Genomic DNA, 57,671 nt, shown 5'->3' with positions numbered 1-57,671 from the left:
GACAAATTCACGACCAATAATTTTACGTTTAGCTTCAGGATCTGCCTCTCCCTTCAGAGCAGCCATAAAGCGATCTTCGGCATTAATTGCGATAATATTTAACCCAAATTTATCACCAAACATATCCATGACTTGCTTTGCTTCATTTAAACGTAATAAGCCATGATCAACAAATACGCAAGTTAACTGGTCACCAATGGCTTGATGTAATAATAATGCAGTAACCGAAGAATCAACACCACCTGATAAACCTAGTAATACTTTATCTTTACCGACTTTTTCTTTTATACGAGCAATTGCATCAGTAATAATAGAAGACGGTGTCCATAGCTTTTCACACTGACAAATATCAATAACAAAACGCGTTAATAACTCTAATCCTTTAACCGTATGCGTGACCTCTGGATGAAACTGTACGCCATAAAACTGTTTTTCATCGTTGGCCATAATGGCGAATGGACAAGTTTCTGTTTGCCCAATTAAGGTAAATGTGTCAGGTAATGAAGTAACTTTATCACCATGACTCATCCATACATCAAGTTGCCCTATACCAGCATCATTGGTGCTATCTAAAATACCGTCTGTTAATTTTGATTTTGCAACAATATCAACTTTAGCATAACCAAACTCTCGTTGATTAGAAGCTGTAACTTGTCCACCCTTACCTACTTGAATTGCCATAGTTTGCATACCATAGCAGATACCTAACACGGGCACGCCAGCGTTGAACACATATTCTGGTGCTCGAGGGCTATTTTGGTCAGTAGTACTTTCAGGACCACCAGATAAAATGATACCTTTAGGGTTAAATTGTTTGATTTTTTCTTCCGAAACATCCCATGGCCAAAGTTCACAATAAACACCTATTTCACGAACCCGTCGAGCAATTAATTGGGTAACTTGCGAACCAAAATCAAGAATTAAAATACGTTGCTGGTGGATGTCATTTTTCATCAAATTTATTCCTAAACTATGGACTAATACAAAATCAAGGCGCTATTGTATCATTTACCGATTAAATTGAACGGATTAAATGAAAAACAATTGTAAATATTTTACATTAATATATTTTAAATCTGTTAAACATTTAATCTTGTTAATTTTATTAGATAATTAATTATATTAAAGAATCAAATACCTGACTATATAATACTTATTTATTCATTACGTTAATTGAGGAATTTTGAATAATCCCACAATTTTAATCTATGCAAAAAATTTTCTTTACCTATTTAATAAGTATACTTATAATAAGCTCACTTACTAAATATAGGAAAAAAATAATGAACACAATTTCAATCTCTTTCGTATTACCAACAAAGGCAAAACCATCTAAAATTTGGCAATACTATACCGATCTTAATTTAAGAAAATTATGGGAAACTGATCTTGAAGACTTTCGTATTTTTGGTGACTTGAAAACAGGCACTAAAGGTATTTTTAAATTACAAAATATACCAGAAATGGAAGTGACTTTATCAAAAATCATTGATGAGCAAGAATTTACTGAACAATTTGATATGCCTGAAATAGGTTTATTATTTTTCTCCCATCAAATTGTTGAAATTTCAGAAAATCAATATGCTTTGAAATCAGAGATTTCATTAAAACCAGATACAAAGATGGACACTAAAGCATCCTATGATTTTATAAAACAGATTTCTGATGATATTATTGATAAAACTTACAAATTAAATGGCTTAGTTGAAGGATAAATTATGGCAAAGGGCGATAAGTTTCTGACACAATTTCAAAATGATTCTCAATCCATTGGTTTTATTTTTATGAAAACTTATTCGTCCTGGCATACAAATATCAAAAGTTGTTTGAAAAAACAGTCTATCACTCATCCTCAATTTATCGTACTTGCAACACTTGCTTATTTATCACAATACAACGATGAAATAACACAAGTCACTCTATCCAATCGAACAAATATCGATGTGATGACAATCTCACAAATTTTAGAGAATTTAGAGAAAAAAGATTATATTGAGCGCCACTGTTCAAGCAAAGATAGTCGAGCAAAATCCATTCAACTGACACAAAAAGGGTTTGATAAAGCAAATGAAACTGTACCTTTAGTTGAACAAATTGATAAAGAGTTTTTTTCAACATTAAAGGATGATAAAAAACTATTTATGTCAATGTTATTAACACTATTAGAAAGTCAAGGTGAATAAAGTAATTATCCTTTATCATATTTATTCAAGTTTAAAACATCAAATGGCTTTAATTCATCTAAAAATCAATTTGTTAAGTATTAATAAATGAGTTCTATTTAACTAAAATTTCATTGTAAAATGATTCATTGGGTTAAATATATTCCAATCTTAAAAATATCACTTTTGCCAGTCGCAATAAGTTTTACGCGATGAACATTAAGCTATATTATTTTATTTAACTTGATTATTAGTTACTTTTTTATAAAAAGTCTATACGTAATGCATGACTAGCCATTACGTATAGAACAGAGAAATAAACTTATAATTCTAAATTACCATTTATGTTCTATTCCAATATTTCCTTTATAGCCTTGATGCTTGGTACTTCCAAAATCATGTTCATAACGAGCATCACCATAAAGAAAATTATCTTTGCCTAATTCCGTTTTTATACCAACCCCCAATTCTCCCCAAGTAGTTGCATAATTTTCACGTAAACTATCTTTACCTATTGTGACATGAGTTGGCTTAATAAAGTCATGCCAAACATTACCAATTGCATAAATCGACATAATTTGTCGATCTGCTGCTTGATTATTATGGTCTACTCGTACACCTATTCTACCACGCAATTGATCCTGATTATTCTGATCGACTTGACGATATTTATCTTTAAAACTATCCAAATTAAGATATTGATAAACAAGTTGAGCTTGAGGTTCGATTAGCCATTGGCTTGAATCAACTTGACTAAAGTTGAAGGCATGTCCGGCTTCTGCTGAAACAGCTACACCAAACCCATTTTGATGGATAGAACGGGCTTCTTTTCGTGCATCATATTTATTGCGGATTGAAGAGAACTGTCCAACTAAATCTAAATAACTGTTATTAGCAGAAAAATAGGTATTAGTTAACCCAAGGCTAAATGCTTCCGAAGTACCTTTTCCGGTTTTTTTGTTATGAGAAATTAAACCATTAACAGCACGATATTTATCGGAAAAATCAGTGTTAGCTTTAGTATATGAAAGATAAGCACCTGTATAATTGTGGCTTCCATCTTCGAATAAATTGTTTACCAGATCATGGCCAAGTTGTAATCCATAAACGTCAGTTTCTAAATTCAACCGTTTTTTTCCGTCTGATTTAAGATGTTTGCCTAATATTCTTCCCCAAGTTTCACTTAAATGTTCATCGCAAGTACTACAATTAGCTAAGTTAAAGTTAGCATATTCGCCTCTACGTTCATGCAAAGTACCAATACTTAATAATCCTTGTTCTTGGTTTACTCGTGGCATTGATACATAACCAGAAACGGCATTTGAATAGATCACCTTCTTAGGTGGTTTTACTGGTTCAACTGGTTCAACGGGTTTGACAGGTCCAACTGGGCCAACGGGTTCACCTGGATTACTTGCCTTCATAGTCCAATAGTATTCATCACCATTAGTTGTTTGACGTTTTGCCAATTGAACTTCTGTTGCACCTGTCGTTTGTGCATCACCAGTAAAATTGCTTTCTGAGTTTGAAGTTCCTACATTAATAACAGGAATACTATTCAATATTGCAGCAACTTGCTTTATGTTACCATCAATAAAATTTTCAGCTCCATTTGCATTAACAGGAATAACTTTAGTAACACCACTGGCAGCTCCAGTAATTTTTAGTAAGTCTGATTGTGAAGTATTATTATTCCATAACGTATTCATCTTAACTATTGCATTATTTGATGCCGAATAATTACCTTGAATAGTTAAACTATCATTATATTTTCCATGGGAATGATTATCTAAACTAATAATACCACCATCACTAATAACATTACCTTGTAAAATAAACTCATTTGCGCCCGCATCATCAAATGCAGCATTAAGTAACGCACCATTTGATAAAGTTAAATTATCAAATAAAGCAGTTTTACTGGTATCATTTGCTTTCAAATTCCAAGTAAAACCATTATTTAAGTTTAAGTTGAGTGTAGGCGTTTTATTGGCATCTAAAACTTCACCCTCTTCAGTTTTAACCAAACCTTTATAAACCAGCCCAGTCATACTTCCCTTGTCAGAAGCATTAAAGGTAACTGATGACGCTTGATAATCATCATGACTTTGTTCTGTTCCAGTTTGATCATAGGTATTTGAAAAGAACTGATAACCAGATGCGGTATAATTTCCACTCACGTTAAGAATATAACCCGCATCATTTGCTGTTAGATCAGTTTTATCACCGGTAAAAGATAATACAGTATCGACTTGACCTTGATCGACAAAAATTAAATCTTTGCGACCAACAGAACCACTGATAACCGGGTCAGCACTAGTACCATTGGTAGAAAATATCGCATTTTTAAAGCTTGCACTTACACCATGTGATGCAGCCTGTTCAAATACTCCACTTGAATTCGCATCATCATGAGTCCCGATTTCAAGTGCATAACCATTTGTTTTGATGATTGTCGAACTATCGTCATAATCTGCTTTTAATAAAGAATTGCGAACCATCTTAATACCAGAACCATTTAAAGCATTTGTAGTATCAATATTAAGTTCACCATGAGATTCTAAAATACCAGCACCTTCACCAGTATTACGCGTCTTTCCTAATTTGACACCCACACTGTCCCAGTTCAATGATGAACTATCGCTACCTTTATTCAACACTATGCTATTTTTAGCGCCTTTTAAAATCACTATTGGTGTTAATTGACCATCAGCACCAGTATCATTCGCGCCACCATGATTGGTTGCATTACCCGATACATAAATACCGATGGCGCGATTACCAGTCAAAGTCATATCCAAATCATCATTAACAATAACTCGCCCTGCAGAACCTTGACCATTATTGTCATATGCACCTTGAATAGCACGAATACCATTATTTAATATTGGAGAGGTTTTACCACCTGATGTTGTTTGGTTGATCGTCAGTTTATCAACTGTGACTGTGCTATATTTACCATTATAGGCGTTTCTCTCACCGGCATTTGCAGCTGAACCGGTTAATATCCCATAAGCAGCCACACCACCACTAGAGTTACGACCACGTGTATAGTTATCAGTTATATTTAATACAACATCTTTAGCAGTGATATCGACATTGTGATAAGTCGTAAGCCCCATCACATTACCATCATTCTTTATAGTAAAATTTAAATTGCCCGCTTTAATTGAGCCACCAGAAACACCATAAGTATATTGGTTACCTAAGCCAGTATAATCGGCACTGACATTTGCAGTAAGGGTCGTATCACCCACATTTAGTTGTTCATGCAGTTTACTTCTAGTTAAAATATAAAAACCAGCATTACCACTTTGCGTTGCAGTAGCAGCATTTATATTATTACAACTAGGAGCGTCTTGGCCTACTAAATAAGATCCATCAGGATTTGGTGTACAATCTAACGCAAATAAAGAGGTTGAGGCTGATAAAATTGAAACAGTTATCGCTACTTTACTAACACGTCGTGCCAATTCAGAACAAACTATGCTAGTACCAGTTAGAAAATTAAATTTTGTTTGGTATATTTGATTCATAATTCTTTCCTTATAGACTCTAACATTGAACTTTTTTTACAACGGTGTTTGTTTTTGACTTGTGGTAACCGAAAAAGCAGAGATTATTTTTTAGAACTTTTTTACAAATAGATTTCAACAAGAAAGATTCATTCCGTCCAAATGGGCAAAAGAAAGATAAAAGCCATAATTGTTTACTTTCATCTTTCTTATTACATTGAACAAAATTCACATAACTTTTCGTTTTGTTTAGATATTCCCGTTCCTCATCTTTATTTAAATATGCCCAATTGAGATAACCGAGTGGTCGATTATTTTTAATGAGTAAAATAAAATTCCTAGACTGAATAGTAGGCAGTAAAGTTTCCAATGCTGAACTTATGGCAACATTTCTATAATTGGAATTCCTGTTCCATAACCAAACCATGGCGCCTAATACTTCGGCTTCATTCCATGAAGTATCATGATAAATGCTGGGTGCAATGACTCTAATGGAGTCCTGATTAAGACAATTCATTCCGTTATACCTTTAGTATTTTTAATTAAAAATAATATTGAAAATAAAACTTATCTTTCTTAAAACTTAGGAATATAAAAACAGCTTTGCTTAATCTTTAAACAGGTAATGAAATGGACAAATAATTAACAAATTGATTAAATTAGGGAGATATAGACCATGTATAGTCATATAGCTTGAATAAATTAATCAAAAAGAACTTTATAATGTATAGAATTGGAACAAAAAACAGCGCTAAATAATGTATAACTTACATCATCCTTAACTAATTTCGTCACTTTATGTGATTGGACTTATCGGACAGATAAAAAATGAGAGGTCTTTGAAAAACCTCTCATAAATTTAAACATAAATATTAATAATTTACTAGCTATTTTTTTCTTGCGCGGATTGAATAGCGGTTAATGCAATTGTATAAACAATATCATCAACTAACGCACCACGAGACAAATCATTAACAGGCTTACGCATACCTTGTAACATAGGTCCAATTGAAACAAGATCAGCTGAACGTTGTACAGCTTTGTAAGTTGTATTACCAGTATTTAAATCAGGGAATATAAACACCGTCGCTTTACCTGCAACTTTAGAATTTGGCGCTTTTGATTTCGCAACATCAGGCATAACCGCAGCATCATATTGTAAAGGACCATCAATCATTAAATCTGGGCGTTTTTCTTGAGCAATACGTGTTGCTTCTTTCACTTTTTCAACATCAGCACCTTGACCTGAACTACCGGTTGAGTAAGAGATCATCGCCACACGTGGTTCAATACCAAAAGCAATAGCAGTATCAGCAGATTGAATAGCAATTTCAGCAAGTTCTTGCGCATTTGGATCTGGATTAATAGCGCAATCCCCATAGATATAAACTTGATCAGGCATTAACATAAAGAACACCGATGAAACAAGCGAACTACCTGGAGCAGTCTTGATTAATTGTAGCGGAGGGCGAATAGTATTGGCCGTAGTATGAACAGCACCAGAGACTAAACCATCAACCTCATTTGCTTCAAGCATCATTGTACCAAGCACAACATTATCAGCTAATTGCTCACGCGCAATAACTTCAGTCATACCTTTGTTTTTACGTAATTCAACTAAACGAGGTACATATTTATCACGAATGCGTTCTGGGTCAACAATTTCAACACCTGCACCTAAAGTAACACCTTGCGACGCAGCCACTTTACGGACTTCATCAGGATTACCAATTAACACACACTTAGCAATATGACGCTCTGCACAAATTGCAGCTGCTTTAATTGTTCTCGGCTCATCCCCTTCTGGTAACACCACCACTTTTTTCGCATTACGTGCAAGCTCAGTTAATTGATAACGGAATGCTGGAGGAGATAATCGACGAGCAGAACTTACCACTTCATTCAATGATTTAATCCAACTTGGATCAATGTGATCGGCAACAAAATTCTGAGTATTATCCATACGTTCTTTATCATCAACCGGGATTTCTAAATTGAATTGTTGTAAATTGATTGAAGTTTGGAATGTATTGGTTTTAACAGTAAATACTGGTAATCCTGTATCAAAAGCAGGTTGACACAATTTATAGATTTTTTCATCAATATCATAGCCACCAGTCAATAATACACCACCAATAGCAACACCATTCATTGCAGCTAAACAGATTGTTACTAAAACATCAGCACGATCAGCTGAAGTTACTAATAACGCGTTCGGTTGAAGGTGATTAATGATATTTGGAACGCTACGAGAACAGAAAGAAACATGTTTAATTCGACGATTTTTAATACCGCCTTCATTAATGATTTTAGCTTGCAAATGATTAGCAATGTCATATGTACGACAAGAACTTAAATCGATGTTCCAAGGAATACAGCCAAGTACAGGTAATGGGCTATGCTCGCTTAAATCATTAATTGTAATTTTCTTACCATCAAATTTAGGCGTATGATAAATTTCAACAACATCTGGACGAGCGAGATTTTGTTCTTCTACTGGTGCATTGACTTTGTTAACAATCACACCAATAATTTTATCATTTTTGATGCCACCAAAATTAGAGCGAGCAATCTCAATGCGTTCTTTTAACTGCTCTGGATCATCTTTACCCATATTAACCACAAAAATAATCTCAGCGCCTAAAGTTTTCGCGATGTTATTATTTAGTTCATTAGCAAATGGATAATCAATAGTTGGTACAATACCTTCAACTAAAACAACATCTGCACCTTTAGTATTTTCTGCATATAGTGCAACGATTTCTTCCATCAAAACATCTTGTTGATTCAAACCTAATAAGTTTTCAACATAACTCATTTTTAAAGGTTTCAAAGTTGGAATCGATGTATTATTACTAACTAAAGTCGTTGTATTATCAGGCGCATCACCACCTGCTCTTGGTTGGGCAACTGGTTTAAATACATTTAAGTTAATACCTTGACGTTCCATTGCTCGAATAACACCAAGACTTACACCCGTTAATCCAACATTGGTACCAGTTGGAATCAGCATAATGGTACGAGACATAATAAGTTTCCTCTTAATTCTTTATTAAATCCAAAAACAAACCGCCTTAACGGCGGTTTTAAAGTGCTTAAGCTGTTAAGCGTGCTGCATCTTGTGCGATGACAAGTTCTTCATTGGTAGGAATAACCATTGCAATAGCAGAACCATCTTTAGTGATCACACCACCGTTACCAAAACGTGCAGCTAAATTACGTTCTTTATCAATCTCAAAACCAAGTATACTTAATTTTTCTAAAGTTTTACGACGAATACATTCAGCATTTTCACCAATACCACCAGTAAACACGATTGCATCTAAACGGCCGTCTAACAACATCGCATAACCACCAATGTATTTGACTAAACGGTGAACAAATACTTCTAAAGCATTTTTAGCATTTTCGTCTTTATCTGCATTATCTGTTACATAACGGCAATCGCTACTTACACCAGTTAAACCTAATAGTCCTGATTTTTTATTTAATAAATTATTAATATCAGCAACTGACATATTTAAATTGTCATGTAAAAAGAACATGATAGCAGGATCGATATCACCACTTCGTGTCCCCATAACTAAACCTTCAAGTGGTGTTAAGCCCATAGAAGTTTCAATACTTTTACCGTTTTTCACAGCAGTGATTGAAGCACCATTACCTAAGTGGCATGTAATCACATTCGTTTGATCAACAGGTTTATTTAATAATTTTGCAGCTTCTCGGCTGACATAATAATGACTAGTACCATGAGCACCATAACGGCGAACACCGTACTTAGTATATAATTCATTAGGAATTGCATATAAATATGCTTCTTTAGGCATTGTAGTATGGAAAGCTGTATCAAATACTGCAACATTTTTATTTTTTAAATGAGGAAATGCAATAAAAGCTTCGCGAATACCAATTAAATGTGCTGGATTATGTAAAGGCGCAAAAGCAGAAGCTTCTTCAATACCTTTTAAAACGGAATCATCAATCACAACTGATTGGGTATACTTCTCACCACCATGAACAATACGGTGCCCAATTGATTTTATGCTGTCTAATAATTCTGGTTTTTGTGGAAAAATGTTATTAACAATGAATTTAATCGCTTCGCTATGTGCTGCACCAGCTCCTAAAGAAGCTTCTTGCTTTTCACCATCTAATTTCCATTTGATACGAGCATCAGGAAGGTGAAAACATTCAGCTAAACCAGATAAAAACTCATCACCATTTTCAGGGTTAATAATAGCAAATTTTAAAGATGAACTTCCACAATTCAGAACGAGAGCGTTATTACTTGATGACATAGTAATTCCTATAAATTGAATAAAAGATTTTTACCAATCAATATTGGCAACTCTACACATTAATCAATGTGTTATATAAGGCGACTTCTGATATCTTGAAATTTGAGATAAAATAAAGAGAGCCCCCAATTTGAATGGCACTATTTTAAGACAATAAAATGTGAATGTCGAGGAATCCAAACCAGATGAACTTAGTTAAAATTTTTAAGGCAGGTCAAATATATATGGATATTTGCCCAAAAGATAAAGCCCTATCCTATTCATTTCCTGAATTAAAAATTATTAACTACATCAAAGTTGCAAAAAAAATTTTACCGCCGATCATCATCGGCTTAATTCTTTGGCAATATTATTTACCCGCGCAATTAGCGGTAACAGCAATCACAATTCTATTTGCTTTAAGTTTACCTATTCAAGGGATCTTGTGGTTAGGATATCGTTCTCAATCGCCATTACCGCTCAACTTAATTGACAGCTATAACCGAATCAAATTGCAATTAATTGAAAAAAAGATATTAAGTCCGAATAAAAATCCAAATGAAAAATTAACTTTTGAATCGTTAATGAAACTAATAAACTTATCTAAAATTCATTTAGGGAATTATTTTGGGCAAAATGACGATAACCAACCATAAAGATATATTCATGCAAAAATTTTTGGAAAAATTGAAAAATCAAATAAACGAGCTTGAACAGCAGTTGAACTTATCCGAACAACAAAGCTATCAAGAGCATTATTTTGATGAGCATCTGTTTAACACCAGTAAAATTGAAACCGACAATCAATTCTATTTAGATAAAGTAAAGCAAACCTATCTAGCACTTTGTGATGCAGTACTTTTAGAAAAACGTACACAAATCGAATTTTTATCAGAAAGACTTATAAACCAAATTACCGCCCTAACACGTGAGCTTGCCACAGTACATTTACGTAAACAAACTACTGGCCATATTATTACAGAAACATTAGCTGAAAAACATTCAAGACATTTAGATTATTTACGACGATTACAAGAGATGAAATATGAGCTCGAACTCTCTTTAGAGTCAATAGAACACACCAAAATCGCTGCCCTTGATAATCGAATATACCGCTGCGAACAAGCTATTAAAAGAATTGAATTAGACATGGAAAATAGTTTCATTGAATAATGGTTTCATAGATAATCATAAATTTCTGAATATTTGATGATCAACGATTACCTAACTTAAAATAATGTCTTAACAAAACACGCCTGAATATAGCGTATATGTAAATTCACATTTCAATACTATAGTAAGATCCCAGCACTAAAAAGGATACCAGCTAGTCAAAATAAAGGCCCTTATATCAAAAATGCATATGAATATAATTAATAATTAGTATCATCTTTTCAGTTCAATCTATAATATAGTCATCAACATTAATTAATTACTTGCCACCACTTTTGAATCTAAGAATAAACTAATAAGGACTTTTCCATGAGTAAGATATTTGATGATAACTCACAAACCATCGGCCATACTCCCCTAGTTCGATTAAAACATTTTGGGAATGGTAATATATTAGCTAAAGTCGAATCTCGTAATCCAAGTTTCAGCGTCAAATGCCGAATTGCATCAAATATGATTTGGGATGCAGAAAAACGTGGTTTACTTAACCCTGACGTCGAACTTATAGAGCCAACTAGTGGTAATACTGGTATCGCATTAGCTGCTGTTGCCGCTGCTCGTGGTTATAAATTAACCTTAACCATGCCAGAAAGCATGAGTATTGAACGCCGCAAACTTCTAAAAGCGTTAGGTGCAAACCTTGTATTAACTGAAGCTGCCAAGGGAATGAAAGGTGCGATTGAAAAAGCGGAAGAAATCGTTGCTAGTAATCCCAAACACAATATTATGCTCCAACAATTTAGCAATCCCGCCAATCCAGAAATTCATGAAAAAACCACAGGACCAGAAATTTGGCTTGATACAGATGGAAAAATCGACATTTTCGTTGCAGGTGTGGGAACAGGTGGAACCTTTACTGGCGTAACAAAATACATCAAAAAAGTTCAAGGAAAAAACATTACGGCTGTCGCAGTTGAGCCAACTACCTCACCTGTAATTACGCAAGCACTTGCCGGCGAACCTATCAAACCTGGCCCACATAAAATACAAGGTATCGGAGCTGGATTTATTCCTGGTAACTTAGATTTGAGTTTGATTGATTTGGTCGAAAAAGTATCTAACGAAGAAGCAATCGAAACAGCTCGCATTATAATGGAAAAAGAAGGTATCTTAGCAGGAATTTCATCCGGTGCTGCGGTATTTGCAGCTGATCGTTTGGCTCGATTACCAGAAAATGCGAATAAAACCATCGTGGTAATATTACCCTCTTCAGGTGAACGTTACCTTAGTACTGATTTATTTAGTGGTATTTTCACTGAGAAAGAACTTGGTTAATTATCCTATAAACGCAAAACACCGCCATTTGGCGGTGTTTGATTAAAAATCGGATAATTCAAATTAGAATAAATCAAATTAATCATCTTGAATAATACCAAAATGTCGATAAGCATGAGGTGTTGCAATCCGTCCTCTTGGTGTTCTTTGGATATAACCTTGCTGAATCAAAAACGGCTCTAACACATCTTCAATCGTTTCACGTTCCTCACCAATTGCTGCAGCAATATTATCTAATCCTACTGGACCACCCATAAATTTTTCGATGATGGCAAGAAGTAACTTACGATCCATATAGTCAAAGCCTTCATTATCCACATCTAACATATCTAAAGCTTGAGTCGCAATACGCTCATCAATAACACCTTTGGATTTAACATCCGCATAATCTCTCACACGTCGCAATAAACGATTAGCAATACGAGGCGTTCCGCGTGAGCGTTTAGCTATTAAAAAGGCACCCTCTTTGGAAAGATCTAAACCTAAAAACTTAGCACTACGACTAACGATATACTCCAAATCCTCAACACGGTAAAACTCAAGGCGTTGCACAATCCCAAAACGATCGCGTAATGGCGATGTTAACGAACCCGCTCGAGTAGTTGCGCCAATAAGCGTAAAGGGCGGAAGATCGATTTTAATTGAACGTGCGGCTGGACCTTCACCAATCATAATATCGAGCTGATAATCTTCCATAGCAGGATATAATATTTCTTCAACGACTGGAGATAATCGATGGATTTCATCAATAAACAGCACATCATTAGGCTCGAGATTGGTTAACATTGCAGCCAGATCACCTGCTTTTTCCAACACTGGACCAGAGGTAGTACGCAAATTAACATTCATTTCATTAGCAACAATATTAGCTAAAGTGGTTTTACCAAGACCTGGAGGACCAAAAATTAAAACATGATCAAGCGCATCACTACGTTGCTTGGCAGCCTGAATAAAGATTTTCATCTGCTCACGCACTTGAGGTTGACCAATATACTCATCCAAATATTTAGGACGAATAGCCCGATCTAACGACTCTTCTTCTTTTTGAGCCTGTGGCGCAATTAAACGATCCGCTTCAATCATCATCGTTCCCTATTTTCTTTATAATGCTGACTTTAATGCTTCACGTATTAGCATTTCACAATCCATGTCTGGCTTAATGACTTTACTAATAATACGACTTGCTTCTTGTGGTTTATAACCCAAAGCGATAAGTGCCGAAACGGCTTCACCTTCAATCTGACTTGAGGATTTTTTAAGACTTCCAGTCTCAACAGTTACGTTTACATTAGCTAACTCTTCACCAAACCGTTTAACTCGATCCTTCATTTCGACAATCAATCGTTCAGCCGTTTTAGTGCCCACGCCAGGTAATTTAACTAACGTCTTGATTTCACCTTGCTCAACTGCACTAATAAATTGCCCTGCTGACATTCCTGATAAAATTGCTAACGCTAATTTGGGACCAACACCATTCACTTTAATCAACTCACGAAACAATTCACGCTCTTGTTCATGATTAAAGCCATACAGCACTTGAGCATCTTCACGAACGGCAAAATGAGTTAACACAATCACTTCTTTACCATTATCAGGTAATTCATAAAAACAGGTCATTGGCATAAACACTTCATAGCCAACACCACCAACTTCAATTAACACTTTGGGTGGTTGCTTTTCAATAATGATTCCACGTAAACGACCTATCACAATATATCCTTAATAAATAATGTCAATTAAACAACGTTGATCAATCAGTATTAAACGAAAACTCTCGTTCAACATCAGCCTAATTACTATGATCAAAATTGAATGTGAATTAAAAAAACAATTATGAGTTAGTTTACCTGATAGGAGGAAATTAATAAAGACAAACTGTATAAATAAACAGTCAGTAGACAAAAATATTGCCGACAAAAGTCAGCAATATCAGAAAAATAGAGTTAAAGATTCAAATTAGAATGGCATTTTAAAACCAGGTGGTAATTGCATTCCACCAGTAACTTGAGCCATACGCTCTTTTTGAGCTTCTTCCAAACGGCGAGTAGCATCATTATAGGCTGCAGCGATAAGATCTTCTAACATCTCCTTATCATCTTCGGTTAATAAAGACGGATCGATATCAACGCGTTTACAACTATGTGCACCATTTACAGTAACTTTAACGATACCCGCGCCAGACTCTCCAGTAACCTCTAATTTAGCAATCTCTTCCTGAGCTTGCTGCATTTTTGCTTGCATTTGTTGGGCTTGTTTCATCAAATTGCCCAAACCACCTTTTCCACCTGGAAACATAATTATTCCTCATTAAAAACATTTAGTCTGTAATTATACAGGACGAATACTCGATTCATCAATCTTGGCATCAAAATATTGACAAATCGTCTCAACTTTAGGATCTTGATGTATCGTTTGTTTAGCTTGTTCAAGCTTCTGCTGATATAAATCTTCACGTAATTCTAATGGCGTTTTTATATCTTTACTATCATCAATCACAACCTCTAAATTAAGTGTTTTTTGACGATAAGCTGACATCGCAGTTCGTAGCTTAATACAATTTGCCGACGACTTAGTTAAATGCTCAACAGCCGAACGCGTATGCAAAATTACACTATTATCATCGACTATTTCAGGATACGAATTAACTGCAATCTGTTTAATTAACGGTGCAATCTCCAATTTTTCAATTTCCGCACTCCAAGCATCTTTTTCGACCATCTCTTCAATCAATTTTTTTGTCATCTCTGGGGTTTTATCGACCTTAAGTGACTCCCTAACTGACTTTGCATCAATCACCGGCTCATTCTTAGACTCAAACAGTCCAGTCGATTGCCATTGATAATTTTCTGCTGTAATTTCCTCTTCGTCGTCCTCTACAACCTCATCCACCACTGCACTATTAACTTCAGTCTTAGTAGCCTGTTTAACACGGCTCGAGTTAACTAAATCGCTTGATGGTTGATTGGCACCAACCGGTTCAGACTTTTTTGAACTTTGTTCCTCCATTAACTGCATTCGCATCTCTAAAATATTTTTAGTGATAGACGAAGCATCATCTGTAAGCGATATAGAATGGGCTGGCATCGAATTATTAGCTTGATGCACAGGAGAAACATTATTATCAGCTAATGATGATTGTGACTGTGCCGTTGATTGAACTGATGACTTAGCTGCATCCTTCTTTACTGGAATCGGTGGCATAGAAGCTGATGTTGCTGATTCAACTTTTGGCGGATTAGACTTTGGGACAGGTGGATGTCCTACAGCTGAAGGATTAGTGGTTGAAACCGGTTGAGAAATCGAATCAACATCTTTTGGCATAAAGGCTAACGCGCGTAAAAAGCTCATCTCCACGCCCATTTTCTTGTCAGGTACAAGCGTGAGTTCTTTTCGACCCATCAATAAAATTTGATAAAACAATTGTACATCATTTGGTGAAATGTATTGAGCTAAAAAACGCAATTGCTCCTCACTATCGGCATAATCACCTAAGGCTGTAGGTACTACTTGTAATAAAGCAATTTGATGCAACAAAGAAATGCTTTCAGCTAATAAATTATCCCAATCCGCTCCTTGCATTGCCGCCAATTCAATTTGTTGCATTAACGCATTACCATCGCCTTGGTAAAGTGCATTAACTAACGCAAAAGGAATAGCCTTATCTAATGTTCCAAGCATTGATGCAACTGATACGGCATCGACTTTACCATTACCTAGCGCAATAGCCTGATCGGTTAAACTTAACGCATCTCGCATACTTCCATTGGCTGCTTTGGCTAATAAATGAATAGCTTTTGGCTCACTTTCAATATGCTCTAATTGTAAAATGTGATTTAACTGATCACCAATTAAAGATGTATCAAGCACATTCAAATGTAAATGCAAACAGCGAGACAAAATAGTAATAGGTAATTTTTGAGGATCGGTTGTCGCTAACAAAAATTTAACATGTTCAGGTGGTTCTTCCAAAGTTTTTAATAATGCATTAAAACTGTTGCGAGACAACATATGCACTTCATCGATCAAGTAAACTTTAAAACGCCCTTTAGTTGGCAAATATTGGATATTATCTAGAATTTCACGCGTATCTTCGACTTTAGTTCGTGATGCAGCATCAATTTCTAACAAATCAACAAAACGACCTTGCTCAATCTCACGACAATTATCACAAACACCACAAGGTGTTGCAGTGATACCACTTTCACAATTCAAGCCTTTAGCTAACAAACGAGCAATCGACGTCTTTCCTACACCTCGTGTACCAGAAAACAGATAAGCATGATGCACCCGGCCAAGAGAGAGGGCATTAGATAAAATTTTCAACACATGTTGTTGCCCTACTACCTCAGAAAACGACTTTGGTCGCCACTTACGTGCTAAAACTTGATAACTCATAATCACCATTACTTATTACGATTAAATTTTGCTAATCATATCATAAAGAGCCAAATTAGTCTTTAAGATGCCACTTTTCGAATTAATAATAGACCTTAATTAATTTATAAACAAATTAGATTATAAAAACGCAATTTTAAGTAAAACATATAATAATTAGCGTCATATTACAGGATTTTTTTGCTCAAAAACCCCGTTCCTCAACTTTTTTTTCAACGAATAAATTGATTTAAATTTTAACTTACAGCGTTATATATTTTTAATTACAAAGTCATTAATCTCATCCAAAAACAGATTGCCGTATTTCTCCAATTTAATTTTACCAACACCTGACACATTAATAAGTTGTGTCTTACTTTCAGGCATCGTTTGCACCATTTCAAGTAAGGTTGCATCACTAAATACAATATAAGGAGCGATATCTTCCATATCGGCAATCTCTTTACGTAATCGTCTAAGATTATTAAATAAAATTCGCTCTTCATAAGATAGAATAGTCGTTAAATTAATTGATCGAGCATAACGATTTAAACGACTCTTCTTAACAATTTCTAATCGTGGTTTTGCTAACTTTAATTGCACCTCACCTTTCAATATTGCCCGTGCGTTTTCAGTCAATTGCAAAGTATTAAAATTGGAAATATTTTGCCGCAAATAACCTAAAAAAATTAACTGCCTTATTACACTAAGCCAATAATCAGCGTTATGCTCTTTACCAATTCCATAAACTGAAAGCTTATCATGTCGATTATCTTTAATTTGTGAACGCCCCGAACCACGTAAAATATCCACTATGTATTGGGCACCATAGCGCTGCTCAACCCGATAAACACAAGACAAAACTTTTTGCGCATCAATCAACGCATCATATTGCTTAGGTGGATAAAGGCAAATATCACAGTTATTGCAAGGCTCAGTTCGATGTTCACCAAAATAATTTAACAACACAATACGGCGACACGTCATACATTGCGCAAATGACTCCATCGCCTGAATCTTATGAAGCTCCACTTGCTTCTGATCGTTATCATACTTTTCAATGATTTGCTGCTTATACCAACTTAAATCATTACTTTTAAACAATAGCATCGCTTCTGCAGGAACACCATCGCGCCCAGCACGACCTGTTTCTTGATAATAAGCCTCAATTGAACGCGGACAATCTGCATGAACAACAAACCGAACATTTGGCTTATTAATCCCCATTCCAAAAGCAACTGTTGCCACAATAATTTGTGTATTATCCTTTAAAAAACTCTCCTGAGCGCTTTGCCGTTCGCTTGTAGACAATCCAGCATGATAAGCGATAGCCGAAAACCCTCTTGCCACAAGCCTTGTTGTCATGTCCTCAACTTTAGAACGGCTAGAACAATAAATAATCCCGCTATTCCCTTTTTGCGTTTCAATAAACGACACAACTTGTTCAGTAAGATTAAACTTTTCTACCACGGTATAGCGAATATTCGGCCTATCAAAACTACGAACCACAAACAACGGATCAACTAAATTGAGCTGATTAAGAATATCCCTCTGTGTCATCTCATCGGCAGTGGCTGTAAGCGCGATAATTGGTACATCAGGAAAACGTTTTGATAACTGGTTTAATTGGCGATAATCAGGTCTAAAGTCATGTCCCCATTGTGAAATACAATGCGCCTCATCGATCGCAATTAAAGAAGGAGGATGCTGATCCAGTAACGCGCCAAAAGATGATACTGTCAAGCGCTCGGGGGAAATATACAACAATTTAATTGAATGGTTTAAATACTGGTTGATAACATTTTGTTGTTCGATACCTGATTGAGTTGCATTTAAAAATGCAGCAGGAATACCATTCACCAACAATTGATCGACCTGATCTTTCATTAATGAAATAAGTGGCGAAATGACTATAGCTGTGCCTGGTAATACGACCGCTGGAATTTGATAACAAAGCGACTTACCGCCACCGGTAGGGATAACGGCCAAAACATCACGCCCGTCAATCACTGATTCAATAATATCTTTTTGTTGATTCCTAAACGACTTATAACCAAAAATATTATGTAGAACATCTTCAATCTGATCTTTAAACGACATAACAACCTGAACCAGTAATAACTTAACGACGCTGTGGAGTATAGCTAATTTAGCACTAACAAACCACCGAGAACATGCATTTACCTATAAACAATATAAAAAACAGAATCCATATCGAACTGTTAAATGAATTAGTGAAAATAAAAAGTACAAAAATGTGACAACTATCTGAATTTTCAATATTGGTTTTGCCTATTTTATCACCAATCTAGTTCAAAAGATTAAAAAAACAGCTATTTTTAATTATTTTACTTGAAACAAAACTATTTGCCCGCTAATATTTGCGTGTTTTCTAAATATACGCCCGTAGCTCAGTTGGTTAGAGCATCACCTTGACATGGTGGGGGTCAGTGGTTCGAGTCCACCCGGGCGTACCATCCTAAAGCCTTATATAAAAAAGCTTCAAAAGAATTAATCTTCTCCTCAATTTTACTAAAAGAGTAAAATCGGGGTAAAACTGGGGTAAAACCTATACCATTTTTAGCAAATTTTTGCTATCCACTTCCCAGCTTTTCACTTCAATTCACACTACAGAAAAATATTAGTTTATGATGAATAAAACTAACTAAACTTTCATAATTTGCTCACAATAAACTTTTTATCCAGAATGGAACGCATAGAAATATTTATTCTTCATTTGATGTAAAAATGAAACAGGGTTGTGAGTAGTTTTTGGGTAAGGCGCTTAAAATAGATTTTATCACTACGTATCTCAATTCTACTTTTACAGTAGCGCCAGATTCAATAGAATTTATCCGTTGTTCAACCAGATTCTTATTTTCATACTATTTATATCAAACAATAATATATTAATCTTTATATTATAGTTATGATTCACATTTTATTGGTTTCAGTTATTAGTTATAAGAATAGCTTTTATCAACTGGCTATTTAGCTTTTGATAGTATTGAAAAATACCTAACCTATTTCTAAGACATGAAAAAATTCTATTATCTATAAAATTAAAAAAGCCATCAATAAATCAATATAATGGCTTTTTTATTTATTTTAATAATTTTTAATAAAAATTAATTCTCTGTTGCATCTTTTACATCTTGTAAATTGCGATCTGCGACTTCAGGCATCAAAATAGCTGATAACAGACCGATGGCTGAGTAAAATATAATCATAGCTACAATTGGCCACCAAGCATCACAAATTTTACAAAAAATACCAGCAAATAAAGGTCCTAATCCAACAGCTAATAAACCACCAATTTCATTAGCAATAGCCATTGATGCAAAACGACTACGAGAACCAAACATCTCGGCCATAGTAATAGCTTCAATAGCTGCTTGTCCTAAAACTGCAACGTTATGAATAACTATTAAACATAGCATAATAGTATTTGGATGATAATTTTTATCTAATATAATAGCAAGCATTGGATAGGCTAAAATTATGGTCAATAAATTAAGTAAAATATACATAATTTTTCGGCCAAACTTATCAGATAACCAACCTGATAAAGGGATGATTAAAAATCCAATGAAAGAACTAATTAGCATAGCATCAGTAGGTATTGCTTTACTAAATAGTAATGTTTGGACCATATAACCAGCTAAAAAAGTTTGAATTAATCCTGAATTACCTGCTTGACCAAATCTTAGACCAGTAGCTAACCAAAAAGACTTACCACTGAAAATTTCTAAATAAGATTTATTTTTGATGATGCTATCATTTTCATTAACTTCCTCAAAAACAGGACTTTCTTTTAAATTTAACCGTAACCATATAGCAAACAACATCACAATTGAACTTGCAAGAAATGGAATACGCCAGCCCCATGATAACAATTGCTCATTATCAAAAAAATAAAACATTATGGCCCAAATAGCAGTAGCAGCAAGTGTGCCACAGTTTGTGCCCATTGCAACGAGTGAAGCAATAATACCTTTTCTTCCTCTTGGCGCATATTCAGCTAGCATAGTTCGCGCACCAGAAATTTCAGCTCCTGCACCTAATCCTTGAATAATTCTTAATAAAATAAGCAATAATGGTGCTAAAATCCCAACTTGAGCATAAGTGGGTAATACTCCGATTAAAGTAGTACAAAGCCCCATTAAGGTTATTGTAATAAATAATATTTTTTTTCGTCCTAATTTATCTCCCATCCGCCCAAATAAGAATGCACCTATAATACGAGCGACATAACCAGCTCCATAAGTTCCCATAGCTAAGATCAATGCCATAGCTGCCGATTGTTCAGGAAAGAAAACCTGATGAAAAACTAATGCAGCTCCAAGTGAATATAATTGGAAATCCATAAATTCTAAAGCTGTTCCTAACCAACCAGACATTGCAGCCTTAACCAAATCCCCTGTATTACGTTTCGGGTCTAACGTTATTGAATTACTCATAATGTACTACCTTTGATTATTCTGGAAAAACAACTCAATTGTTTTACCAATAATAAAAAATTAAAAAATCTAAATACGAACAAGTTAGACTCAAGGTCTAGAAGCTGTTCCATCCGGTGTTCGAGCATTTGTCCAAGATGGCAAACCACCAGTTATTGGGAACTTTTTGGCTTTTTCTTCGTTTATATCAATACCAAGGCCTGGCTTATTATTTAAATAAGCATAGCCATCGATGATATCTGGGCAACCAATAAAGACATCTCTAAGTTGATCATTCATTGGTGTATATTCTTGTACACCAAAATTCGTAATACTTAGATCTATATGCATATTCGCTACCACTCCAACAGGAGAAATATCACCTGGGCCATGCCATGCAGTACGTACACCATGAAGTTCACATAATGCAGCAAGTTTTTTTGCTGGAGTTATGCCTCCAATCATACTGATATGACAACGAATAAAATCAATTAAATGTTGTGTGATTAGATGTTTATATTCTGAGACATGAACAAACAACTCACCCATTGCAATAGGTGTTGATGTTTGTTGACGTATGATATTTAAGAAATCGACATTTTCTGGCGCAACAGGATCTTCAAGATAAAATAGTCGATAATCTTCAAGGCTTTTTGCCATTTGTAAAGCAGTGATAGGTTGAACTCTTTCATGAATATCATGAATGAATTCGATATCAAAACCAATTTTGTTACGTAAATGATCAAAAAATTTAGGGATACTGCGCGCATAAGCATCAGGATCAAAATAAATTCCTGAGGTTTTATTATGAGGAGAACGTTTGGGATGTATATTTTTAGCTTTATCATAATGGGTGTTAATCAATTTTAAATCTTCAGTACCAGCTCCTCCATACATTCCCATTTGACAACGAACATATTGATAACCTTCTTCTATTGCAGCGCGGATATTATCTTCAGCTTCAACAGCATCAGCACCATCGCAATGTCGATAAAGTGGAATAGCATCACGACATTTACCGCCTAGTAATTCATATACTGGCATATTTGCCATTTTGCCTTTAATATCCCATAACGCCATATCCATGGCAGACACTGCATTATTAATAATTGGACCATTTCGCCAATAACCACTAACAATAGCTGATTGCCAAAGATCTTCTATTCGGCAAGGATCTTTTCCAAGTAAAAATGGTTTTATATAATCTTCAATCGCGGACTGAACAGCTAAAACTCGTTGAGTAAATGTCGCACAACCTAATCCATATAAACCATCCTGGTTTGTTTCAATCTTAACAACAACTAAATCGATACCTCCTGGTGCTGTCAAAATAGTTTTAACATCTGTTATTTTTAACATAAAAATCTCCGATTCATACTTAAGTTATAAAATCAACTTGTATGACATCGTATTTCGCATATTAAAAATAACATTAAGGAAATAAATGTTGCAAGTGTTTTTTTGTTTTTATGCCCCTTCTTGCAACTTTTTAATTGCGAGAGTATTTGTTTTCATGGCGTTATTTAAAGCTTCTTTAGCTGTTTCAACATTATGTTCTTTGATTGCCATAAAAACTTTGATGTGAGCCTCAATACTTTCCAACGTTGGACCAAAGACACGGTTAAGTTCTTCTAAATAATAATAATAGATATCTTTAATATCATGAATTATATTGATAAATATTTTATTATGTGAGGATTTTATAATTGCAATATGAAAATCTAAATCAGCTTGTGAGTATTTTTTGTAATCATTTTTATTAATCAACATTCGATTTAGAGCTTCTTCAATAGCTACAATATCATCATCGTTAGCATTAATTGTAGCTAATTCAATACATTTAAATTCTACCGTCTGTCTAAAAATCATCATATCAGAAAATTCTTCCTGACTTAAATGCATAATAGGTTGATTTATAGAAACAATTTTATTTTTATCTAAATTTTTCGAAACAAATGAACCCATTCCATGTTTAGTATAAATAATACCAAGATCACGAAGTTTTTGTACGGCACTACGAATACTTGTACGACTAACATTAAATAGTTCTGTTAGCTCAAATTCAGAGGGTAATTTGCTTTCTTCTGGCCAACTGTTGTCGAGTATATTTTTTAGCATCTGTTCATAAACAGCATCGACTATATTTGTTTTAGAAATCGATTTAATCATTAGTTTTTGTCATCTTAAAATTCTTTTTCATCATATTACAACTTATCTCATCAACTTTATCAACGTCTTTAACAAATACAATGAATATAAATTAATACTATTTTGTTGCCTAGATCACAAAAATTAATATTAGTTGTTGCTTAAACAACAAAATAGGCGCATTTTACCAAATATCTTGTATGTTGTATTACAAGTTGATGTATGACAATGTATTTCGCTTATATTCATTTATTAAACTAATTTTTTCTATAACAGGATTTTATATTATGCATGAACTTTTTGATTTAACAGGAAAAACAGCATTAATTACTGGAGCAGCTCGAGGTCTAGGTTTTTCTTATGCAGAAGGGTTAGCTTCAGCAGGTGCCACAATCATTCTAAGTGATATCAACTCAATAGTTTTAGATTCAGCAGTAAATAAACTAAAAAATAAAGGGTACAAAGTATCTGGATACGTTATGGATGTATCAGATGAAAAACAAATAATTGATGCCTTCAATTCGATGGATAAGGACAATATTCAGATAGATATTGTTATCAACAATGCTGGCATTCAACATCGCCAGCCAATAATTGAAATTGAATTAAAAGATTGGCAACGAATTATTGATATTCATTTAACAGGTACATTTTTAGTCTCTCGTGAGGCCGCTAAAAGGATGATAGCACGTAATTCTGGTGGAAAATTTATCAATATATGTTCGCTAACAAGTGAACAAGCTCGTCCCACAGTCGCGCCTTACACAGCAGCAAAAGGAGGTATAAAAATGTTAACAAAATCAATGGCTGCTGAATGGGGACAGTTCAATATACAAGCCAATGCTATTGGTCCAGGTTATATCTTAACCGATATGAATGAGGCTTTAATTAAAGATCAGGCATTTGATAGTTGGGTGAAAAATAGCAATCCAACAAAACGTTGGGGCAAACCGCAAGAGCTTATTGGTACTGCAATTTTTCTTGCTGCACCATCATCTGATTACATCAATGGTCAAGTTATCTATGTTGATGGTGGGTGGTTGGCTGTATTATAAATAAAGGATGTAAAAAAATGAGTAAAAAACTAACATGCAGAGCTTGCTTTGCACATAAAAAAAAGGATATTCGAATCGAAAATAGAGAACTTGCTTATACTAATGATGATGTAGTAGTTAAAGTAGAAGCCGGTGGAATTTGTGGTTCAGATATTCACTATTATCAAGAAGGTCAAGCTGGTTTATCCGTCTTAAAACACCCAATGGTAATTGGTCATGAATTTGTAGGTGAAGTCTACAAGGCACCAACAAATTCAAAATTAAAAGTTGGAAAAAAAGTCGCAATTAATCCATCTCAGCCATGTAATAAATGTGATTATTGCCTTAAAGGTAAGCAAAACGAATGTCCAAACATGCGATTCATGGGGAGTGCTCAATTTAACCCCCATGTACATGGTGGATTTTCAGAATATGTTATTGTTTCTGAGCAACAGTGTTTTACTTACGATGAAAAAATCCCTTCCCAAATCATGGCATTTAGTGAACCTACTAGTGTTGCTATCCATGCAATTAATGTTGCAGGTTCATTGGTTGGTAAAAAAGTTTTAGTTATTGGCGCAGGACCTATCGGCGGATTAATTGTAGCTGCAGCAAAAGCAGCCGGTGCTATAGAAGTAATAGCGTCTGATATTAGTGATAGATGTCAAAACGTTGCGTTACAAATGGGAGCAGATCTAACAATAAATCCATCAGATAAAGAAACTTATGCACGGTTTACGGAAAATAAAGGTTATTTCGATATTACCTTTGAAGCAAGTGGTGCAAACTCGGCAATTGAATCAACTGTGTATTTTACTAGGCCAAACGGCATTATTGTTCAAGTTGGTATGGGAGCCAGTCCTATTCAATATCCTGTTGCTCAAATGTTAGCTAAAGAAATAATATGGAAAGGATCATTTAGATTTATTGATGAATTTGCTGTCGCTGTAAAATGGTTAGAAAAAGGAATAATTAATCCTAAACCACTAATTTCAAGTGAATTTAATTACCAAGAAATTGAAGAAGCGTTGCTTACTGCTTCAGATAAGAGCCGCTCCTCAAAAGTTATTGTGACTTTTGTTGAATAATCAATTTAAAGTATAAATATAACTATCTCAATTTATATTTAATCGAGATAGTTATCTTCATTAATGAATTTAAATTAGGATTAAATAGCAGCCTTAAATCAAACTAATAATTTCATAGTGATTATGCTAACTACCCTATTGTTACAAAAATTGAAATCAAAAATTTTATTCAAAAAATAATTAGTAAAACAGAATTAATATTAATCATATTAACTATCAATTATTACAAATTATCCAAGTCTCAAATAATCAGTCCAACTGCATATCAAAGCCAAATATCAGTATAGCAAATTTACCACATAACTCCCTTACACCATCTCTCTGTTTTTGTAGGAGTAATTAACTCAAAGTTATTTCTGCGCATACATTGTTGAAAATGATACTTATTAAAATAATAGAAAAACTGAGAATCGGGACCGATTCCTTGATAATGATAACGTATGTTATTTTGGGGTATATAACGAGCACATGCTTTATGAAGTAAATCTGCATTAAGCGGTTTATTTTCGATATTTTCGCCTAAAAGCCGGAGAAAAATTTGGTCCGTTGTTCCTATCAAATTTTTAGGTCTTGATCTAAAATGGTCTTCAAGATAATTGTGCTGAATCGCAATTGCATTAGGTAAATTTTCCTGAGATATATGCCCACTTGAACACAACTCGGTAAAGATATTAACCATAATTACTCTTGTATTTTCTGTTTCTTGATTACATTTTTCAAGATCACTTTTTGAAGCTTTTGATTTATTCTTTACAACTGATCGCCAATATTCTTTATCATAATCTGGAAATTCACTGTCAGTATAGCCAAACAAACATAAATCGCCTCTACTTGAACAGGAGTTCACGCTAATAACCATCAGCGTTAAAATAAAAATTCTTATTAATTTAGCCATTAATTATTTCCTAAATAATTCATATAAAATACATTTTATATTTATACATATATTTTCATTCATTACAATACTTTAACAGCAAAGGTTTAAGCTTTTTGTTTTTAGATAAATATTATCTATATATCAACAATCTTTTATCGTTCAAGAGAAAGATTAAGAAAAGAGATGCAGAAGATGTTCAAAAAACCCCGCTCCTCAACTTTTTTAATTGAATAAATTACAAGATTAATAGGCAGGATTAAAGTAAAAAGGCGTCATAATGAATATAAGGGAATTTGACCCCAGCAGGAATAATTAAATCAAAGCAAACATATGATATTTAATAAATTATTTAATGTCATATGTTTTTATACCGTTAAATATACCGCGTTTATTATACCTGTATTTCGGATGCTTTTTTAAAAAGGTCATCCCTCTGTTCGTCTGTTAAACCTAACAATCTCTGAGCTGTTTTAACGGGCATAGAATCCCGCCTAAAATCACTCGCGGTATCCCACGCAGTTTTCAAGATTATGTTTTCCGGTGTTTCCTCATCTAAATTTTTTACATAGTCATCAACATATTGAAACATTGTTGAATCGGCATACCGAGCTGTTTTAAGTAATGCTAGCATCTGGAACCGACTAATAGAATCCGGCACAAAGCCCTTAGATAACTCATCTTGCTTTTTTTTCGCCAGCTCCATAGCTTCTTTTTCTGTAATACTAACCAAACCTGTGGGGGTAAACTCATCTTGCGGCACATCCGCATCAAACGCATAAATTTGATCATTACTATCTTTATAATATTTCATAAAAATCCTTACCTTAATTCAGACCATTGGTGTATGGTGCCTTGGCCCTCTAATATATAGTATTGAGAAGAGGGAACTATAAAACTTAAAGACCGGTGCATTTCGGAGGAAGTGAGCGACAACACGACTACCCCATTGACTTTTACGTTTACTTGAAGAGGTCCAGTTACCTTGTTCTTCCCACTCCCAGCGGGCAACTTTCCGCCTCCGCCTCCGCCTCCAGTCGCTACGCCCCCTGCCCCGATTCCGCTTAGAACTGGTCCTACTTTAATTGTGACAAATATAGGCTTACTAGTGGCGTTTTGGTGATTAACGTTAAGCATTCTTTGACCTAGCATCGAATACCAATTTTGACGGAAACCCAAAGCATTAAAATTACCCTCTATCATTTCTCCATATTTGTTAAATAGGAACGCCCATCGCCGTTCAGAGGCAAGCCATATCCCAAAAAGCCCATCGTCTCGTAGTGACAAAAACACTTGTCTATTTCCCGATGTTAGATCAGTCCTACCTTCGGTTGCGTGGTTTACAGAGTACATATGATCGGTAATAGGAGTTAACCTTTCGTTGAGGTTTTTGACTGTCCATGATGCGGCCGCCGTAGTTTTTGAATCGCTATAGAGAGAATCACTAACAGTTAATGCAGGCCCTGGTAAGCCTTGTGGCCCCTGTGGTCCTTGAACTCCTTGCGGTCCTTGTGGCCCGGTTTCCCCTTTCTGACCAGGCACGCCTTGTGGCCCCTGTGGTCCTTGTGGCCCTTTTGGTCCTGTTTCCCCTTTTTCACCTTGTGGCCCGCGGTCGCCTTTGCTTCCAACGACCCGCCCTAAATTGATAGTTTGTGTCATAATATATACCTAAAATCTGTAAATTAAATCGCCATTGTTTGAAATTGAAAGATCTGGAGGTGTTGCTCCATCCGCATAATGCACCAACAAATCACCGTTATCAGAAATTGATAACGCAAAAAAACCATTTTCGAGTGGCACCACAACGCCGCTTTCGCCCCTATCCCCCTGTTCTCCTTTTTCGCCCTGGGGTCCTCGTTCCCCTTGAGGGCCTTGTATGCCTGGGGGGCCTTGTATGCCTGGGGGGCCTTGTAAATGATCGAGGTGGTTTATCATTTGATACAATGATCGGTATGTATCGTCTAATGTTTCTTTATTCACCGCGTCATGTGGCAGTTGAGGAGTTGCTAAATTCTCAATTTTTCGTAATTCTGCATCATAATGCCTTCCCCCCAGAGGGTACTTTAATGCCCGGTTGTTTGAACCTTCTACCCCCTGCAGAGCCATCCAAATTCTATCAAAATCGCTGTTGACAGTTTTTGCAAGAAAATCGCCATTGGTTTGATAGTCCGTTATCCGCATTAAAGGTATGTTACGCAGGATTACTACACGGCTGTTTGCCGGCGGTGCGACATCAAAAATAACATTACCACCTTGGTTTGTATCCAATCCTGTCACAGTATAGTTAGTAACCCGCACACCGTTAACTAAAACTAATAGATCCGATTCATAAAAAACTTTGCATAAAAACGAAAAAACAACGGTATTACCATCGGCCATATATTCATATTGTATTTGTTGATTACCGACTGACATTTTCTACCCCATTGCACATAAATTCAGTATTGTTCTTGGGCGCAATCTCTTTACAATAGTATTTTTGCCAACCTTCAATTATTACTTTGTTGTACTCAATTGCGTTGGTGAGATTGTAATAATCTTGTTGAGAAGTTCTTGCAAGTCGTAAGGCTTTGTTAGCAATACCGCTGGCGGTGGCACTATCTCGCTCGACTGATTCGACTTTGACGCGCAACTCGACAAGACCATTATCGATATCATTACGTAAAGCATCTGTTTTAGCTTGACCATTTTTTATTGCCCCAATGATATTTAATTCCAGTTGTTTAACGGCATTATTGCTCTGCTTATATTGTTCAAATTCTATTTTGATTTGATTTTCTCTTGCTACTGCGAGTTTTTCACCTTGCCAACAGTTGTATGCAACATATATAGCAAACGCGGCGATAATGGCTAACGGTATTGGCAATAGTTTATAAATAAGTTTTAAATTAGTCATAGTTTTCTATAATTTCCAGTTTAAACGATTGCCCTTTAAGCTCATCCATTAATAACGCTAACGCCTTTCTACTTTCAAATAGTTGGGTATCGTTATTACGCATCCCTACTAAAATGCAACCTGACGTATCCTTAGTCCAGTTACCCGCATGAATTAAGATATGAGAGCGATTCGGCACATCTTTAACTTGATAAACACGGCCGAACTTTGGCGAATTAACAATATCACATTGATATATAGCCGCAGGGATACATGAAATTTGACGTTGGTTATTTTTCCATAACAATTCTAACGTTGATAGGACTTTGCCTGATGGTAATTGGAGTGTACCAAATGTCCCATTTAAATTAGTTTTTATTCTAGTTAATTTCACTAACCGTCTCCTTTAGCTTTTCTTATTAGCCGTTCTTCGAGGGCTTTTATTAATGTAGCTCCCGACCACCCAGCCAGCCCAGCTACACCACCCGCCAGCTCGAATTCCCAATTGAAATAACTAGCAGCCAGCACAACCAATGCACCAGCAAATGTTGAGATAAATATTTGAGCGACTAGAGTACCTATTCGGAATTTGTCACCATTTAAGATGCGATAACAATAGCTAGCTAACGAACCTAGTATTGCAAAGATGAATAGATTAAAAATTACAGCCCATTTAATGTTATCAGGGTCTTTAATCGGCATGTACGAACCTTCAATTTATACCTCGTATTGAGGCGTTTAATATTTTATTTTTGCTTTTGTTTGACCCGTCCAAGGTCTCCACGTCCCCATAGTATTAGAGTTATTGGTGCGTTTTTGCACCGATTTAGCTATTCTGATAGGGGTATTATGTATAGCACCCGCAAGCGAATCGATATAATCATCGGGCTGTTCTGATACCTCGGGATTAAAATTGCGCATTTGCTCAAACACTGGACTTTTATCCTCATCTGCAATACTAATATGCGCCCATAGAAAACGGGATTCTAAGGGTGCCTCTATAGCTTCTAATATACGAATTTGCTTATTACGAATTTCGTGCTTTTCAACAACACCACATCGAAGCCCGCGGCTCTTTAATGCCTGACGTAATAATGTCGGAGCAAAACCGCCGATGCCATTGGTCTCAATAATGATAGATGGTATGTTATATTTTTCGATGAAATCACATAACTGAATTACTTGCCCGCCAACGATACTTTCGTTCTCGCCAAAAACGGCTATCTCTCCAGTAAGCCCAGCGCACACATGCCAATACAGATGACCTTTAGTATCGGTAAGCAATAACGTAAAAGCGCTAGCATCCGATTTAATTTTACCCGCGGACGGGTCCCATACCGCAGACGCACCAACAATGCGCGTATTACCGAGCATCATAGTGACTTCCCCGTTAGCGTCGATTATCGTCGGCTCAACGTCGTATACTCGGATACGTTCAGGATCTAATCTGCTTTCGTTGATTGGTTTAGCGTGTAGCTGGTATTGGCTATCCCATGCATTAATAGTGCGGGTTTCTCTCCGACGAGTTAAAATATCTTGAGGAGTAAATCTTTCGGGCCACGAGACATCCGCGTAGCAATCAAGGATACCGTTATACGCGGAAGCAAAAACTATGTGATTATTTTGAATGTGATAATGCACTCCTTCTTCTAAAAGTTCCGTAGATTTATGAATACCAATAAAAACTACTTGCGGGGCGAAACCAACATAATAAGGTTTTCCCGCTTCAACTTTATTAAAGCGCGTTTCTTTACTAAACAGTTTAATTACAAGTACATCGGCACCTTTTGCTATTAATTCAGTATATATAGAATCGTAGGTGTGCGGTGTTCCAACATATAGTTTTTTTCCCCCGGGCTTTAAAATGTGGGTTTGCTCATCTAATCGCTCCCTAAGTTTTTCTCGAAGTTCTTGGGATGTGATATTACGCGGTACTTCGACATCGTCATTTTGAACTTCATCAGCACGTGAGCCTGTAACGTTAGACATGATGCCTTTAGCCAACATACTACTATGTAGAGGATCGGCTAACGAATTTATGTCGTTAACATTCCAACGTTCAACATCCATTTTACCTTGCGGAATCATCTCTTTAGTTAAAGGGTGCCTACGCAAAATACTTTGAGTTGCTCGGCTAATTTTACGCGCAGAAGGGTCGGATTCAGACTGGTGTAAAATCTGATAAGTTGAATCATTATAAAATCTACAAGCATTATACGGCGCTAATGTCGAAGATTTACCAATTCCACGATGGCATAACAACACTTTAACCGTGGCGGGTTTATCCAACCAATCGGCAATGCGAATATGACAATCGGGGGTATCTCTACCTAAATAATCATTCCACATCATTAAAAAAGCTGTTGTGGAAATTTTAGCCATGCGCTAACTTCTCTAATCGTTTTTTGGCCGCGTTTTCGAACTGGATAACCTTGCTATTTAAATCCTCTGCCGTTCCTGCTTTTGGGGCGGTGCCTTTTCGTTCGTAGAGTGCGATTAAAGTTTCTAGCTTAACTGCGGTTGTAATTATTTGGTTAGCATTTTTCTTACACCAGTAGCGATCCCCTCGTTCTTCCACAGACATTTCATCAAGTTTTTTATTAGCTCCTGCCCATGTGTCTGGGTCCGCCTCGGTGATTACTACCGCAACCATCCGATCGGATAGTTGCTTAAGCATATCTAGTTGTTTCATTAATTCCCTCCCGGTACTAAGTCATCTGGTCGCCACCAAAATTCACGGCCATAAGTATTTTGCTGGCGTTGAGTATATTTTTCTAAATATCCTGGGCTGACGGCTTCTTGTAACTGATTAAACAACAAGTGATCTGTAACTGCTTTTGTGTACCAAAGATTTGCTCCAGGGGTTAACCCTTTCACAAATCGGACAGCATCAGCCCCAACGTGCGTATCGTCCCCCGCCATAGCACGTCGTGCGTTACCCAAGGTTAAACCTGCGAATTGAGTTAAACTTGAACCCAATGGACCTATAGCCATTTCACCCAAGGTCGCATCATAGCTATTTTTATCTGAAAAGATAAAATCCCCATACACACCGAGTGCACCGCCTTTTAGCATAGCCTCGATCCAAAAGCTAGTATCATCCATATCTTGTGGTTTTCTGCCGGACGCAATGTTATTAATTTGTAATGCGGCGGCGCCGAATAATGTAGTAGCAAGTAGTAGTGACCCGCCGAAATAAGCTTTTTGTAACCGTGAAGGTAATGCGGTTCCTCTGGCCCACATTCTGGCTACTAGCGCAAAAGGAAAGGCTTTAAACTGTGTTATAGAGCGTGCTATTTCTCCGCTGGCAGTACCACGTTGTAACCCTGCACCCATCCTTAAACGGTCACGAGTACCCGGCGTTATGACTGCCATGTCGGCCTCCTCGGACAGCATTCCGATCAGCTTTCTAGCCGCCTCAAACCTTACGGTTTCAGGGTTGTCAAAATTCGAAAGTAAACTATCCGGTATAGCTAAAATGCTTTCAGGCGATAAAATATTATCAACGCCAGCCCATTGATCTAATTCGGCCATTCTCCAAACCGCATAGTCTGTATCTGTAACCCCATGACGCCTGATAAGTTCAGCATCGAAGCCGTTGGTATTATTCAGTGATGAAAGATCTTTATTGTTTTTGACTACATGACCAAGGGACGACATCATCGAAGCCGCATAGCCTTCTTTGGCCGCGTCTGATATTTTCATAAGGCCCGATAGTCGCAATACCGTTGATGCGGCTTTACTTGTCCAGTTAGTCCCCATATTATCTACACCCCACCTATTTAAACTTGAAAGCGCGCTTTCAAGAGCAAGGCCATTGCGTTGTGCATAATGCCTATCATTTCTATTGAGTGGATTGAGCGATGTAATCATAGCTCTGTATGCGGGGCCTAACGCCATACCATTAGTTTTGGCCATAAGTAAAAGTGTCCCCTGATCCGTTATCGATGTAACCGCTGCGCTTCCTAATCTTGAACCGGTAAGCAAATTACGTAAACTATCAAATACTGTTGCAACACGAGAACGTACCAACGGTTTATAATTTCCTGATACAAAATCGTAAAGATCACTAGTTTTACGTGCTAAATTTTCTATACTTGTTTTCCCTACCCTATCGGTCATAGTTGATTTGTGGATAGCGTCATCTAACACTGATCTAAACATCAATGTTGGATTAGGTCCGAATGTTTCAATTGTAGCGATATCTCGACTAAGTCCCGAGATGTGCCCAACCATAATATCGAAAATGCCCCGCTCACCATACTGTGCATGATAATTTAAAAAACTTTCTGCATCTCTAAAGAAAATCTGGCGCGATTCAGCGTGGCGGTTAGCGCTCATACTAGATATACGATGCCCCGACCCTTGCAGTTTATTAGCCCCACCTGTTGATATAGTGTCGTAAATGTGAGTGAAAAGCTCCCTAACTTCGGCATCGTTCATTAACGATCCGTCCGGGTGAACATATTGCTGGCGGTCGATAGCTGGCAATATATCATCTAACCACCTTTCGCATCCCGCCATTGCGGTTTTATATTGAGAATGCTCTTGCGGTAGATTCCAGTTTTCTAGCCTACCAATATCACCCCCAGCATTATTAAACGCCGTGCGTAATTGTTCGGCTGAACGGGCCCACAACTCTGCGGCGGCTCTAGCCCCAGTGTTACCTGTGTTTTCTCCATACATTTCCCGAACTAAATCTTGTATCTGATTTTCTCTTTCAAAAAGACTTAAAAGCCCGGCGTTATCCATTTGATCCAGCAACGGGCCTAGAAAGATATTACGGGTAGCCGTTGCTCGGGTATCCATTGCTTGAAAGCCCGTTTTATTATCCGGGTTGTAAGCTAACAATCGATTCAGTGCTTCAACTTCATTTTTAGCTACACCTCGCGTCATCATATCTGCAATCTGGTTATCGACCCTATCACGAGCAAGTATTGTAAGCGCAATACGGCGTCGATTTAATTCTCTTTGACGTATAACATTATTGATGCCGTACTCAGCAGCCCTACGTAACCTTTCCTCCGCAGAATATGATGCCCAGTTAGGATCTTGCCTTGCTAGACTTTCTTGATTGCTAAGAATGTTATTAAAAATGTCCTGCACTTCCGTCCTGGTTAAATTGCGCCCCGTGGCCGCGTTAATTACAGCTTGATAACATTGTCGCATTACGAATTCCTTAACATACATGCCACTGCGGCATCATAGAGTTTTTTATCAGCGTGAGCTTTGGCTACTTCATTATTAGCGGTTTCTAATAAATCTTTCACATTAACAAAGCTTTCTATGCCGTTTTCATCAATGTGATTAATTTGCATATCAGGTTTATCTTTCAAGATTTGCTCGATAGCATCTGTAGAAGTCTTACCCTCTACAAAAGCTTTATTATGTTTTAATGCATTAAACTCGACATCGCTCATCGTTTCAGCACGCTGGTATATATTGAACGTTTCCTCAAGTTCGCTAGCTTTAATATCGATTTTAGAGCTTACTTTATGCGTTAAATGTGGCGGAACTATACCATTGTTAAGGCTGACGATATCACGCTTATCTTGTTTGGTTAGATGTCTTTTATTGATAAGCTCTTGCTTGATTTCATCAACCAATCGGGCGGGTATTGGTGTACCGTTTTTTGAATAATACATAGCGTCATCAGGAAAACGCTTAGCGATAGCATCGGATACCACGTTATGCCAATCTACATCCTCTTTGAGAATAAAATGCCCCTCTTTAACAATGGCATCGACATTCACCGGGCGGTCATTGATCATGTCATCGAAAGCTTTATTTAACGCCCTGTCATGCATATTTAAGGATTCAACATCCGTCGGTATACCCATTGCAGCATCGTTTTGATGCCTTTGATTGTTTTTTGCTAGAAGAGCATCAATAAAGCGTTGTTGTCTAAGTTCAGCATATTTTGCCGCCCCTCCGAAAATCATACCAAGCCCAGCATCAATTAGCAGGGCTTCTTGATCTAACGCTTGATATTGATCTGCCATCTGGTTGTAACCATGAGCCTTCAGCAAATCATGGGTAAAACCACGTTGCCCGACTCCTATAGCAACGTTAGCCCCCGCGGTGTGCATAACATCATGTAAACCTAGATTTCCATATGCATAAACTTTACCGAACCTACTTTGCGATTCAACCCACGCTTTAGTAGCAGGTGAAAATCTAAAGCCCATCGATAACGGAATATACCCACCTAGTGCTACAGACCCGCCTGTTATTACCGCTTTTTCGGCAGCGGTACTCTTGTCCAACCCTTCGGCCAAACCTTGCTCATAATCCGCAGAGCCTTGAACAGCACCAGCTAACGATGCCGCCCCCCCTACCCCCTTGGCAAACTTTCCCGCACCTGCAAATGAGCCCAATATATCGGACATAGAAAATAGGGTTGCTGTCAAACGCCCCCTACTTTGTGCAGTTTCCTGCATTATGTGTATGTGCTTTACGGTAGCCGCCAATGAATTTTTTAAGTATTCAGTTGTTCCGCTGTCATCTTCAAGACCTAACATCCCATCTATTCGTTCGGAAAGATAAACCATCACGCTACCCAAAGCGGTTGAAGGCTTCGCTAGCAAACCTGTATAGGCACCTGATATTACGCTTTTCGCCGAATACTTAATGTCTTCGGTTAAAGTAGGCTCATATTCAAAAAAATCTACAGGATTAGCTTTCGCCTCTTGGTATAATTTTTCGTAAATCATTCTGGAATTTCCTTTATTGCTTTAATTCCATCCAACGCATCAATGACTACAGGGTTACCTTGCTTATCAGATAAGAAACCGTTTCCTGCTTTAATAAAATACTTACCATCTGGTAAGCCCATTGATCTAGTGCTCGGGACTAGTTGGAATCTCGATTCAAAGGGTCGTTGAGTCAAACCATATGGATCTGCTGGGTCTGTGTTGTAGTACTTTAAGTTATCAGTTTCGGTCCAACCATTAGCTTCTGCATATTGTTGGTATTGAAAGTTAACTGAATTATTAAACGATGTTTCCGACATCCCCCAAGGCATACGCACATTGTACTTTGTCGATTTTTCACCAACTACAGCGCTTACCGCCTCTTTAAGCAGGCTATCATCTATTTCTCGGGTATTGGAATATGTACCGTTAGATATGGATTTACCTATGTAGTAATCCATCGCGGCGCTATATACCTGCTGTCTAACTTTCGAATCGCCAGCGAAAAGTCCATCCGTTAAAGTATCAAACGCTTCAAGAGATTTAGGTGGTAGTGTAACACCCTTGATAGACGTATCACCTTTTTTAGAAGGTTTAAGGGCGTCGGCCCCCTTCAATATAAAGTTCGCAACAGTTTGCCTATCCCTTACTTCATCCGCAGTAAATATGTTTTTTTCAACAATAACTCTTCTCCCTGCAGGGCTATTAAGTATTTCACCGGCAAAAGCAAAACCAGGATGCTCTAAACCTACAGCGTTTAAAACGGCATTATATGCTTTGTCATCACCGTCGGTTGCCTCTGAAAAAACTTTTAAAATTTGAGACTGTTGATCCGCGCTGGCATCTTCTAATACACGTGATAAATTACCCGCCTCCGCACTTGAAAGGATTTGTAGTTCAGTACCATAATCTTTACTAATTCGGTTTGCCTGAGCTACCCGCGCTCGTACACCCTCCGGTGTATATTCTAGATTACTTACTTCACCCGCTTGCTGTGCCGCCGCAATAGGATCTTTACTCCGTTTATCTAATAATATTGCGGCCGCTCTAGCCCTGATCTTTTGCAATTCAAGACGCTGAGCAAAATTAGGATTGCTTGGATCTGCGGTTAGATCTGACGGTTTTTTATCGCCTTGTAAAATATCTTCTTTCGTGAAAGCAATAAGGTCGTTGCTAGACATATTTTGCAAAGCACCAATATTGCGCGCTAACGTTTGCCCATCTTGATAAGCATCATAGGCTTGTTGTCCTTTTTTCCCGAAAACAGCATTGAATCGGCTAAGTGGAATATCTGGTGCAGTAATACCTCTTTCTTGCATTGCCTTCGCATTCGCCAACTCAATGCCCAAGCTATCCCTAACACCATTGCCTTGATGCTTGATTAGACTATCCACCTTAAGCATATACTTAGCTTTGTTTACTTCGGTAAGTTGATTGTAAGCAAACGACTTCTTCATTTTTGCCGCAAGAGAAGCAAAACTCCCCTTACTTAACTCCGTATGAGCAACCCAGCCATCTAATGCCGCTGAAAAATATTGTTGTGCTATCTGATCACGTTGTGCCTTTCGTAACTCCTCTGGCATTCCCTGCTCTTGGGCAAACTGATCTAAACGAACTAGCAAGTTGTCAAATCCCATCTTCAATGACGTTTGATCGCCATGCAGATTCTGAGCATTAGTAATAGCCAAGTCTATACTGGCTTGCATTGTTTTCAATGCTAAGGCTGATTGTTCTTGGCTTTCATGAAGCATTAATTGCCGGCTATATGCGGTATGCATATCTTGCGTTTGCAAATCAAATTTATCTAAAAAAGAATTACCTTTCAGTGTTTCCCGAATTTCTTTTATTTTATCTTCGTAGCGTTGGTTATAGTTGCCTGCTTCATTTAACGCATTTTCACCTTTAAGATTACGATAGCCACTATCAGGATGATTCAATTCCTCATTTCCAAAAGTATCTAAATCTAATAATGCTTTTTGATATTGAAGCTGATCATCTTCCCGCTTTTTCTGCAACATGAAATTGGCAACCGCATCTAACCCTTCTCCGAGTTTATGCAAACCAGGACCTATACTAACGGCATTGCTAGGTAAGGTAGTGTTACCTCCGCTGAGTTGTAAATTTCCGAAAGCTGGAATCTTTGCCATATTATGCACCTCCTCCGCCACCGCCACCAGCGGCTCCACCACCGCCTCCCCCCATAACGCTTGATGCAGACATAGCATTTGCCGCATTATTAGCCCATGTGCCGATGGACTGTAAAATAAAGCCTTTTCTCAATCGTTTAGCATTATATTTTGCCATTTTGGAATTAATCATATACTGATTCGCTTCAGCCGCTGAGCTATACATTGTCGCAAAAACATCATCGTTAATATTTTTTTGTAACGTTCGCTGTGTGTCATCCACCGTTTGGGAATTATTGACATCTACACCCGAGGCCCCGAAATCCTGTACGACGCTACCTTGTGCTTGTTCGCCTTCGCGAAAAACTTTCTCGGCATTTTGCTTGCCTTCCCATAACGCGTTTTTAGCGTTTTGCTCATACATTTTTGCCTGGGCTTTTAATAACCCTCGTTGTGTTTTGTAATCGACAAAATCACCTAGATATTTTGCTGTGTCAGCGGTGCCCTTTGCCGCCCAATACCACCAAGACATAATTAAATCTCCTTAATGTACGTAACTGATGATGGGGCATAACCAAGGCAAGAATACATTGATAGCGTTCTATCGGTATTCACGCCGGAAGAGACCCCTAATTCGATATGTGTTGCGCCTTTTGATTTCGCCCATGCCTCGTATTTTTTAATCAATCGTAGCGCAGTAGTTCCCCCCGATTTAACAAAAAAGGCTATATCATTAGCGATTAAATTGTTACCTGCGGGTGGGGTTGATAAACTAGCTATCAAAAGACCTGTTATATTTTCGTTTTTTTCATCGATTAATATTGTTGATCTAGCGCTAGTAATAAGCATTTTTAAGGATAGCAACGCGCTTTCATCATCCCATGTATATACCTGTTGGTGGTTTATCGCAGTTGCATATAATTCTTTGCTAACTTCGAAAACCTTCGGTAAATCAAATAATGTCGCTTCTTTAATCATCCGGAAGTTACCACATAAGAAACCGCTAGCAAATGAAACGGTAGCGGTTGATCTTGTTCAATAGTTATGTTGATTTCGTTAATATCCCAACCGATAGAGCTAAGTTGCACCGAGGATTCCAATTCAGGAGGGGCTGTATCTAACAGGTCCTTACCAAATTTACGAGAGGTGATTACTTGCCCACTTTCTGGGCCGTAAAGGTATACCGACGCCCCCCGAGTATTATGAAATCTAAAAGTTACATCACTTAGTGTTAGTCGGGAGCCTACAATTGTCCCTGCGTTGATCAAGGAATCTTGAAATAAAAGTTCTAAAGTAGTTTTATAATTAAGCCCAACTTCAATAGATACCGCATCACGATTTAAGTTTATTGTACCGTTAACCACCCTTTGGTTAGGCATAACTACACCATCAGCAACAACAGAAACAGTATGGCCCTCAAGATGATTAAAACCGTGCCAAATGTTTGAACCGTTAGCGTCATAACCTGACATCGCGCAATCTGTGTTTAGCTCTGGATCAAAAATTTCTATAGTTATAGTTTTTTGTCCGTTAATGATCCGTCGGACAGCGGTATAAACAACATCCTTAGTTTTATCTGGTAAGCAACATGCATAGAGGTATTGCCCCTCAGTTTCAAAAGCTCCCCAACCAGCAATCTCTTGTTCAGAATTGTATGTTAGTGCGGCGATCGTGCCGTCGTTGCACACAACATAAATCATAGAATTAGGGTCTTGTTGGTAGGTAATCGCTTTGATGCCACTTGTCAGTAAATGTCGCGAAATTTCTGATAATGTCATCCACTCGACATCAGTGCCATAATAGCCACCGTTAGACACCGCTTTTAATTGTTTACCTGCTCGCTGAACAAACAACATTGAAGCATCAACATTTATTGGGCGAACATGCGAGCAACCAAAAGCGGATTGTAACCGGATATTAATGTTGTTTGGTTTAATGCCGTTCTCGTATCCACCAGTAATTGAAAATTCATTACCTGCAGTAAGCGCCAGCAATACCTGATCTTGCGCTAAATGTATAATCTTATTACCGTGATTATCATCAATACCGACAGAAAGTGCATCATCATCGCTACTATCTGCCGTATCAAAATTGTAAGGGTTGCCTGTTGCTGACATCCAAATTTTCCGCGGAAATTTTTTAGATGAGGCAAAGATTAATCGTTGTTGATGTATATAGGTAGCGGAGGGGTACCCATGTTCAGCACTCCACCCCGGATGTAAAATCGTCCATGAATTTGGAATAGCAGTAATCGTTGAAGATAATGCGTAAACTATTTTCCCTGTAGCCGTGCAATATTTACCATCTTTAGCATCGCTTATGTTGGTAATTTTAAGCACACCACTATTGACCGATATGCGGGCGCCTATATCAGAATTGGTAAAACCATAATGTTTAGCTGTGCATGTGTCATCATTGAAACTTGTAATCGTTACCGATTTATCAACGTCCTTATCTGTTGTGGCGAATTTTAGGTATGCATAGGGTGTTGGTACGGTTTCTTCGAATGGCACAGGATCAAAAACAGCCGCTTTCAACGTCCAATTATCATCACCATAACGTTTTAATTCCATAACAGGATGGTCACCATGCACTAAAAACATGGTATCTTGACGCTGAGTATACTTAATATCTTTTAAATCCGATTCTTTGTAATGTGTAGGCACTTCGTAAATATGCCCATTTCGATCCCTTATCACATGGCCATTAATATAAAAACGCATATAATACTCGCCAAGTTCCAGCATGTAGGATTGATCTACGCTATATACAAATTTAATCAGAATTAAATCTTTATCGCTATATTTTGCGTTGTTAATGAATAAAGAACCGTTACGACGAATTGCCCCACCAAACGGCGATATAGCGGCATTAACAGATTTTTTTAACCCGTTTTGATGTTTGGCTGTATCTGTTCTGCCTCTCATCTCTGGCGATATTTCACCAGCAGAAAAGCTTGTTTGAACAACTCTAACTTGCGCAGGCATATTAATACCTCGCTTGCAATAATGGGTTACCTTTGAAACGTTGCGAAGGGGTCTCCATCGCATTATTAGCTTTAGCAATCATCAGTTTATATTGTGCTTTTTGTTCTAAGGTTTGCCTTAATGTATCTGATTTGGCAATCGGATAAGCAATTTGTGATGCCAGCTCGTATTTTACCGCATTAACAAAATCAGGAGGCCAAGTACCTACATCATTATTGCGGAACACATAGCATATATCTAATGCAGAAACATTAGCTAAAATCTTGCCACCTTCTAACTTAAAATCTCGCCCTGCATATAAACTATCTATACTTAGCAAGCGTAACATGTCGGGTGGCTTATTAAATTCATACTTATAACCGTAAGGAGGAGTGCTAACCAAAGGCGATAACGTAACGCGCTTAGTTGCGAAACTCCATGGATGCGCACGTAACAGATCGTCTTGTACGTCATCAAAAAGGTTTATCGTTAACCTTGCTGGTGTGGTGCTATCGTTACTATCTGATATTGGAGCGGCGCCCACTAATAGGGATGCACCTGAACAAATACTAATTTTAGATGACATCGCCGCCCCCTTCTCAAATTACACTGCTAGTTGAATTTCTACGACTTTTTGTTCGTTAGCGCGACCCGCCGCCATTGAAGCATCGACATAGATTTGTGTCGTGTTGTTCTTATCACGACGTTTACCGATATCAACTTCATAGTTAGAACCTTGACCGTAGTGCACCGCAGTACCTGTGTACATAGCTACACGCTTATATGAGCCATCGGCGCTAAGTAATAATTTGTTGTAAGGAATCCAGTTAATCCCACACCAATTAACAACTTGACCTTCCTGCAGCATTCTAACGCTCAAATAATCAGCACTAGTTAACGTAGTGTCACTTAGAATCTTAGTTAACATCGACGGATCGTAAGTAATATAAAGTGTTTCACCGTTTTGCTCGTCGCACTCGTTTGCACGGAAAATACTTTTAGCCGCGATAACTCTATCTTTAAGACTAGCGCTACCGCCCGCAGTAATAATCTGTGAATTAGGTAATACAACATCGGTTACAGTGCCGTTGTATTCATTGACACGAGGGATTGAGCCGAGTAATGCGTTATATATGATTTCATCAGCTTTGCGATGATATGCTGAAAGGCAATTGTTCATATAATCACTTTGAACACTCGCTAACAATCTATGCTCGTCCCCACGAGGAATTGGCACCGCTATATCAAAGTCTCGTAATGTTACACGACGCACACCAGCGTCAGGTAAATCCCATTGCGTATCGCCAAAGCGTGTACGTTCTCGCATTTCAAGGCTACCCATATCATTAATTGTGAATGTGTTACCTTTAATTTGCCCTCTATTGTGTACCGTTTTTGCTAAACGAGATTCTTTTTGTTGGCAAAGAATTTCAAACGTATCATGAAATTGTTCTACAAATGCCGCTGTAATTTTATTTTGATTAGTTGTAAAAGACATTATTATATATCCTAAAAAAATACACCGAAAAAAGAGTTATCGCGTTAGCGGCTCTAAAACTTAACGCGGTCGGCTAAGCGCTAAGTGCTTTTCTTCGTGGAGTGTCCAACCGCCGTTGGGTCCAGTTTTTTAGGAATGTATCACCGGTAGCGGTGCGTTTTCGCACCGATTTAGTAATGTTCTTTATCACCGTATACTTTTTTGTAGTATTGGTCTACCTGATTAATTGCTTTTGTATGATCTGGATGTTTCGGATCTAGATAAGCCGGAGATTGCATTATCGATCGTATGGTCTCCTGAGATTCTGATGGTTGTACATCCCGAGCTGGGGAGTCCTCTTTCATCAACGCCCCTACATTGGCCAGTAACCGTACAACAATAGGATTGTTGCCGATGATATCGATTAAACCTTTATCCTCCTCTGATGCAAAGCGATTAAATGCTCTTTGCGCATTTTGGATGCCTTTGTTCATCTCCGCAGGGGTAGCCCATGTTTTCGCCAATGCCTCTTGACATAAATTCATATCGTACTCATCTCGACGATCTACCAGTGTCTGGACTACAGTAGCATAACGTTCAGCAATCAAGTTGATCTGCTCATTAGTAAATCCGGCTTTGTGAGCGTCTTGTACAAACGCTTTAAAGTCCGCATCGTTCTGTACTAATTCTGGAGTAATGCTTTCAGGTAACCCAAGTTCTTGGGCATTGAAATCGATTTTATAACCTTCAGGCGAATCGGGGACAACGCCACCGGTTTCCCCCATCTTTTTAGCAAGGTGGTTGTAACCCTCCGCAAGTTTACGGCTTGACGCTTCAGTATCAATTGTTCCATCTTGTTTTTTCACTATAAATTTTTCAGGGAAAGGTAGCCCCCCCTCTGGTGTTTCACTACTGCTTGACAGTAAAGATGCTTCCGGGGTTTTATTTTCTTCCCCTTGTGTGCTATTACTTGAACTAGCGACAACATCAGCCAACGATGTTTGCACGCTATCCGCGGCGGGCATACCCCCAGCATCACCACCGTTAACATCAATATTTTGTAATACGTAACCTTCAAACATTATTCAACCTCTGTGTTATGTTTTGCAATATTCAATTGCATTAAAATATATTTAATTACGGACGCTTGCCCCAAGTTGTATGCGGTTTGCCTTCCTCCGTCATCGTTCGCGACAAATTCACCGTTGGCATGACTGAACCGTCGGAGTAAATCATCGAGAATAATACCGCCCGGGGAATGGGGTAACCCAAATAGCTTTTCGTAATCAAAACAAATATTGCTTTTTTTATCTTTCATTTGCTTGCGCCTTCGCTTGTTCTGATGCCGCTACCATATTTATCTGGTCTTGCATTGCTTGCTGTTTCTGAGCTTCCATTTCTTTTGCCCGTTCCTCTCGAATTTTTTTAACTTCTTGCGGTTTGCGTAGAATGCTGGTAACACTTTGTTTTTCCGCCAGTTGTGTTACAACTTCGTCGATATCAACATTATCAACCACATTAGGCGATATCTGCATTACCCCGCCGATTTGACCAATAAATCTCTCAATCGATACTATTTCTGACTCACGTTGTGCTTGCGCCAAAGGCGATAGATATTTAACCGTATACGCTCTATTTGATAGCGTTTGCGGCAGTTCGAACCAGCCGTTACGGAACGCTATACCGAAACAGCGTAAAACTAACACTTGTAACCATTCAGAGTTCAGCCTACCAAACACAGGACCGAGTAACTGACGTAAATACTGTAATCTGATATGAAATTCTGTAGCAGTACGAACACCGCTATCGACCGGGGGGAGCTGATCTGCCATCATCACCGCACGTATTTCGTTTTGCAGTCTATCTTCTTGTGAAAATGTAACATTGAAATTACTAGCAGATCCAAGAGGTCTAATGCTATCCGTTGTCGATGCTACGGTGATCATCTCGCCCGGTCCTATCGTCAACATGCTAGGATTAATTACACCATCGTCTTGAACTGTATACATCCCCGCCGCGGCGATACCTAAACCTAATTTTTCTAAACGCTTTAACTCGTTTAATTCTTTGATAGCAGGCAATGCATCGTAAACCAGCCCAACGCCGTACGCACTACCTTTTTGTTTTTGCCAACGAGGAAAACAGACCGGGAATTCGTGGTACCCACTATTACGAATAATCTTCTTGCTATCTACATCGATGTGATAGCTCAAAAACGGTAACGCATTGTTAAACGGAGAACCCGGAATATAGTCAGTACGCGGCGCGATATAATGTATAAATTTGTAGATAGTGTTCGGTCGTTTTTGGGCATCTGTTTTGATTTTGTCACTAACATCGTTACCAAACTCGCGTACCGCTTGTTCTGCGGTCATCGAATAACAATGATAAACAGTATCGATAACTGCGTCGCGACGTGTTGACGCGACAAATACATCCGCTAGATTCCATTGTTCAAAACTGTAACCGGTGCCGTCCTCGTTATCTGTAATGTATGTTGCAGATTGCCCCGCGATTACATTGTCAGTCATACTCTCGACGGCTTCGCTGTCGTAATTAGACGCATGTATCTTCTCAAATATAATATCCGAGGCCTTTTTTAATGCGTCGGTTTCATCTGGCTCTACGTCATCAATAACCAGCTCAAACCATTTAGCGTTTGCCGGTGTCATCCCCCCGACAATAATCGATGCGATATCTCGCACACTGCGGGTACCCTCTGTTGTTAGAAGTTCCGCTACATCATCTTTGGCTTGATCAGCAGTAAATACATTACCCGACAGTCCGGAAGCGCGGAGCGGCGACGTGTATTTATAACACTCTTTCCACACGTCTTCGAGCGATGCGCGTTCACTACGCATCTTATCCGCCCTTTCGATGATTTTATGAGCTATTCGATTATCAGACATTTATTATTCGCCCAACAGTTTTTTAGCAGACTGTGCAACAGCCCCCGAACTTGAATCCATGCTAGTTGCCCCAGTACTTAAAACACTACGATTTTTTTTACGCGCTAGCGCTGCATTTGTAATCTTTTGTTTATTATCAACTTCTTCTTGCGCTGTATCTTGTGCTGGTGTGGTGTTGTTGACGATTTTTAAAGGTGCTTTTCCGCCCCCAAAAATACCTCCAAGTACCTTACCAAACATTTTACCGATTCCTCCTCCGCTCATTATTTATCCCCTTTTTGTGCGTTGACAACATAACCATTTTTTGTGAGTTTGATATGCTCACCCGTGATTATGTTACTCTGTGCTTTAGTGATATTAACGGCTGACAAATCCGTCTTGACAACGGTAGCGGCTTTAATTTGTGCCTGAGCTTTGATTGTGTCCAACGCTTTTTGTGCTTCTTCGAGCGTTGAATTAATTAACGTTTTCGCATCGAGTAACGCATCTAATTTAATCTGCGCCTGCTCCTTTTCATCTTGTGATGCTGTATCGTCAGCAATTATTGATTTGTTTAGCTCGATAGCATCATCGATATTTTTCGCTCGATTTTCGATGTCTTCTAGATTTTTCTGCGCTGTGGTTTGTTCGTCAGTCGGTGCGCCAGGAATTTGAATATTTTTTTTATTTGCCATTGTGTTGCCTTAATGTAGGTGGGTTAGTCGCAGGTTGATTAGTTTTTTTACGCCACAGCGCGATCAGCGCCTCGCCCGTGTAGTATCTAGGCTCAGATTCGCACGTACGTAAACGAACAATCGACGATTTATGAACTCCGACTTTACGCGCGATAACGTTAATTGAAACAGCACGATCGCTATTCAATATGTCGTTAATTAATTGTGTCCAATCGATGCGCCTAATCATAACCCTGCTTGTTATTTGAAATTTGCAGGTCGGTTATATCATATGTAGATGTTCATAATCCCGATCGTTTGTTGATTGAAGTTTCAGCAAGGAATTTAATTAAAATAAATTATGATTATAAATTAATTAGATATAGTTAAATTCTTCTAGAAATACCGCAAAAATACCGCATTTGTAGATTAAAAAGTGATCAATCGGAATTTAAAGAGTTGACATAATATGTAGGAACCCCTACAATATACAACATCAACATGGAGTTGATAAGGTAAACCCCCGACCTAAGACGAGGGCTTAAGGAGAAGTAAAATGAAACTCAAAATACTCATTTTAATTCTGCTACTTTTGATAAGCTCCCCAGCAATCTAAAGTAGTTCAAAGGAGAGGGCAACCTCTCCGGCGACCTTAAATATAACAATTTAGCGATTTAAAATCAAGGTGATTGCATGGCATTAAGCAGAGCTGAAATAAACGAGCGCAGTAATCAAAAAAGAGGAATTAAATCTAAATCTTTCAAGCTTCACGTTGACGATATAGAGCTAATACAATCTACAGCCAAAAAGCTTAATATTTCTCAAACCAAACTGATTACGGAAGCCGTTAAGCTTTTTATAAAACAACAAGCCCTGTAATCTGGGCTTTTTTTTATCACTAAACGCGCGCACGCGCGAGGAAATGAGATATTTATATACATTAAATCTTTACGCTTTCCCACATCTGCATCAACTTAACCCCTTTTTCATAACTGGGTGATGACCCATTTTTCCACATTACAACCGTCGATACACTAACGTCTAGCCGTCTAGCTATCTCCCGTCCGGATATCCCAGCTTTTTTTAAATCACTAATAATCATAAACCAATCTATTTTTTGCATCTTTCATCCTCGGCTTGCAAATTTTTGCAAGTTAGATATTTTTTATATGAAGTGTAGAAAACTATAAAACACGTTTAAAACATTACCCCGTAAGGTTTCGTAGCCTTTCTATTTTTTAATTTTCTACGCTTTCTACTGATCTTCTCCTATATATACTTTTAAAGCACTATATACGTCGTTTGTAGGTGTCCATTTATATAACTAGTGTAGAAAGTGTAGAAAGTGTAGAAAACCTTTTATGCACTTGATTGGGTTTCTACACTAATCTATATAACTAGTGTAGATTTCTACACTTCGCAAAAACCCTTAAACTTTTACCACCTACTTTAGTAACTGTCTTTTTATACCCTAATTCTTGCAGAGTTTTACTTATTCTCAGTTCTTCACGTCGTCCGATACTTTTAGCATCCAAACCGATCGCCCCTTTAAGCACCTCAATATATGTAACATAATCTTTATCAATCGGTTTCTCATCAGTTATAATATCTGGCTCGTTTAGCCATCTGCTAACCGTTTCTTGCCAAGCATCTTTAATCATGTATTGCTCGTGTTCCCGTGCCGCCAAATGTTCCGCCGCGCTGAACTGAATACCGCTATCAGAAAACAGCTTTTTAGCTTCCGCCCACAACTGATCACGATTTTGTCTAATGCCCTCGACATTAACGTTACTCACCCGAACAGGTAGAAAACGACGATTGCCGGTATCATCTGATAAAAATTCGTCTTGATTTGTTGTACCAACGAAAACTAAACGCCGTGGAAACTGAGTCGCAAACTCTCTATACTTAGGTATCCAGTTTTCATGCGTGCGTGTGATGAACGCTTTAATACTCTCTAATTCTTTTGTATGTAATCCGCGTAGCTCGCCAATTTCGCCAACCAAGCGACCTCTCATCTTTCTTGCCAAATCATCATCCTTTTCTGCAAATGAGACCTCACAAAAATAATCCGGACTCGGAGACAATGCAGCCACCCCGGTTGATTTACCGCAACCTTGGTCGCCAACTAAAATTGGTACCATGTCCGCTTTTATCCCCGGCTTGAGAACGCGACCGGCTAGCGCTGTCCACAGATATAACGAAACAGCCTCCGTGTATTCTGACGATTCTGCGTTAAAATAATCAGATAAAAATGTCTTAATACGTGGCACGCCATCCCACTCTAATCGTGATAACCATTCTGTTGCCGAATCAAAAGGGTTTTCGTCAGCGACTAATAAAACGATATCGCGTATTAACTCGCGACCAATGGGTTTAAATCCACCCTGCTCTAGCCCGATTCGCAATCGTGAGTAATCGGCATCGGTAAATGTTTGCCATTGGTCGCTACCCAACGGGGTAAACATAATTTCATCGCGGAACTGATCAAACTTGATGTTGATTTGACAAATATCCGGACGCTGAACAGCAAGATAAACATTGTTAATAGTTGATTCTATCTTGCCGTTTTTATCTCGTTTGAACGCCGGTAGCGGTTTTTCGCCCTCCGCCACGGGGATAACCTCAAAGTCTTGAGAACGGTAGCCGATAGCATTTAAAAAATCGCCATCATCTTTATCCATACAATGCGCGTGTAAACATCTAAAATGACCTTGATCAAAGCCACCAGTCCCTGCCGGAAAATATGCCGTTGCGGTTTCGTTTGATTCTGTTGTGTGGTTATCAGAAAACGGGCATTCAATATAACGTTCCCCCGCATCACCAATACGTAATACATTCCAGTTTTCATCTAAATATTGTGTAATATCGTCTTCTGCAATACCTTGATTTTGGGTGATATCTCTATTTTTATTTACTCGAGAACTAATAATTTTACCGTCGAGAACATGGGCTATTGTTTGCCATATATGGTTAAACTGTTCGGAGGTTAGTGTAGGTATAAAATAAGGTAGCCCCCCTTCCCACTGGTAACGCTCCCCGCTTGGATGGGTACCAGCCGCAATAAATTGTTGCCCGTTCGCTAAAAACTCAATGATATTATTCTCGTCGATTTTAATAATCTGTTTAGTAAAATCGCCGGGCATTTTAAACATGACTAAAAACTTACTGCTATTAGCTCGAAATCGACAGCATAATGGCACCCCTGCGACCGTTTCAATGTAACCTCTTAACGCAGATTTCACATAATCAGCTATAGCGGGGTCGGATACGTCAACATCAATCGCGCGTACATTGCGTGTCTGTATACAAATTCCATAATCGCTATTTTTAGACCAATTTTCTATTTGCTTTGGAGTTGTTACATGGTTAGTCCAACTTGGAAAACCAACAACTTTACCTTCTCGGCTATAACGTGACGGCGTTTTACCAAGAGATTTTAATGTGCTATTTTCTGAGATATTAGCATTGGGATTTGAAACTACAGGTAGCAGATCTTCTGTTAACCCCAAAGCTAAATCAAAATGCAACCAATCATCTGGTGATGCTCCATATATTTTCATACTAAATATTCTCGTCATCAAATTGTGTAGTCGTATCTAAAAAAGACTGTAAAGCCTCAACTGTTTGCCAACGGGGATTTTGTGTAATACCTTTTAGTATTTTGTTTATTGTAGGTGCGGGCACTTGTGTATGTTTAGAAATATCACGTTGGGTGAACCCTAAACCTTTTAACGCCATAATAATTTCCTGTGGGCTTTTCATTCGTTTTTGTCCTTATTCGTGTTTCGTTTTTGCAATTTTAGTGTTAAATATATAATTTATCAACCGCAAAATCGAAATTTTAAGAATTTTTATATATTTAAAAAGTAATGATAGTATTAGCTATACAAAAATAAGGGGGAAATATGAAAGCATGGAGTAAATTACTAAAAATAGAGATGAATAAAAGAGAAATGAGCCAAGTTGAGTTGAGCTCAATCATAAAAAAACCAGCTAGCACGATATCTCACTGGATCTCAGGGACCCGTATACCTCCTGCAACAGAAATGGTTGACGTATTAAAAAACCTCGGTGTAGAAGAGTTTACAATAACAGCTAGCGGCGATATAAAAACGGATATGGTGCAGGATAACACTAATAAACAAAAAGGATATATTGTAGAAGTACTAAATGTTAAAGCCAGCGCGGGGCACGGTTCTCTTGTTGATACAGAATCTATTGATTCCGTACGCGCGATTGAATACAGCAATGAGAAAGCGCATCAAATATTCGGAAGTTTACCGGCTAACAATGTGAAAATTTTAACAGTCAAAGGCGATAGTATGTCTGGGACAATTGACGCCGGCGATTTAGTATTTGTTGATATATCAAAAAACCATTACGATGGCGATGGTATTTATATTTTTGTTTATGGCGATACTTTATTTGTTAAACGTTTACAAAAAGTAAAAGATAGGTTGCTGGTTATTTCAGATAATAAACACTACGCGCAATGGGAAATATTTGATAGTGAAATGGACCAATTTTTTATACAAGGTAAGGTATTACTTAGCCAAACACATAAGTTAAATAGGTATGGATAAAAAATGAATAACGCAAGCATTTGGGGGATTATTTTTATTTTGTATATATTAATAATATTCAGAAAAAAATTTTTGAATATTATTAAGAAAATTACTCCCCCCGAGAACGAAACAGAGCGTTGGTACAAGGAACATTTAAAGCAACAATCACAAGCCAAGGCCGAGTACTATTACCAAAAGTTCAGTAAATTAAAAGATAAGTATAGTCAGAAAAATAAAATTAAGTTTAGAAGCACCACAGAAGCTTTTTTATTTGCTTGTGAGAACTCCGCACCTTTGGAAATACATCAACCATTGGTTGGGATTGTGCGAGATGTTTCTACAAGTAGGTATATATACGATATTACAAAATTTGCACCCGTTTACAATATTGAAATAGCACTAAATGAAGGCACTTTTAATACCATAGTATACTCACCGGTAATTGATTATTACTTAGAGGTGGGATCTCTAGTTATTTGGACCCCTACAGATTTTCAAAATACAGAATGTTCTATATCAGGACTTTTACAATCTGAAATATACCCAATATTATCTTTAAAGACCGGTTGGAAAATAAAAAAAGAATTTAAATAGCTACCTAAAAAAAAAAAAAATCAAACCCGCTAAATGCGGGTTTTTTCATACCTGTAATCAAAGCCAATGCTCAATAATTAATCAGTTAGATTGCAAATTGCAAAAAAAATTTGCATATATAATTTCGTTTTTGTAAACTTCAATTATTGCAAATAAGAAATTTAATTTCTTTAAAGCAATAGCTCTTTAACAATCAGGAAAAGCCAAATATAAAGCCGCCTTTAAAAAGGGCGGCCTTCATGCTGTACGGCTTTCAACGAGAACCGTACAGCATGTTGAAAAAACAAAACCAAGAAGAACAACCCTCTCAACCCTCGGCAGATGGGGCCAGCAAGTAGGGAAACCAGTGATATCTTGCTCCTTAGATATGCGCGGATGACTATAATACTTCTCCATCCGCGTAAAACTCTTACTTGTAATAATCTGTCACCCTTAAGCCGATTAGCGTTACTCCCTTACGTTAATCGGCTTCCTTAAAAAAATAAATAAAAACGGAATAAAAACAATGCACGATTTAACAGCAAAAAAATTAAAACATACGCAGGCCATACGCAAACCTAAATACGTAGAACGAACCCGACACCAAAATCGTAGCATCTATGTGTTAACCATTGTGTGCGCAATCTTAATTATATTAATGGTATATGGAGTATAAAAAATGTCATTAGAACAAGCTATCCAAGAAAACACCCAGGCTATAATCTCATTACGAGACTTAATCCTATCAGGAAAATTTAACATAACTCCTGAAGCAAAATCTGATCCTGAGCAAAAACCCCTATCAAAACCCGCTAAAAAAGCGCAAGTGAAACAGATCGAAGATACGCCAAAGGAAGAGCAAAAAGCTGAACCGGCGCCGGAATCCCCTAATGCAAAATCGGCCCCAGCTGAAAAAACAGTTCCCACCGAACAAGAAACTATCAAAAGTTTTGTCGAACTGGCAAAAATGGACAGAGGTGCGGCCATTAATGTGCTGGCGCAGTTTAAAGTAGCTAAAGCGGTTGATGTGACTGAAGACCAAAGGGCCAACTTTCTCAAAGCGATTAACGATAGAATCGTGGAAATAGCCGAGGTGTAACATGACCAACCACGCCCTACTATCCCCCTCTGCGGCAAACATGTGGTTTGAATGCCCCGCATCTTTATGGCTAAGTAAAGATGAGCCGGATCAAAGTTCCGCATACGCTGCCGAAGGTACAACAGCTCATGCGCTAGCAGAATACTGCTTTAAGTTTGGTAAACAAGCCAGCGTATTAATTGGGATGAAAACTGCGGTAAATGACATTGAGGTCGATGAAGAAATGGCAGAAGCCGTTCAAAGCTATGTTGACACCGTAAATGGTATAAAAGATTCAATGACCACCCTATATGTTTTTGATATTGAACAAAGGTTAGATTTTAGCGATTTGTTAGATTTGAGCGCCAATATCAATACCGTGAACACTAGCTACACACCAAAAAAATCTTTCGGTACCGCCGACGTTATTATATTAGGCGACGGTGGGTTACAAGTACACGATTTAAAATATGGTAAAGGTGTACGCGTTAGCGCAGAGAATAACAGACAGTTACTCATTTATGCATTAGCTGCATATTACTACTACAGCTTGGGATGTGAAATAAACAAAATATCTATTCACATACACCAACCACGATTAAATCACTACTCCGAATTTAGCGTTACCCCCGAAGATTTAATTGCATTCGGTAAACAACTAAAAGATAAAGCTGGGGAAGCTTACGCAGTTTATATAAACGGTCCGCGTAAAGCTGATGATTTTTGTGCTGGTGAATCTCAATGCCGATTTTGTAAAGCCGCGGGTAAATGTGAAACCCTAGCCAAGCATGTAGAAAACGTTATCGACGCGGATTTTACCAATTTAGATGATGAGGTAATTGAGGATGTCAACAACGATGAAGGTGAAGCGTTGGCAAAAAAATTCAAAGCTATAGCCATGATCAAGTCATGGATAAAAGCAGTCGAAACCCGGGTACAAGCTCAACTACAACTCGGCAACTCTGTACCAGGTTTTAAGTTGGTTCTCAGCCGACAGGGCAACCGAGCTTGGGCTAACGAAGAAGATGCCGAAAACACGTTAAAAAGTTTCAGATTAAAACAAGACGAAATGTACAGCCGCAAGCTGATTAGCCCAACACAAGCGCTTAAAGTTCTAAAAGGATCGGAAATACGAATCAAAAAACTGGAAGAAATCATAACACGCCCCGAAGGCAAACCAACAATAGTACCAGAATCAGATAAGCGTCCAGCTATTTCACCAGCGGACGATTTTACAGACTTAACACAAGAGGAAATTTAATAATGAAAGTAAAACTACAAAACGTACGATTAGCATTCCCCCGACTATTCAAAGCAGAACAAGTAAATGGCGAAGGCGACCCGCAATTCAGCGCAACGTTTATTTTGCCTAAAAACCACCCGAACGTGAAAGATATTGAAAGCGCCATTTTACAAGTAGCCAAAGAAAAATGGGCGGATAAAGCAGAGGTGGTACTTAAAAAAATCAATGCAGAATTGAAAACATGTTTAAAAGATGGCGATTTGAAAGCGGATCTCGACGGTTTCGCGGGTAACTATTTTATTAACGCAAGTAATAAAACCCGACCTTATGTGATTAACCGCGACAAAACCCAGCTAAACCCCGACGACGGTGTCATCTATGCAGGATGTTACGTTTACGCAGTTATTGATATCTGGGCAATGGATAACAAATTCGGTAAACGTATTTGCGCATCACTATCGGGAGTCCAATTTTACAAAGACGGAGATACATTTACCGGTGGCGGTATCGCTTCCGATGACGATTTCGATGATTTGTCTGTAGACGATTCTGTAGACGATTCAGTGGATGATTTAGTCGGTTAGTACACAACAAAGCGCATTCAAAGAGTGCGCTTGATTATGTACTCAACAAATTAAGAGGAAATTTAAAATGTCAGGAATACCAAATATAAATGAATATACAGTAGCTAAAAAAGCAGTTTTTATGGCTGTATCTACACAACTTCATGCCGATTTTATTAAAGAACACACCCCTCATGAGCCTAAAGTCGGTTTAAATCTCGAAACGTCTATGAAATTGGCAAAAGTTTTTTTAGACAGTATAGAATTAGAGGGTGAAAGCATCGAAACTTTAAAATGTGAAATTAAAGATATAGCCTCTAAAGCAATAGATACCGTGTTTAACGGATTGTTCAACGAAAAAGGGGCAACCGATGCGACATATCCTTTATCTCGACACTGAAACATATAACGAACACCCCATAAGTAAAGGTGTTTATGCGTATGCAGAAACGGTGGAGATCATGCTATTTCAATACGCATTTAACGATAGCCCGGTTTATGTGGTCGATTTAGCAAATGGGGCTAAACTGCCCCACGAGGTGATCAACCTGCTCCTAAATCCTGAAGTAATTTTATTTGCCCAAAACTCAATGTTTGATAGGACGGTACTAACACGGGGAAATCTATTTAAAGATAGACCCGATATTATCAACGCAATCAGCAAGCCAGAACGCTGGCGAGATAGTATGGTTATTGCCTACGCACATAGTCTAAAAGGTGGTTTAGGGGATTTGTGCGAAATATTCAAATTGGATAATGACCAAGCTAAAGATAAAGAAGGTAAAGCACTAGTCCAACTGTTTTGTAAACCCCGCCCCAAAAATAGCAAAATTCGCAGAGCTACCAGCAAAACGCATCCCGAAGAATGGGATAAATTTAAGCACTATGCTAAACAAGATATCGTTTCAATGCGTGAAGTTGTTAAAAAGATGCCTAACTGGAATATGCTGGAGAATGGCTTCGAGATGTCTTTATGGCACTTAGATCAGCGTATTAATGATAGGGGTGTTTGTATTGATGTCGATTTGGCCGAAAAAGCCGTTGAATGTATCGACATTGAACAACGGCGGTTAGCCGATGAAACAAACAATATGACAGATGGTGAGGTGCAAACAGCTACCCAACGCGACGCAATGCTACGGCATATTGTAGGGGCGTACGGCATTACGTTAAATGATTTAACAGCCTCGACAATCGAACGCGGGTTAAATGATCCAGATTTACCCGACGGGCTAAAAGAGCTGCTCGCCGTTCGGCAGCAAGCAAGTACAACAAGCACTAGCAAATACAAGGCATTACTTACTCGTGTTAATAGTGACGGCCGACTAAGGGGTACATTGCAATTCATGGGAGCACCACGCACAGGACGTTGGGCTGGTCGAGGATTCCAACCGCAAAACTTAACACGCCCTACTTTACCACAATGGCAAATTGATCTAGGTATCGAGGCGATAAAATCCGGTAACGCCGACTTGCTAACGGATAACATCATGAAGCTAACAAGTAACACATTAAGAGGTTGTATATGTGCTCCTGAAGGTAAAAAGTTAGTTGTCTCGGATTTATCCAATATTGAAGGTCGAGTACTGGCGTGGCTCGCTGGTGAAAGTTGGAAGATTAAAGCATTCCAAGATTACGATAACGGTACGGGTCACGACCTCTACAAATTGTCTTACTCAAAATCGTTCGGGGTCAACCCTAACTACGTAACTAAGGAACAACGCCAAATAGGTAAAGTCCAGGAGCTAGCATTGGGTTACGAAGGCGGCGTAGGAGCTTTTATTACTTTCAGCACAGCATACGGCATCGACTTAGACGCCATGGCGGACGAATGGGCGCTGAAAAATAAACGCACCTACGGGCTATCCGATAAAGCCTATATAGTTTGTGATGCATTTAAAAGGTCATGGCGCAAGGCACACCCTAATATCGTTGAGCTATGGAAAAAACTGGATTCAGGCGTACGTTATGTGATCACAGGAGAAGCTAAAACTTTACGCATTAATGAAAACCTAGTAATCGATAAAGTCGGGGCATGGCTACGCATTCAATTACCGTCGGGGCGATATCTATGTTACCCCGGTGCGCGTATCGATGAAAACGGCAAAATAAGCTACATGGGATTAAATACATATTCACGTAAGTGGGAACGTATTAACACCTACGGCGGAAAAATTGCGGAAAACATTACTCAAGCCGTGGCTCGTGATGTGATGGCTTGGTCTATGCCATGTATAGATGAAATCGGTTTTAACATCGTGCTAACCGTACACGATGAAATCATCACCGAAGCGCCAGATATTCCCGAATACTCGCATGAATACCTCAGCCAAATTCTATCAACCGCGCACGAATGGGCAAAAGGCCTACCGCTCGCTGCGGCAGGATTTGAAACCTACAGATATAAAAAGGATTAAAATATGACCAGACTAAACAAAGATATTAAAGCTAAAATTTTACAAAATGCATTAAACGCAGCACCAGTGAGCAAACGGCTGGCCGAGTTGACCGAGATGAAATATAAATTAGCAGTTGACGTTTACAATTATGTAACAGAGGGGCGTGACCCTAACGACTACTCGTGGCGCCTACGGGAAATCGTATATAAATCACCGTTTTATCTAGGTTTTGATGTATGCGATTCATGCTTAACCGGGGCAGGTTTTATTCCCTGTACGTTTGGGGGCTTGCAGGAATATTTATATTTTCCGGATGACGGCACAGTCCGATATCAAATATTGCGCGATCGTTTACGATTTACAGCGGATCATGAGTTTTCTATTCGGTTTACGAAAATAGCGCAGGAGTTAAAAAAATGCGAAGAAGAAAAAGAGAATCTTGAAATTGATATCCAAGCGGTCTTGAACAGTTGCCGAACCGCCGCCCAACTCGAAAAATTCTGGCCCGAGTCTGTTAACTTCCTCGAGGGCTGCGAGGTGTGCGCCGAAATTAAGGGCGTACCTACGGTCTTAGTTAATGATTTGAACGCCAAGCTAGGTCTATGATATGCGTGAATCCGTAATCGAAAACAACCTTACCCGCCGAGTTGAAGAGCTAGGCGGGATAAGTTATAAGCTGTCTCCTATTGGGCGGGTAAATAAGCCCGACCGGTTAGTTATGCTACCAGGAGGGAAAATTATTTTTGTTGAGTGTAAGCGCCCCGGAGAAAAGCCCCGACCGGGGCAAATAAGGGAGCACGAACGCCTACGAAAATTAGGTTTTCGTGTTGAAGTTTTGGATTCCCAAGATGTGAGATTTTTATATGAATAACAAACCCTTTACCCCCCGCCCCTATCAAAGCCTAATTGTAAACCATCAACTTGATTTACCCCGTGGTAATACGTGGGCAGGCATGGGTATGGGGAAAACATCATCAACGTTATGCGCATTAGATATCGCGTACATGAGTGGTCACTATACCGCCCCGACTTTAGTTATAGCTCCGTTACGTGTGGCACAATCGACATGGCCGGATGAAGTAAGCAAGTGGGACTTTAAAAACACCGGCATACAGCCTATTGTTGGTACGCCAAAGCAGCGTTTGCACGCCATACAAAACAAACATGCGAATGTCTTCACCACTAAT

Annotated in this window: 56 protein-coding genes and 1 tRNA gene (2 of these 57 running past the window's edge); 19 read left to right on the top strand and 38 right to left on the bottom strand. The window is 38.0% G+C overall.

Going from position 1 to position 57,671, the window contains the following annotated elements; translation table 11 throughout:
• Positions 1-954: the 5' portion of a glutamine-hydrolyzing GMP synthase gene (gene guaA, locus A9G07_RS03450; protein ID WP_065734036.1), read on the bottom strand. 630 nt of this gene lie to the left of the window's left edge; the window shows 954 of its 1,584 coding nt (coding positions 1-954); the start codon lies at positions 952-954; its stop codon lies off the left edge, out of view.
• A 329-nt stretch (positions 955-1,283) separates the two neighbouring features.
• Between guaA and A9G07_RS03445 the strand changes: the two genes are divergently transcribed.
• Together A9G07_RS03445 and A9G07_RS03440 are read left to right on the top strand one after the other, a co-directional pair.
• Entirely contained in the window at positions 1,284-1,715 is a 432-nt protein-coding gene (locus tag A9G07_RS03445) for a hypothetical protein (RefSeq protein WP_065563054.1), read from the top strand.
• A gap of 3 nt (positions 1,716-1,718) precedes the next feature.
• The gene (locus A9G07_RS03440; RefSeq protein WP_065563053.1) at positions 1,719-2,183 is read left to right on the top strand and encodes a MarR family winged helix-turn-helix transcriptional regulator; all 465 of its coding nucleotides are present in this window, start codon (positions 1,719-1,721) and stop codon (positions 2,181-2,183) included.
• Between the two features lie 314 nt (positions 2,184-2,497).
• Here the strand turns inward: A9G07_RS03440 and A9G07_RS03435 are convergent, their stop codons facing one another.
• The 4 genes from A9G07_RS03435 to A9G07_RS03420 all read right to left on the bottom strand — a co-directional run bounded on the left by A9G07_RS03435 (position 2,498) and on the right by A9G07_RS03420 (position 9,978).
• On the bottom strand, positions 2,498-5,698 hold the full coding sequence (locus tag A9G07_RS03435) for an autotransporter outer membrane beta-barrel domain-containing protein (protein WP_065734035.1): 3,201 nt from the start codon (positions 5,696-5,698) through the stop codon (positions 2,498-2,500).
• 19 nt (positions 5,699-5,717) lie between these two features.
• The gene (locus tag A9G07_RS03430; RefSeq protein ID WP_065734034.1) at positions 5,718-6,194 is read right to left on the bottom strand and encodes a toxin-activating lysine-acyltransferase; all 477 of its coding nucleotides are present in this window, start codon (positions 6,192-6,194) and stop codon (positions 5,718-5,720) included.
• Between the two features lie 366 nt (positions 6,195-6,560).
• Entirely contained in the window at positions 6,561-8,705 is a 2,145-nt protein-coding gene (gene pta, locus A9G07_RS03425) for a phosphate acetyltransferase (protein ID WP_065734033.1), read from the bottom strand.
• A gap of 67 nt (positions 8,706-8,772) precedes the next feature.
• Positions 8,773-9,978: an acetate kinase gene (locus A9G07_RS03420; protein WP_065563049.1), complete on the bottom strand. Its 1,206-nt coding sequence runs from the start codon at positions 9,976-9,978 to the stop codon at positions 8,773-8,775.
• Positions 9,979-10,163: 185 nt separating this feature from the next.
• On the opposite strand from A9G07_RS03420, the gene yfbV reads away from it, so the two are divergent.
• The 3 genes from yfbV (at position 10,164) to cysK (ending at position 12,405) form a co-directional block, all read left to right on the top strand.
• Entirely contained in the window at positions 10,164-10,613 is a 450-nt protein-coding gene (gene yfbV, locus A9G07_RS03415) for a terminus macrodomain insulation protein YfbV (RefSeq protein ID WP_065734032.1), read from the top strand.
• A 10-nt stretch (positions 10,614-10,623) separates the two neighbouring features.
• On the top strand, positions 10,624-11,130 hold the full coding sequence (gene priC, locus A9G07_RS03410; RefSeq protein ID WP_065734031.1) for a primosomal replication protein PriC: 507 nt from the start codon (positions 10,624-10,626) through the stop codon (positions 11,128-11,130).
• Between the two features lie 309 nt (positions 11,131-11,439).
• On the top strand, positions 11,440-12,405 hold the full coding sequence (gene cysK / locus A9G07_RS03405) for a cysteine synthase A (RefSeq protein WP_065563046.1): 966 nt from the start codon (positions 11,440-11,442) through the stop codon (positions 12,403-12,405).
• Positions 12,406-12,483: 78 nt separating this feature from the next.
• Here the strand turns inward: cysK and ruvB are convergent, their stop codons facing one another.
• The 5 genes from ruvB to recQ all read right to left on the bottom strand — a co-directional run bounded on the left by ruvB (position 12,484) and on the right by recQ (position 18,879).
• Positions 12,484-13,488, bottom strand: a complete 1,005-nt coding sequence (gene ruvB / locus A9G07_RS03400; RefSeq protein ID WP_065734030.1) for a Holliday junction branch migration DNA helicase RuvB — start codon at positions 13,486-13,488, stop codon at positions 12,484-12,486.
• Between the two features lie 18 nt (positions 13,489-13,506).
• The gene (ruvA, locus tag A9G07_RS03395) at positions 13,507-14,115 is read right to left on the bottom strand and encodes a Holliday junction branch migration protein RuvA (RefSeq protein WP_065563044.1); all 609 of its coding nucleotides are present in this window, start codon (positions 14,113-14,115) and stop codon (positions 13,507-13,509) included.
• Positions 14,116-14,361: 246 nt separating this feature from the next.
• Positions 14,362-14,700 carry a YbaB/EbfC family nucleoid-associated protein gene (locus A9G07_RS03390; RefSeq protein WP_065563043.1) on the bottom strand — a complete coding sequence of 113 codons (339 nt, stop codon included), beginning with the start codon at positions 14,698-14,700 and terminating at the stop codon, positions 14,362-14,364.
• A gap of 33 nt (positions 14,701-14,733) precedes the next feature.
• On the bottom strand, positions 14,734-16,800 hold the full coding sequence (gene dnaX, locus A9G07_RS03385; RefSeq protein WP_065734029.1) for a DNA polymerase III subunit gamma/tau: 2,067 nt from the start codon (positions 16,798-16,800) through the stop codon (positions 14,734-14,736).
• Between the two features lie 249 nt (positions 16,801-17,049).
• On the bottom strand, positions 17,050-18,879 hold the full coding sequence (gene recQ / locus A9G07_RS03380) for a DNA helicase RecQ (protein WP_065734028.1): 1,830 nt from the start codon (positions 18,877-18,879) through the stop codon (positions 17,050-17,052).
• A 300-nt stretch (positions 18,880-19,179) separates the two neighbouring features.
• Between recQ and A9G07_RS03375 the strand changes: the two genes are divergently transcribed.
• Positions 19,180-19,256, top strand: a tRNA-Val gene (locus tag A9G07_RS03375).
• Positions 19,257-19,907: 651 nt separating this feature from the next.
• On the opposite strand, the gene A9G07_RS03370 is transcribed toward A9G07_RS03375, so the two are convergent.
• The 3 genes from A9G07_RS03370 to A9G07_RS03360 all read right to left on the bottom strand — a co-directional run bounded on the left by A9G07_RS03370 (position 19,908) and on the right by A9G07_RS03360 (position 23,387).
• A complete protein-coding gene (locus A9G07_RS03370) occupies positions 19,908-21,239 on the bottom strand; it encodes an MFS transporter (protein WP_065734027.1) in 1,332 nt (443 codons plus the stop codon).
• Positions 21,240-21,329: 90 nt separating this feature from the next.
• Positions 21,330-22,583, bottom strand: a complete 1,254-nt coding sequence (locus A9G07_RS03365) for an enolase C-terminal domain-like protein (protein ID WP_176713948.1) — start codon at positions 22,581-22,583, stop codon at positions 21,330-21,332.
• Positions 22,584-22,685: 102 nt separating this feature from the next.
• Positions 22,686-23,387: a FadR/GntR family transcriptional regulator gene (locus A9G07_RS03360; protein ID WP_065734025.1), complete on the bottom strand. Its 702-nt coding sequence runs from the start codon at positions 23,385-23,387 to the stop codon at positions 22,686-22,688.
• Between the two features lie 266 nt (positions 23,388-23,653).
• Between A9G07_RS03360 and A9G07_RS03355 the strand changes: the two genes are divergently transcribed.
• Positions 23,654-24,421: an SDR family oxidoreductase gene (locus tag A9G07_RS03355; RefSeq protein ID WP_065734024.1), complete on the top strand. Its 768-nt coding sequence runs from the start codon at positions 23,654-23,656 to the stop codon at positions 24,419-24,421.
• Positions 24,422-24,438: 17 nt separating this feature from the next.
• Entirely contained in the window at positions 24,439-25,488 is a 1,050-nt protein-coding gene (gene idnD, locus A9G07_RS03350) for an L-idonate 5-dehydrogenase (protein ID WP_065734023.1), read from the top strand.
• A 292-nt stretch (positions 25,489-25,780) separates the two neighbouring features.
• On the opposite strand, the gene A9G07_RS03345 is transcribed toward idnD, so the two are convergent.
• The 22 genes from A9G07_RS03345 to A9G07_RS03235 form a co-directional block, all read right to left on the bottom strand.
• The gene (locus A9G07_RS03345; RefSeq protein WP_065734022.1) at positions 25,781-26,383 is read right to left on the bottom strand and encodes a hypothetical protein; all 603 of its coding nucleotides are present in this window, start codon (positions 26,381-26,383) and stop codon (positions 25,781-25,783) included.
• A gap of 373 nt (positions 26,384-26,756) precedes the next feature.
• Entirely contained in the window at positions 26,757-27,176 is a 420-nt protein-coding gene (locus tag A9G07_RS03340) for a hypothetical protein (RefSeq protein WP_065734021.1), read from the bottom strand.
• A gap of 854 nt (positions 27,177-28,030) precedes the next feature.
• Positions 28,031-28,777 (bottom strand): hypothetical protein, encoded by a 747-nt coding sequence (locus A9G07_RS12060; RefSeq protein ID WP_065734019.1) that lies wholly within the window; start codon positions 28,775-28,777, stop codon positions 28,031-28,033.
• Positions 28,764-29,258: a lysis system i-spanin subunit Rz gene (locus tag A9G07_RS03325; RefSeq protein ID WP_065734018.1), complete on the bottom strand. Its 495-nt coding sequence runs from the start codon at positions 29,256-29,258 to the stop codon at positions 28,764-28,766. The genes A9G07_RS12060 and A9G07_RS03325 overlap by 14 nt, the downstream gene beginning before the upstream one ends.
• A complete protein-coding gene (locus A9G07_RS03320; RefSeq protein ID WP_065734017.1) occupies positions 29,251-29,631 on the bottom strand; it encodes a DUF5675 family protein in 381 nt (126 codons plus the stop codon). Before A9G07_RS03320 ends, A9G07_RS03325 begins: the two co-directional genes overlap by 8 nt.
• Positions 29,631-29,939, bottom strand: a complete 309-nt coding sequence (locus A9G07_RS03315) for a phage holin family protein (RefSeq protein ID WP_065734016.1) — start codon at positions 29,937-29,939, stop codon at positions 29,631-29,633. The genes A9G07_RS03320 and A9G07_RS03315 overlap by 1 nt, the downstream gene beginning before the upstream one ends.
• Before the next feature lie 36 nt (positions 29,940-29,975).
• Entirely contained in the window at positions 29,976-31,619 is a 1,644-nt protein-coding gene (terL, locus tag A9G07_RS03310; RefSeq protein WP_065734015.1) for a phage terminase large subunit, read from the bottom strand.
• Positions 31,612-31,929, bottom strand: a complete 318-nt coding sequence (locus tag A9G07_RS03305) for a hypothetical protein (RefSeq protein WP_065734014.1) — start codon at positions 31,927-31,929, stop codon at positions 31,612-31,614. The genes terL and A9G07_RS03305 overlap by 8 nt, the downstream gene beginning before the upstream one ends.
• On the bottom strand, positions 31,929-33,875 hold the full coding sequence (locus A9G07_RS03300) for a hypothetical protein (RefSeq protein ID WP_141677463.1): 1,947 nt from the start codon (positions 33,873-33,875) through the stop codon (positions 31,929-31,931). Before A9G07_RS03300 ends, A9G07_RS03305 begins: the two co-directional genes overlap by 1 nt.
• A 530-nt stretch (positions 33,876-34,405) precedes the next feature.
• On the bottom strand, positions 34,406-35,950 hold the full coding sequence (locus tag A9G07_RS03295; protein ID WP_065734012.1) for a hypothetical protein: 1,545 nt from the start codon (positions 35,948-35,950) through the stop codon (positions 34,406-34,408).
• Positions 35,947-38,076 carry a hypothetical protein gene (locus A9G07_RS03290; protein WP_065734011.1) on the bottom strand — a complete coding sequence of 710 codons (2,130 nt, stop codon included), beginning with the start codon at positions 38,074-38,076 and terminating at the stop codon, positions 35,947-35,949. Before A9G07_RS03290 ends, A9G07_RS03295 begins: the two co-directional genes overlap by 4 nt.
• A gap of 1 nt (position 38,077) precedes the next feature.
• The gene (locus A9G07_RS03285) at positions 38,078-38,479 is read right to left on the bottom strand and encodes a hypothetical protein (protein WP_141677462.1); all 402 of its coding nucleotides are present in this window, start codon (positions 38,477-38,479) and stop codon (positions 38,078-38,080) included.
• Between the two features lie 110 nt (positions 38,480-38,589).
• The gene (locus A9G07_RS03280) at positions 38,590-39,033 is read right to left on the bottom strand and encodes a hypothetical protein (RefSeq protein ID WP_065734009.1); all 444 of its coding nucleotides are present in this window, start codon (positions 39,031-39,033) and stop codon (positions 38,590-38,592) included.
• Positions 39,030-41,042, bottom strand: coding sequence for a hypothetical protein (locus A9G07_RS03275; RefSeq protein ID WP_065734008.1), 2,013 nt, complete (start codon positions 41,040-41,042; stop codon positions 39,030-39,032). The genes A9G07_RS03280 and A9G07_RS03275 overlap by 4 nt, the downstream gene beginning before the upstream one ends.
• 1 nt (position 41,043) lies before the next feature.
• Positions 41,044-41,607 (bottom strand): hypothetical protein, encoded by a 564-nt coding sequence (locus A9G07_RS03270; protein WP_065734007.1) that lies wholly within the window; start codon positions 41,605-41,607, stop codon positions 41,044-41,046.
• A gap of 18 nt (positions 41,608-41,625) precedes the next feature.
• On the bottom strand, positions 41,626-42,519 hold the full coding sequence (locus A9G07_RS03265; RefSeq protein ID WP_065734006.1) for a phage capsid protein: 894 nt from the start codon (positions 42,517-42,519) through the stop codon (positions 41,626-41,628).
• Positions 42,520-42,689: 170 nt separating this feature from the next.
• A complete protein-coding gene (locus tag A9G07_RS03260) occupies positions 42,690-43,580 on the bottom strand; it encodes a hypothetical protein (RefSeq protein WP_065734005.1) in 891 nt (296 codons plus the stop codon).
• Entirely contained in the window at positions 43,580-43,816 is a 237-nt protein-coding gene (locus tag A9G07_RS03255; RefSeq protein ID WP_065734004.1) for a Bbp19 family protein, read from the bottom strand. Before A9G07_RS03255 ends, A9G07_RS03260 begins: the two co-directional genes overlap by 1 nt.
• Positions 43,806-45,407, bottom strand: coding sequence for a portal protein (locus A9G07_RS03250; RefSeq protein WP_065734003.1), 1,602 nt, complete (start codon positions 45,405-45,407; stop codon positions 43,806-43,808). Before A9G07_RS03250 ends, A9G07_RS03255 begins: the two co-directional genes overlap by 11 nt.
• A gap of 3 nt (positions 45,408-45,410) precedes the next feature.
• On the bottom strand, positions 45,411-45,671 hold the full coding sequence (locus A9G07_RS03245) for a hypothetical protein (protein ID WP_065734002.1): 261 nt from the start codon (positions 45,669-45,671) through the stop codon (positions 45,411-45,413).
• Positions 45,671-46,081, bottom strand: a complete 411-nt coding sequence (locus A9G07_RS03240) for a hypothetical protein (RefSeq protein WP_065734001.1) — start codon at positions 46,079-46,081, stop codon at positions 45,671-45,673. Before A9G07_RS03240 ends, A9G07_RS03245 begins: the two co-directional genes overlap by 1 nt.
• Complete coding sequence (locus tag A9G07_RS03235) at positions 46,071-46,310, bottom strand: hypothetical protein (protein ID WP_065734000.1); 240 nt, start codon at positions 46,308-46,310, stop codon at positions 46,071-46,073. The genes A9G07_RS03240 and A9G07_RS03235 overlap by 11 nt, the downstream gene beginning before the upstream one ends.
• Positions 46,311-46,753: 443 nt before the next feature.
• Between A9G07_RS03235 and A9G07_RS03230 the strand changes: the two genes are divergently transcribed.
• Entirely contained in the window at positions 46,754-46,939 is a 186-nt protein-coding gene (locus A9G07_RS03230; protein WP_065733999.1) for a hypothetical protein, read from the top strand.
• A gap of 61 nt (positions 46,940-47,000) precedes the next feature.
• Here A9G07_RS03230 and A9G07_RS03225 read toward each other — a convergent pair whose 3' ends face one another.
• From A9G07_RS03225 to A9G07_RS03215, 3 genes are all read right to left on the bottom strand, one after another.
• On the bottom strand, positions 47,001-47,183 hold the full coding sequence (locus A9G07_RS03225) for a helix-turn-helix domain-containing protein (protein WP_065733998.1): 183 nt from the start codon (positions 47,181-47,183) through the stop codon (positions 47,001-47,003).
• Positions 47,184-47,457: 274 nt separating this feature from the next.
• Positions 47,458-49,623, bottom strand: coding sequence for a VapE domain-containing protein (locus A9G07_RS03220; protein WP_065733997.1), 2,166 nt, complete (start codon positions 49,621-49,623; stop codon positions 47,458-47,460).
• Between the two features lies 1 nt (position 49,624).
• Entirely contained in the window at positions 49,625-49,825 is a 201-nt protein-coding gene (locus A9G07_RS03215) for a helix-turn-helix domain-containing protein (protein ID WP_065733996.1), read from the bottom strand.
• A gap of 143 nt (positions 49,826-49,968) precedes the next feature.
• Between A9G07_RS03215 and A9G07_RS03210 the strand changes: the two genes are divergently transcribed.
• The 10 genes from A9G07_RS03210 to A9G07_RS03165 all read left to right on the top strand — a co-directional run.
• The gene (locus A9G07_RS03210) at positions 49,969-50,646 is read left to right on the top strand and encodes a LexA family transcriptional regulator (RefSeq protein WP_081303331.1); all 678 of its coding nucleotides are present in this window, start codon (positions 49,969-49,971) and stop codon (positions 50,644-50,646) included.
• Between the two features lie 3 nt (positions 50,647-50,649).
• Positions 50,650-51,222, top strand: coding sequence for a hypothetical protein (locus tag A9G07_RS03205; protein WP_065733995.1), 573 nt, complete (start codon positions 50,650-50,652; stop codon positions 51,220-51,222).
• A 658-nt stretch (positions 51,223-51,880) separates the two neighbouring features.
• Entirely contained in the window at positions 51,881-52,300 is a 420-nt protein-coding gene (locus tag A9G07_RS03200; RefSeq protein WP_065733994.1) for a hypothetical protein, read from the top strand.
• Between the two features lies 1 nt (position 52,301).
• Positions 52,302-53,540, top strand: a complete 1,239-nt coding sequence (locus A9G07_RS03195; protein ID WP_065733993.1) for a DUF2800 domain-containing protein — start codon at positions 52,302-52,304, stop codon at positions 53,538-53,540.
• Between the two features lie 2 nt (positions 53,541-53,542).
• Positions 53,543-54,106: a DUF2815 family protein gene (locus A9G07_RS03190; protein WP_065733992.1), complete on the top strand. Its 564-nt coding sequence runs from the start codon at positions 53,543-53,545 to the stop codon at positions 54,104-54,106.
• A 67-nt stretch (positions 54,107-54,173) separates the two neighbouring features.
• Positions 54,174-54,485 (top strand): hypothetical protein, encoded by a 312-nt coding sequence (locus A9G07_RS03185; RefSeq protein ID WP_065733991.1) that lies wholly within the window; start codon positions 54,174-54,176, stop codon positions 54,483-54,485.
• Positions 54,457-56,502, top strand: coding sequence for a DNA polymerase (locus A9G07_RS03180; RefSeq protein WP_065733990.1), 2,046 nt, complete (start codon positions 54,457-54,459; stop codon positions 56,500-56,502). The genes A9G07_RS03185 and A9G07_RS03180 overlap by 29 nt, the downstream gene beginning before the upstream one ends.
• Before the next feature lie 3 nt (positions 56,503-56,505).
• Positions 56,506-57,090, top strand: a complete 585-nt coding sequence (locus tag A9G07_RS03175) for an Nmad5 family putative nucleotide modification protein (RefSeq protein WP_065733989.1) — start codon at positions 56,506-56,508, stop codon at positions 57,088-57,090.
• A 1-nt stretch (position 57,091) separates the two neighbouring features.
• A complete protein-coding gene (locus A9G07_RS12170; protein ID WP_065733988.1) occupies positions 57,092-57,355 on the top strand; it encodes a VRR-NUC domain-containing protein in 264 nt (87 codons plus the stop codon).
• On the top strand, positions 57,348-57,671 hold the start of the coding sequence (locus A9G07_RS03165; protein ID WP_065733987.1) for an SNF2-related protein. The gene runs 1,062 nt beyond the window's last position; 324 of the gene's 1,386 nt are visible here — the first part of the coding sequence; it begins with the start codon at positions 57,348-57,350; the stop codon falls past the right edge of the window. The genes A9G07_RS12170 and A9G07_RS03165 overlap by 8 nt, the downstream gene beginning before the upstream one ends.

It is taken from the genome of Gilliamella sp. wkB72, assembly GCF_001693745.1.
Lineage (GTDB): Bacteria > Pseudomonadota > Gammaproteobacteria > Enterobacterales > Orbaceae > Gilliamella > Gilliamella apicola_E.
The sequence above is the reverse complement of the archived record's forward strand: the minus strand, read 5'-3'. Positions and strand labels throughout refer to the sequence as shown.

Excerpts from the sequence above, each read along its gene's own strand:
- A9G07_RS03445 (WP_065563054.1), top strand. The coding sequence starts at position 1,284 with ATGAACACAATTTCAATCTCTTTCGTATTACCAACAAAGGCAAAACCA.
- A9G07_RS03440 (WP_065563053.1), top strand. The coding sequence starts at position 1,719 with ATGGCAAAGGGCGATAAGTTTCTGACACAATTTCAAAATGATTCTCAA.
- A9G07_RS03435 (WP_065734035.1), bottom strand. The coding sequence starts at position 5,698 with ATGAATCAAATATACCAAACAAAATTTAATTTTCTAACTGGTACTAGC.
- A9G07_RS03430 (WP_065734034.1), bottom strand. The coding sequence starts at position 6,194 with ATGAATTGTCTTAATCAGGACTCCATTAGAGTCATTGCACCCAGCATT.
- pta (WP_065734033.1), bottom strand. The coding sequence starts at position 8,705 with ATGTCTCGTACCATTATGCTGATTCCAACTGGTACCAATGTTGGATTA.
- A9G07_RS03420 (WP_065563049.1), bottom strand. The coding sequence starts at position 9,978 with ATGTCATCAAGTAATAACGCTCTCGTTCTGAATTGTGGAAGTTCATCT.
- yfbV (WP_065734032.1), top strand. The coding sequence starts at position 10,164 with ATGAACTTAGTTAAAATTTTTAAGGCAGGTCAAATATATATGGATATT.
- priC (WP_065734031.1), top strand. The coding sequence starts at position 10,624 with ATGCAAAAATTTTTGGAAAAATTGAAAAATCAAATAAACGAGCTTGAA.
- cysK (WP_065563046.1), top strand. The coding sequence starts at position 11,440 with ATGAGTAAGATATTTGATGATAACTCACAAACCATCGGCCATACTCCC.
- ruvB (WP_065734030.1), bottom strand. The coding sequence starts at position 13,488 with ATGATTGAAGCGGATCGTTTAATTGCGCCACAGGCTCAAAAAGAAGAA.
- A9G07_RS03390 (WP_065563043.1), bottom strand. The coding sequence starts at position 14,700 with ATGTTTCCAGGTGGAAAAGGTGGTTTGGGCAATTTGATGAAACAAGCC.
- dnaX (WP_065734029.1), bottom strand. The coding sequence starts at position 16,800 with ATGAGTTATCAAGTTTTAGCACGTAAGTGGCGACCAAAGTCGTTTTCT.
- recQ (WP_065734028.1), bottom strand. The coding sequence starts at position 18,879 with ATGTCGTTTAAAGATCAGATTGAAGATGTTCTACATAATATTTTTGGT.
- A9G07_RS03370 (WP_065734027.1), bottom strand. The coding sequence starts at position 21,239 with ATGAGTAATTCAATAACGTTAGACCCGAAACGTAATACAGGGGATTTG.
- A9G07_RS03360 (WP_065734025.1), bottom strand. The coding sequence starts at position 23,387 with ATGATTAAATCGATTTCTAAAACAAATATAGTCGATGCTGTTTATGAA.
- A9G07_RS03355 (WP_065734024.1), top strand. The coding sequence starts at position 23,654 with ATGCATGAACTTTTTGATTTAACAGGAAAAACAGCATTAATTACTGGA.
- idnD (WP_065734023.1), top strand. The coding sequence starts at position 24,439 with ATGAGTAAAAAACTAACATGCAGAGCTTGCTTTGCACATAAAAAAAAG.
- A9G07_RS03345 (WP_065734022.1), bottom strand. The coding sequence starts at position 26,383 with ATGGCTAAATTAATAAGAATTTTTATTTTAACGCTGATGGTTATTAGC.
- A9G07_RS03340 (WP_065734021.1), bottom strand. The coding sequence starts at position 27,176 with ATGAAATATTATAAAGATAGTAATGATCAAATTTATGCGTTTGATGCG.
- A9G07_RS12060 (WP_065734019.1), bottom strand. The coding sequence starts at position 28,777 with ATGTCAGTCGGTAATCAACAAATACAATATGAATATATGGCCGATGGT.
- A9G07_RS03325 (WP_065734018.1), bottom strand. The coding sequence starts at position 29,258 with ATGACTAATTTAAAACTTATTTATAAACTATTGCCAATACCGTTAGCC.
- A9G07_RS03315 (WP_065734016.1), bottom strand. The coding sequence starts at position 29,939 with ATGCCGATTAAAGACCCTGATAACATTAAATGGGCTGTAATTTTTAAT.
- terL (WP_065734015.1), bottom strand. The coding sequence starts at position 31,619 with ATGGCTAAAATTTCCACAACAGCTTTTTTAATGATGTGGAATGATTAT.
- A9G07_RS03305 (WP_065734014.1), bottom strand. The coding sequence starts at position 31,929 with ATGAAACAACTAGATATGCTTAAGCAACTATCCGATCGGATGGTTGCG.
- A9G07_RS03295 (WP_065734012.1), bottom strand. The coding sequence starts at position 35,950 with ATGATTTACGAAAAATTATACCAAGAGGCGAAAGCTAATCCTGTAGAT.
- A9G07_RS03290 (WP_065734011.1), bottom strand. The coding sequence starts at position 38,076 with ATGGCAAAGATTCCAGCTTTCGGAAATTTACAACTCAGCGGAGGTAAC.
- A9G07_RS03285 (WP_141677462.1), bottom strand. The coding sequence starts at position 38,479 with ATGTATGAGCAAAACGCTAAAAACGCGTTATGGGAAGGCAAGCAAAAT.
- A9G07_RS03280 (WP_065734009.1), bottom strand. The coding sequence starts at position 39,033 with ATGATTAAAGAAGCGACATTATTTGATTTACCGAAGGTTTTCGAAGTT.
- A9G07_RS03275 (WP_065734008.1), bottom strand. The coding sequence starts at position 41,042 with ATGCCTGCGCAAGTTAGAGTTGTTCAAACAAGCTTTTCTGCTGGTGAA.
- A9G07_RS03270 (WP_065734007.1), bottom strand. The coding sequence starts at position 41,607 with ATGTCATCTAAAATTAGTATTTGTTCAGGTGCATCCCTATTAGTGGGC.
- A9G07_RS03265 (WP_065734006.1), bottom strand. The coding sequence starts at position 42,519 with ATGTCTTTTACAACTAATCAAAATAAAATTACAGCGGCATTTGTAGAA.
- A9G07_RS03260 (WP_065734005.1), bottom strand. The coding sequence starts at position 43,580 with ATGTTTGAAGGTTACGTATTACAAAATATTGATGTTAACGGTGGTGAT.
- A9G07_RS03255 (WP_065734004.1), bottom strand. The coding sequence starts at position 43,816 with ATGAAAGATAAAAAAAGCAATATTTGTTTTGATTACGAAAAGCTATTT.
- A9G07_RS03250 (WP_065734003.1), bottom strand. The coding sequence starts at position 45,407 with ATGTCTGATAATCGAATAGCTCATAAAATCATCGAAAGGGCGGATAAG.
- A9G07_RS03245 (WP_065734002.1), bottom strand. The coding sequence starts at position 45,671 with ATGAGCGGAGGAGGAATCGGTAAAATGTTTGGTAAGGTACTTGGAGGT.
- A9G07_RS03240 (WP_065734001.1), bottom strand. The coding sequence starts at position 46,081 with ATGGCAAATAAAAAAAATATTCAAATTCCTGGCGCACCGACTGACGAA.
- A9G07_RS03235 (WP_065734000.1), bottom strand. The coding sequence starts at position 46,310 with ATGATTAGGCGCATCGATTGGACACAATTAATTAACGACATATTGAAT.
- A9G07_RS03230 (WP_065733999.1), top strand. The coding sequence starts at position 46,754 with ATGGCATTAAGCAGAGCTGAAATAAACGAGCGCAGTAATCAAAAAAGA.
- A9G07_RS03225 (WP_065733998.1), bottom strand. The coding sequence starts at position 47,183 with ATGCAAAAAATAGATTGGTTTATGATTATTAGTGATTTAAAAAAAGCT.
- A9G07_RS03220 (WP_065733997.1), bottom strand. The coding sequence starts at position 49,623 with ATGAAAATATATGGAGCATCACCAGATGATTGGTTGCATTTTGATTTA.
- A9G07_RS03215 (WP_065733996.1), bottom strand. The coding sequence starts at position 49,825 with ATGAAAAGCCCACAGGAAATTATTATGGCGTTAAAAGGTTTAGGGTTC.
- A9G07_RS03210 (WP_081303331.1), top strand. The coding sequence starts at position 49,969 with ATGAAAGCATGGAGTAAATTACTAAAAATAGAGATGAATAAAAGAGAA.
- A9G07_RS03205 (WP_065733995.1), top strand. The coding sequence starts at position 50,650 with ATGAATAACGCAAGCATTTGGGGGATTATTTTTATTTTGTATATATTA.
- A9G07_RS03200 (WP_065733994.1), top strand. The coding sequence starts at position 51,881 with ATGTCATTAGAACAAGCTATCCAAGAAAACACCCAGGCTATAATCTCA.
- A9G07_RS03195 (WP_065733993.1), top strand. The coding sequence starts at position 52,302 with ATGACCAACCACGCCCTACTATCCCCCTCTGCGGCAAACATGTGGTTT.
- A9G07_RS03190 (WP_065733992.1), top strand. The coding sequence starts at position 53,543 with ATGAAAGTAAAACTACAAAACGTACGATTAGCATTCCCCCGACTATTC.
- A9G07_RS03185 (WP_065733991.1), top strand. The coding sequence starts at position 54,174 with ATGTCAGGAATACCAAATATAAATGAATATACAGTAGCTAAAAAAGCA.
- A9G07_RS03180 (WP_065733990.1), top strand. The coding sequence starts at position 54,457 with ATGCGACATATCCTTTATCTCGACACTGAAACATATAACGAACACCCC.
- A9G07_RS03175 (WP_065733989.1), top strand. The coding sequence starts at position 56,506 with ATGACCAGACTAAACAAAGATATTAAAGCTAAAATTTTACAAAATGCA.
- A9G07_RS12170 (WP_065733988.1), top strand. The coding sequence starts at position 57,092 with ATGCGTGAATCCGTAATCGAAAACAACCTTACCCGCCGAGTTGAAGAG.